Genomic DNA, 54039 nt, shown 5'->3' on the forward strand with positions numbered 1-54039 from the left:
CGGAAGCGCGGACAAGCTTCTCGAAAAGGCGTACACGGAGACCGACCCCGACAAGCGGTCCAAGAAGTACGCGAAGGCGATGGAGAAGATCTACCTCGACATGCCCTACATGGTCCAGTCCTATGACAAATACCGCTGGCCGGTCAACTCGAAGAAGTTCGGCGGGTTCGTGAAGAACATCGTCGACCCGGCATATGCGAACTGGGACGCGGAGTACAGCAGCATCTACCTGAAAGAGAACCTGAAGCAGTAATCGCGCTTTCGAACCCTTTCGAGTGGGTTTTTCGCGGTACGGCAGTGGGAATCGGTGGTTGAATTTACTCCGTGATCGATGCGAAAATCATCACATTGATAATGAAGGTATTCCATGAATGACATGGATACACACAAATAAACGAAATGGTAAACAGTATGTCGAAATCAACGGACGGTAGAGTATGACAAAGATCAGCACCCGCTATCTCGCGAAGCGATTGGTCGTCTCGTATCTGACGCTACTCGTCATCATGACGATCATATTCTTGCTCATTCACAGCATGCCCGGGTCGATCATTTCGAGCATGATCACTCCGAAAATGAAACCCGCGCAAATCGACCGTATCAGACAACAGTGGGGACTGAACCAACCGCTGTGGAAACAGTACCTTCACTACATGGTCAACTACCAGACGGGCAACTTTGGCCGGTCGCCGACGAAGCACGTCGCCGTTTGGGACGTCATTATCCGACGGTTCCCGCGAACGATCATCCTGTTCGGTGCCGGGTTCATCACCGCGTACACCGTCGGCCCGCTCGTCGGAATGTATCTGGGTTGGTGGCGAGGGTCGAACAAGGACAAGACCATCTACACGTCCGGTCTCTTCATGTACTCGATGCCCGCGTTCTGGATCGCGTGGCTGTTCATCTGGGTGTTCAACTACAAACTGGACCTGCTGAAAAGCGCGTACATGATCGATCAATTCGGGGTGTCGAATTGGACGCCGTTCTTGGCGATGTCGAACATCCTCTCTCACATCGCGTTACCGCTCTTCAGCATCGCGTTCGTCGGATGGGTCGGTTCCATGCTCGTCATGCGACCGTCGATGAACAACGTCACCGGGGAGGACTACGTGTTCCTCGCGCGAGCGAAGGGACTCAGCGAACGTACCGTAATGATGAAACACGCGGCGCGGAACGCATTGATTCCGGTCGCAACGCAGGCTATCGTCGGCCTCGCGTTCCTCGTGGACGGGAGCGTCATCATCGAACAGGTGTTCAGTTGGCCCGGTATCGGGAAGCTACTGGTGAGTGCAGTGCAAGGAAGGGACTACCCGATCGCACAGGCGGCGTTCTTCATGACCGCGATACTCATCATCTCCATGCGACTGCTGACGGACGTCGCATACACCTTCCTCGACCCGCGGATCAAGTTTGGAGGGGACTAACGAATGTCAACACAATCCGAAAACGCTTCAACGACAAGTACGCTCAAAGAGCAGTGGAAACCGCGAATCGAACGATTTCGACGGGGGTGGAGCCGATATACGCAGCACAAGATGGGCGTCATCGGACTCATCATTCTCGTCGTGTACATCCTGTGGGCGCTCTTCCCGTCGGTATTCGCTCCACATTCGCTCGACTGGCGAGCCTTCACGGGGACGGATCAGTACGCTCGCATCTCGCTTCAACAGCAGCAGCAATTACCGTATCCCCCTGTCTTCGGCGATCCGTTTTTCGCACCGTTCGGAACGACCGACGATGGGGTAGGTGTTCTGACACTGTTGATTTACTCGACGAAAACTGCACTGTATATCGGGTTCGCCGCGGGATTGCTCTCCAGTCTCGTCGGCGTCCCACTCGGTCTCATCAGCGGGTTTTACGGTGACACCTGGATCGACGAAGCCATCCAGCGCATCGTGGACGTGATGTACGGGTTGCCGTTCCTCCCGTTCCTCATCGTTCTCGTCGCCGTCAACGGCGTCAACACGACGAACATCATCATCGGCATCGCGGTCACCTCGTGGCTCAACAACTGCATCCTCATTCGCGGGGAGACGTTGTCGCTCAAGGAACGGGCGTACATCGAGTCGGCGCGCGTCGCGGGGGCGAGCGACACGCGAATCGTGTTTCGGCACATCCTGCCGAACGTTATCCCACTCGCGTTCGTGTTCCTCGCCCAGGACGCGGCGGGCGCGATCCTCGCACAGGCATCGCTCGCATTCCTCGGGTACGCCCCAACCAATACACACTCGTGGGGGGTAATGCTCGAAAACGTCCAAGCCAACGGTCACATCTTCGACGCACCGTGGTGGCTCATCCCGCCGGGGCTAGCCATCACGTCCCTCGCAGCAGCGTTCTACTTCATCGGATTCTCGGTGGAGGACCTCGCCAACCCACAGGAGTAACTCATGTCACTGCTAGAAGTCAACGATCTATCGGTTCGCTACGACGCCGGGGACAAGCAGGTCCACGCCGTCGATGGCGTCAGCTTTAGCATCGAACACGGCGAGACGTACGGTCTCGTCGGTGAATCAGGGTGTGGGAAAACCACGCTGTCGAAGTCGCTGATGCACCTGCTCGATTCGAACGGGTACATCGAACGCGGCGAGATTTGGTTCGACGGAACTCTCCCCGAATGGGAAGACGGGAACGGAAACGTCCGACGAGAGGTAATCGAGGACGACCGATACCCGGTTCGTGAGGACGGGATGACCGACCTCGCACGACTGGATAACCAGCAAATCCGTGACGTTCGGTGGCGGAACATCGCGCTGATTCCACAGAGTGCGATGAATGCACTCAATCCGGTGTACAAAGTCGGCGACCAAATCGTCGAAGCCATCCTGCGCCACGAACCGGAGATACCGGCGGAACAAGCACACGAACGGGCACGAGACCTCATTCAGCGGGTCGGCATCGACCCCGAGCGTGCGGACGACTACGCACACCAGTACAGTGGTGGCATGAAACAGCGTGCCGTCATCGCGATGGCGATGGCCTGCAACCCGGACATGCTCATCGCGGACGAACCGACGACCGCACTCGACGTCATTATCCAGGACCGAATCTTGGAGGAGTTGGAAACGCTCCAAGACGAGTTCGACGTCGCCATCCTCGTCGTCAGTCACGACGTGAGCGTCATGGCCGAAATCTGTGACCAACTCGCGGTGATGTACGGCGGAAAGATCATGGAAAGCGGTCCGATGGATGAGGTACTAACGGAATCGGCGAACCCGTACACGCTCGGGCTGAAGAACTCGTTCCCGACGGTCGAAAAGGCGGACCAGGACCTCGTCTCCATTCCCGGGTCGCCGCCGACGTTGCTCGACCCGACCGACGGCTGTCGGTTCGCGTCTCGGTGTCCGTTCGTCGTGGACGAATGCCGTTCGGCACACCCGCCGATGTACGACGCAGAACGAGCGGAATCCGGAAAGAGAAGCGAAGCGAGTTCACCCCACGTCCATCGGTCGGCGTGCTATCGGGTTGACGAACTCGAAACGATCCGTACTGAAGCACGAAAGGAGGAAAAATGGCAACAGATCACGACGCAAACGCACTAACCGAAACGGACCACGACGGAGATGCACTAGTAGAGATTCAAAACGTCTCGAAACTGTTCGGCCTCTCACAGGGTGTCATCGACCAACTGCTCGGTCGAGAGCTCCAACCCGTTCGGGCAGTACAGAACGTCGATCTGAATATCAACAAAGGCGATATCATGGGTATCGCCGGTGAATCCGGGTGTGGGAAGACCACGCTCGGGAAACTACTGGTCAAGCTGTACGACCCGACCGAGGGACGGATCATGTTCGACGGGCGGGATATGAGTGAACTGGCTCGGGAGGACAAGAAGGTGTTCCGCCAGCGCGTCCAGATGATCTTTCAGGACCCGTTCGAGAGCTTGAACCCGCGAATGACTGTGTTTCAGTCGGTCGTCGAACCGCTCAAAATCAACGATATCGGGGACGGCTATCAGGACCGGCGCGAGCGGGTCGTTCAGGTGTTGAACGACGTCGGACTCTCGCCCGCGGAAGCCTACCTGAACGAGTTCCCGAAGGAACTGTCCGGTGGCGAGCGCCAGCGCGTCGCTATCGCGCGTGCGCTCGTCGTGAATCCCGATTTCATCGTCTGTGACGAACCCGTCTCGATGCTCGACGTTTCCATCCGGGCGGGTGTGCTGAACCTGATGAAGGAGCTACAGGAAGAGTACGGATTGACGTACGTGTTCATCAGTCACGACCTCTCGCTGATTCGGTACATGTGTGATCGAACCGCGATCATGTATCTCGGTGGAATCGTCGAACAGGGACCAACCGACGAGGTGGTGAACGATCCCAAACATCCGTACACCGAAGCCCTCTTCGATGCTGTGCCGGAGATCGAGCCCGAAACACAACGTCAGCGGGCGAACGTCACCGGCGAGGTTCCGAACCCCAGAAACCCACCGACTGGCTGTCGATTCCACCCCCGCTGCTCGAAGATCATCCCGCCCGAGGACTGGACGGGAAGTCAAGAGGCGTTCCGGCGTGGTTTCAGTTTCAAACATCGAGTTCGAGCGGGAGACGTCTCGGCCGAGGACATCGACGAACGACACGCGGAGCAGCGAGACGCGGTAGACCGAATCCTCGAAGTCGGTCTTGCACTCGAACTGCCCGAGGAACACCAACTACCCGGTGAGGAGGCTGGAGCGGTGACTCTCAGCGCTCTCGACATGCCACGACAGGCCGAAAACGCGCTTCGGTCCGCCACGCGGGACCTCCTCGACGGCAACGAGGAAGACGCGATGGAGCAACTCGACCGGCAGTTCAACACCATCTGTGAACGGGAGGTCCCGCAACTCCACGAGTCCGGGGACCAAGTCAGTGCGTGTCATCTGTACGATTCATCGACACCGAACACGGAACCCATCACGCCGGACGCTTCCGACTGATCCCGACCCTCTTCTCGAAGCCATCCTGTTAGAAAACTTTACATCGGACACATCCATAGCAAATGTCACCGAATGTCAAATTCGAACCTCCGTTCTGCGCTTACACCAAACCAACCCCTCCTCGTCGCCGCTGTCGTCCTCGTCGCGGTCATCACTACTTGGTTCTTCGTCCCGACCTTGCAGGGACACACCGCGGCGATGAACGTTCGATCTGCCAGCGTGACGACCGCCGATACCAGCGTGACCGCGGACGGATCGAACCTCGTGACGACACTGACGATCCACAATCCGACACAGCGGGACATCGTGTTTTACGACGGTCTGATACACGTTTACGACGGAGAAACGCAGTTAACCGATGGGACGTCGACACCCTTCGACGAGACGAACGTCCCCGCGAAGGAAACGGAGACGATTCGAATCAAAATGGACGCCGACCCCGATAGGGTTTCCCGGACGAGGCAAGCGGTGAAATCCGGGTCGATTTCGTTCACCGGATTCGTTCGCGGCCGGATCGGGGAGAAAAAGGTGCAGGTGTACGTACGCAACGAGGACTGAACGATGACTGAACCAAAAACAGGGACGAACACGAAGTCGAGGACGACCGAATGGGCGACCGACGAGGGGAACGACTCCCCACTGGTTCGTACGCTTTCGACCGTCGGCAAAGGAATACTCACCGGTATTATCGGCGGGATGGCGGCGTTCACCTACACTCAGTCGAGCCTGATCACGTGGACGATAAACCCGCAGTATGTCCTCCTGTTGGTCGCATCGACGGGGGCTTTCGCACACCTCCTCGCGTACGATTTGCACGAGAGCATTCGTATCGGCATCGTCGCGTTCCTCTCCGGAGCGATCACGCTGACGCTGTCGTGGGTCGCGCCGCTCTTGTTGCTTCCATACTCCGGAACTGCGCGCGACCTGTTGTTACCGAGGCTGCTCGGAAACGCCCTCCGAGGCGTTCTTCTCGTCTACGTGGGGGTATTCCTCGGCGCATACCTGCTGACGCTGACGGTGGATGCGTACGTGACAGCTTGAAACCGTGACAGTTTTGATCCGTCCGTCGATACCAGTACCCGTGTCAAAAGACCTACCAACGCGGGAGCGCTCGGCCCGAGAGCGCGGGACCTTCGCAAAACACGCGGACGATCCGACGGTCGCAAGCTATCTCTCGTCCCTCTTTTTCCTCCTCTCGGTTCCGGTGCTCCTCCTCGTCACGTTCGTTGGTCATTCATACGGGCTGTACTCGTACGGAGCCATCGTTCCCGCCTTTGCAGGGCTTCTGTTCGTCGCGATCACGCTCGTCTTCGTCATCATGCACGTCCGAACCCGCTGACCCGAACGAACTGCCAGCGGCGGTAATCAGAACGTGCTGTTCCGAATCGTCATGTAGAACATGATGATCATCGCGGAGATGAGGAGCAGGAACTCCAGTTGAGTGATCGACTTTTGCTTCGAAACCACGAAGAGGATGAGACTCGCTCCACCGAGTACCGCGACGGCGACGAACAACAGTATCGTGATATTGGTCTCGTCACTGACCCAGTAAAACACCCGGTCGCCAAGGCCGTCCATAGCGGTTCAGAACGGAACTCCTTCGTACACACACTCGACGGGGTCGAGGACGAGTTGAAGCGCAAGCGCATAGCTTGCCAAGGCGAGTTTCGGATCGGCAACGAAGTCCGTGTTTTCGTCCCGCCATTCGGCGACGCTGGCAGCGAACCTGACGTGTGAATCGTGAATCGTCATGAGCCACTCCGATGGGAGTTCGACGGGATCCCCCTTATTTGTCACCCGAAAGAGATATTTGAAGGTAGCGTCTCGGCGGCCGCTGATGTCCTCACCTGCCTGAAACTCGGGTAGTTGTGGCGTGCCGAACAGTTGGATGAGACGGAACAGTGGAACCCCGATGTCGTTGGCGTTGGTACCATCGCTATCGTCGCTGACGTATGCGACGACGTTCAAATCCTCCCGTTCACGAACGTTGTCCTCGATGAGGAGCGCACCGTTCTCCCGACGTGCTTCGATTTCCGACCGTGGAACGGGTTCGACGAGGATGTCCTGAAGTTCCTCGAAGTCCGGGGCGTCCGGATGGTTTCTGATATCCATTGCTTAGTATGCGAAGTAGTTGAATCCACGCCAGCCAGCGTAGCCGACGGCGAAGAGGGCGGCGCCCGTGACGATGACGACGAGCGATTCGCCACCCGTCATCGTGTCCGCCATCTGCGGGATGAGCTTGAAATACAACGACAGACCGAACAGCAAGTAGATGTATCCGACGACGATGCCAAGGAGGGCGATAATTATCGACAGTAGCCCAATCGGACCACGCAGCGATTTAGGGACGCTAGTCTTCAACGCCATGGTTTGTGCTAATTGGGCACAATCATAAACGTTCTGCAACGAGTTCACTCGCTTTTATTCCGCTCGCGCTCTCTTTTTTCGAGATTTTCCATACTCTCCCCCGACAGCGGCGACATTCGTTCGTCGAACTCCTCGCTCCCCTCCGGTTTCGCCGCCGCTTCCCGTCCCGAAAAATACGAGGAGATGAACAGTTCGTGGTTTTCACGGAGGGAGTAGCCAACGTACACGAGGATAATACCCGGCAGTACCCGAAGAACGGCCGCAGGCGATGTGATTCCGTAGCTACCCACCACGACCGAACCGTGAATGGCATCGCCAACGAGGAGCGCTCCAGTGACGAGCGTCGTCGTCGAAAGCATCGACAGGAACTGACGGGAGACCATCTTATCCGTCGCCGTGTTCGTCGACGATGACGACTTCGCCATCTTGGACGTCCACGTTGATGAGCGTCTTCACCGTATAGTCCGTGTCGTCCAGTTCGTTCGCGCCGACCTTCTTGATGACGGCACACACGTCCACCACATCCGCACCGATGTATTCGAGCGCTTGCGTGACGGCCTTCATCGTTCCGCCCGTCGAGAGCACGTCGTCCAACAGGAGCACGCGGTCACCCTCGTCGACGTTGTTGATGAACATCTCGTTCTCCGAGTAGCCGGTTTGCTGGGAGAGCGAAACCTCCCCGTCGAGTCCGTACTGGCGCTTTCGGATGACGACCAGCGGGATGTCCGTCATCAGCGAGACGGCCGTCGAGATGTGGATTCCCATCGCCGCAGGGGTGACGATCTTATCGACGTTCTCCAGATCCGCCTTTCGGATGATCTTGATGACGATTTCGCGCAGCAGCGTCGGTTCGAGCATCGGAATCCCGTCGCTGATGGGGTGTACGAAGTAATGATAGCCGTCTTTCTCGATGATCGGGGCGTCCAGAAGGGACTCCTTCAACTGGTCCATGTTGGTCGTATTCCGTCCATCAGTAAAAGGTGATGGATATGGATTCTCGCAAATCGAGGTTTACGGAGCGGTATGTGGTGGGAGAACAGATTTCGATGTGCGAGAGGTTAGATCGTTACGCGATGAAATGGGTCCCCGTCGGTTGCGAGGTGGTCGCCGAATTCGTCACGTCCACCACTTTCACTTTCAGTCCGGATAAGGCTCATCGCTTTTACACTCTCCCCCCTACGAAAATATGCGGGTTGGAAAAACCCGCGACAAATCGATTGCCAACAACACCCCCCCTACCCTACTAACCCAGCAGGGTTCGATTTGTTTCCATCCTTTCACCGAACGACGGCGCCTGTCGAAAAGAAGTCCATTCTCTAATGAAAAATACCGAAACGATAGCGTAGAGCCGGGAAATCAGTTGACCGTATAGGTGGAAACGACGCTCGGTTTACCACTTACAGTCGCTTTGACGACGATTTTGTCGCCACTTTCACATTCAGTTGCGGAGATTATCCCACCGACCTCATCGAAGTTCTCACTCTCACCGATTTCCCCAGCAACTTCACAATCCTGCGACGTTACGGATACGTTCTCGGCGCTCTGGACGTTTCCGAGTTGGGTCAACTGAACGTCGACCGAGTTACTACTAACTTGGTCGAACGACACGCCCACTTGTGCATTCTTGTCCACGTTGTTCCCCAGGCCCATCACGAACGTTCCGATCACGGCCGCCAAGATGACCGTAATGGCAACCATTAGTATCACGCCGATTACGGGACTCACGCCTCTGCTGTCAGACAGTTTCGAACTGAATTTTTCCTTGAGTGTCATATATCGAATTCTCCTTCGACGCGCTGTCGCACCAGCAGAACTTTCCCTCGTCGGTAAAATATCCGATAGTTACGATCAGATACCTGAAACAGGATATATCGAACCTGACTCGGATTTGCTTTCTCCGGATGGTATGCGCGTTATAACAGGATTTGCTACTACTCCCTAATAAAGATATGGCTGTATATATTTATTCCACTATATGTGATACTTCTCAGCGTAGCGGATGTATTTTAGAATCCGAATTTTGAAACTAACATCCTTTCGAATCGTCTCGAACGTTCGACACCTATACCCAACAACGTATCCACCTGCTGAAAGAAGAACGCGGAACTCCGTGATGTCACGAAACTAATCTACTCGGGTATCGTGTCGGAACAAATCACGGCCGGTTTGAGAACTGTTAAGGTACGTCCATCGCCACTTTCGAGCGTGCAATCGCCCTCGAATTCGGCAGGCCTCGTTGTGCTTGTGTTGGTGATGCTCCCCTTCGCGGCGGCGGCCGTGACGCCGCTCGTCTACCGCGTTCTCCGCGACCGAACCGCCTACTACGCGGCGGCGGTGGCGCTCGCGTGCTTCGGGATGGTCGCCAGCCTGCTCGGCACGAACGCCTCCGTTTCCTTCCCGTGGATTCCCTCGCTCGGAGTCTCGCTTCGCTTTTACGTGGACGGACTCTCGCTGCTCATCGGGTTCCTCGCCAGCGGCGTCGGCGTCCTCATCCTGACGTATTCCGGACGATACATGGACGGAGAACCGGGCAAGGAGAAGTATTACACCACACTGCTGGCGTTCATGGGGTCGATGCTCGGCGTGGCGTTCGCCGCCGACCTCATCTCCCTGTTCGTCTTCTGGGAACTGACGAGTCTCACGTCGTTCGTCCTCATCGGCCACTACTCCGACCGACCGTCGGCACAGTACGCCGCGCGGAAGTCGATGCTCATCACGGTCGCCGGTGGGCTGTTCATGCTGATAGGGTTCCTCCTCATCCACGACGTAACCGGGACGTACGCGATGTTCGGACCCAACGGAATCCTCACGCCTGCAAACGTCGCCAACGCGAGCGAACAACTCCACTCGAACGGGTTGTTCGTTCCCGCACTCGTGCTCATCGCGGTCGGTGCGGCGGCGAAATCCGCGCAGGTACCCCTACACATCTGGCTGCCGAACGCGATGGAAGCGCCGACGCCGGTGTCTGCGTTCCTCCACTCCGCGACGATGGTCAAGGCCGGTGTCTACCTCGTCGGTCGATTCCGTCCGCTGTTCCTCCCGGAGGAGGTTCACGCGATTCCAGACTGGATGCTGCTCTTTGCGATTCTGGGGTTGGTGACGATGACCGTCACGGCCATCCTCGCCGTCGCCGCGACCGACATCAAGGAACTGTTGGCCTACTCGACGGCGAGCCATCTCGGACTCATCATCGCGGGTTTCGGCTTCGCCTCCGAGTTCGGGGCCGAGACCGGCGCATTCCACATCCTCAACCACGCGATGTTCAAGGCGGCGCTGTTCCTCGTCGCGGGGATCATCGCGCACGAAGCGGGGACCAGAACGATCGACCATCTCGGCGGTCTGTGGCGTGACCTTCCGATCACGGCGGCCGTCACGGTCATCGCCGCCCTCGGAATGGCTGGCGTTCCGCCGTTCAACGGCTTCTACTCGAAGGAACTGCTGTTCGAATCGGCCTACCACGCGGCTCACGTTCACGGCGGCCTCGCGTGGTTGTTCCCCGTCGTCGCCGTCTTCGGGAGCATCTTCACGTTTCTGTACTCCGTTCGGTTCATGATGCTCTTCTTCGGCGAGAAGCCGACGGGATTGGGACACGTCCATCGTCCGCCGCTCGCCATGCTGGTTCCGCCCGTCATCCTCGGAATCATCGCGGCGCTCATCGGCCTCGGCGGCGTGACCGACACGTTCGGTATCGCACCGACCGCGCTCAATCACTTCGTCGGGACGGTCGTGGAAAGTGTGCTTCCGCCGGGGGCGGGCGGACACGTCGAACCGGTTCATTTCAGCTACCACCTTCCGACCGCCGTCACACCGGCCGCCGTGATGAGCGCGGTCACCATCGGTCTCGGCCTCGTCACGTACCCGTACTACGACGACCTCCACGAGGGGGTGAACCGCCTGCTCGCCATCGACCCGCTCCGCGTGAACTGGTGGTACGACAACGCGGTGGACGGACTGAGCGACCCGCGGGTGGCGACGATGCTCCGCACTCGAAGTGCGCCGCTCCGAACGTACGCCGTCTGGCTCTTCGCGACCATCGCCGTTCTGACGCTCGGCGCGTACGCCGCAGCATCGTCGTCGATTCCGGCGATTTCCGGAGCCGTGGTGACGCTCCCGACTATCTTCGTTTTGTTCGTGGCCGTGGTCGCGGCGGTGGCGGTCACCGTCGCCGACTCGCACATCGCGGGAGTGCTCACGCTTTCGGTGATGGGGTTCATGGTCGCGATATTCTTCATCCTCGGACGCGCGCCTGACCTGGCGCTGACGCAACTGATCGCCGAGACGCTCATCCTCGTCATCTTCCTGCTCGTGCTGGAAAAGCTCCCGGCGTATTACGGGAGGATCGGTCGCTGGACGGCGGCACGGGACGCCATCGTGTCCGCGGCCGTGGGGTTCACCGTCTTCCTGACGGTGCTGTTCACGACCGCGGCGAATCCGAAGGAGGGAATCGCTTCCTTCTTCGTCGAACACGCGGGCGTCCCGAAATCACACGGTTCGTTCCTCTTCGATTACGGCGGTGGCTCGAACATCGTCAACGTCATCCTCGTCGACTTCCGTGCCTTCGACACGATGGGAGAGATCAGCGTCATCGCGATGGCCGCACTCGCAGTCCTCACGCTGATCGCCATGCGAGGACGGGGTGAGATGCAATGAGCGACGAAGCCGACACGACGGTCATCACCCGAACCGTGACGCGGACCGTCGTTCCGCTGATCCTCGTGACGGCCATTGCCTTCCTCCTCCAAGGTCACAACCTCCCCGGAGGGGGTTTCATCGCGGGAGTCATGACCGCTACGGCGGTTGCACTCATCTACGTCGTCTTCGGTCAGGCCTTCCTCGAAACGGACATCATCGCGGGGTCGGCCGTCGGGCGGGACGGGACGCGCGAAGTGGGTACCCGACAGGTGTCGGCGTTCCTCACCGTCTTCGCGCTCGGCCTCACGATAGCCGCGGGAAGCGGACTCGTTCCCATCCTGTTCGAGGCGCCGTTTTTGACCCAAGCGGTGGTGTTCGTCGAGCATCTCCCGATCGTTCACGACATCGAATTAACCAGCGCCTTCGCGTTCGATTTCGGCGTCTATCTCGTCGTCGTCGGGGCGCTCCTGACCGTACTCGCGGTGGTGGGAGCCGAATGATGGCGTCGGAACTCCTCGTGGCCGCCGAACCCCAACGGCCGCAGTTCTTCGTCGCGCTCGTCTTGGGCATCCTGTTCGCCGTCGGGACGTTCTTGATCCTTCGGCGCGACGTCGTTCGAGTCGTCTGGGGGCTCACCGTCTTCAGCCAGGCGACGAACGTCTATCTCATCTCGATGGGTGGGTTCTCCGGTCGCGCTCCCATCCTCGAAGGTCACGGCGGCGGGTCCGGCGTGACGACCCGCTCGTTCAGGCACTCGTCCTGACCGCCATCGTCATCAGCTTCGCCACGACGACGCTGGCGCTCGTGCTAACCTACCGCGCCTACCAGGAGAACGGAACGATCGATACCACGATGCTAGGAGGAAACAATGACTGATACGATCATCGTCGCGCCGCTTCTGATACCGCTCTTCACGGCCATCGCCACGCTGTTGGCTCGCCGACGCCTCCGTCTGCAACAGGGAGTGAGCCTCCTCGGAAGCGTCGCCTACCTCGTCGCCGTCGCAGTACTGTTCGCCCGCGTCGTCCTTCCGGTCGGTTCGACGCCGCGCGTCCTCGTCTACCAGGTATCGAACTGGCCCGCGCCGTTCGGTATCTCGCTCGTCGCCGACGCGCTGTCGGTGTTCATGCTCGTCATCGCCGCGGTGGTCACGCTCGCCGCGCTCGTCTTCGCCGTCGTCTCCATCCAGCCCTACGGCCAGCGTCTCTCGTTTCACTCGCTCTATCACTTCCTCGTCCTGGGCGTCACGGGGTCGTTCCTGACGGGCGACGTGTTCAACCTGTTCGTCTGGTTCGAGGTCATGCTCATGGCGAGCTACGTCTTCGTGCTGTTCTACAGTGGACCGGAGCACACGCGGGCGGCCCTCTCCTACGTCGTCCTCAACCTCGTCGGGAGCGCGGTCATGCTCCTCGGCATCGGCGGCCTTTACGCCACGACCGGGACGCTCAACATGGCCGACCTCGCCCGGCGTCTGTCCGATCCGGCCGCGTACGGCATCGACGTCGCTCCCGTCTTGGGACTGGCCGCCCTGCTGTTCGTCGTGTTCGCGCTCAAGGCGGGGTTGGTGCCGCTTCACTTCTGGGTCCCCGACGCGTACGCCGTCGCACCGACACCCATCACCGCCGTACTCGCTGGCGTCGTGAAGAAAGTCGGCGTGTACGCGATCATCCGACTCTACTTCACCGTCTTTGCAACCGCGTCGCTTCCGGTCTTCGAGTCCGTCCTCCACGGGACGTCGATACTCTCGTTCTTCGCCCCCGTCCTGTTCGTCACAGCGGCCGCGAGCATCATCTACGGCGGCCTCGCCGCGGTCGGCAGCGACGACCTCGACCGATTGCTGGCCTACTCCTCCATCGGGCAGGTCGGATTCATCGTCATGCCACTCGCGGTGGCGGCCGCAGTTTCCGATCCCGAGTTGCGAGCGCTCGGCGTCGTCGCGGCGCTCGTTTACTCCGCGGCCCACGCGCTGGCGAAGAGTCTGCTCTTCCTCACCAGCGGCGTCGTCTCGGCGTCGTTCGGAACCTCGTCGCTCGACCAACTCGGCGGGGTGGCGTCGTGGCGGCCGTCCCTCGCGGGCGGCGCGTTCGTCGGGATGCTCGCCCTCGTCGGCATTCCACCCCTTCTCGGTTTCTTCGGGAAACTGTTCGTGTTCAACGTGGCTGTGCAGGTGCTCACGACGAATCCGGTCGGTGGCCAACTCGTGCTCGCCGTCACGCTCGTCGGCGCGGTCCTCACTATCGCGTACACCACTCGGCTGTGGAACGCCGTCTTCTGGGGTACCCGGACTCGTTCGACGACCGGTGTCGTCTCCCGACGGCCCCTCGCGGTTCAGCTAACCGTCGTCGTGGGTCTCGCGGCACTGGTGGTCGCGTTCGGCCTCGGTTTCCAACTGGTATCCGTCGCCGCCCACGCGGCCGCTCAAGCGGCCACCGATACGGGTGCCTACGTTAACGGCGTGGGGCTGATGGAGGTGGGTCGATGAGGCGTCGATGGATGTTGCAGGGGGTCGCGCTCGCCGTCCTGTGGATGTTGGTTCGCGGTGCGACGCTCACGGTTTCGGGATTCGTGACGGAGTTCGTGCTCGGACTCGGGGTCGGTCTCGTCATCTCCTACTCGCTCCGTCGATTTTACGCTCCCAGAAGCCCGCTCGTCTGGCGTCCTCGAACCCTTCGATACGTCCTCGGCTACGTGTGGACGTTCGTCAAACAACTGGTCGTCTCCAACCTCGACGTCGCACGACTCACGCTCTCGCCGTCGATGCCCATCGAACCGACGGTCGTGGATGTGCCGCTCAGGGTTCGCAGCGACGTCGCCATCACGACCATCGCCAACAGCATCACGCTCACGCCCGGAACGCTCACCATCAACTACGACGAGGAGGACCACTCCCTCTCCGTCCACAGTATCGACGGCGACAGGGAGTCGCTCGTCGAATCCGTCCGAACGTGGGAGGACTACGCGTTCGTCATCTTTGGCGAGACGCCGACACCGATACCCTCGTCCAGGGACGAGTGGGCAGGAGGGAAGGACGATGACTGAACCCACGATGATCGCACAGGCCTACGACGCCGTGCTCACCATCGCGCTCATCCTCACGAGCGTGCTCACGCTCGCCTGTAGCTACCGGGTCATCCGCGGGCCGACCGCCCCCGACCGCGTCGTCGGATTGGAGACCGTGGCAACGAACGTCGTCGCCATCGCGGTGCTCGTCGCCCTCCTGGCCGACCGTGGGTTCTACGTGCTGATCGCGCTCGAACTGGCCATCGTCGGCTTCGTCAGCACGATTGCTGTCGCCAAGTTCGTCATCGGGGGTGACGTCATCCGATGACTTCGCTCGCGTTCGCCCTACGGCTGGTGGAAATCGTGCTCGTCACCGTGGGCTGTTTCTTCCTCACGGTCGGGACCATCGGACTCATCCGACTCCCCGACGTGTACAATCGGCTTCACGCCACGACGAAGTCGACGACGCTCGGCGCGGCGTCCATCTTCCTGGCCGGTGCCGTCCACTTCGGTCCGTTCGGGCCGGACATCCCTTCCCTCGTCGGCATCGTCTTCCTGTTCATCACGGCACGACCGGCGCGCACATGATTTCGCGGTCGGCCCGAAAGATGGACGTGCCGTTCTTCGACGTCGAGGACGGGAAAAACGGGAAGAGCGAGAACGAACGGTGAGAGCGAGAACGAGAGAGTGCGAAAAAACGAAAACGTCTACGCGAAGTTCGGGAGAACGAAGAACCGCACCGTGAGATCGAGAATCCCGGTGAAGACCGTCACGAGCATGATGGCCGTCCCGTACCGTAGCCAGTAGCGGAACGTGATCGGGTCGCCGTGACGCTCGCTGATTTTGACGGCCACGACGGTCGCGGAGGAACCGATGTAGGTGGCGTTCCCACCGAATCCGGCACCCATCGCGAGCGCCCACCAGAGTTCGTTACCGTGGAGACCGAGTTGCGAGTTCATCGAGTTGATGACCGGAATCATGGCCGCCGTGAACGGGATGTTGTCGACGATACCCGAACCGACGGCCGAGATGAGCAGCACGACGATGGAGGCCGAATAGTGGCTCGTGCTCAGGCTCGCGATTGCCTTCGCGACCGTCGTGAGGACGCCGGTTTTGGCGATCCCGTCGACGACGACGAACAGGCCCGCGAAGAACAGGAGCGTCGTCCACTCGACGCGGGAAACCATCTCTTCCATGTCCTGATTGGCGATGAGTAAGAGCAACGAAGCGCCAGCCAGCGCCACTGTCGCCGGTTCGAGACCCGTGATTCCCTGCAGGGCGAACCCGACGGTTACGAGGACCAGAACACCGAGGCTCCGGTAGAGGAGTCCCCAATTTTTGACCTGCTCACGCGGTTCGTGGTCGAGGATACTGTTTTCGGTGGTACGTTCCCGGATGATCTCGTTCGCCTCCTCGATTTTGTCCGAGAGGTAGTAGCGGAAGGCGATGAGCGTGAGCACCATGCTCAGGAGGACGACGGGCAGCAGATTGTAGAGGAAATCGACGTAGGTGAGCCCTGCCGCGCTCCCGATGATGATGTTCGGCGGGTCGCCGACGAGGGTTCCGACGCCGCCGATGTTGGCGAAGGTCGCCTCCATGAGCAACACCGGTTTGGCGTCCACGCCGAGGTCGTCACAGATGCGCAGCGACACCGGCGCGACGAGGAGCACCGTCGTGACGTTGTCGATGGTCATCGACCCGATGGCGGTGAGGACGCTGAACAGCACGATCATGTAGTAGTAGTTCCCGCGAGAAACCTTGGCGGCGTACACAGCCAGCGCCTCGAACAGGCCGGTCTCTTCGAGAATTCCGACGATAAGCATCATCCCGAGCAGGAGACCGATGGTGTTCCAGTCGATGGCGGTGATGACCTCCTCCTGCGAGAAGTAGTCGAAGATGATACCCAACAGCACCATCGCGGCGGCACCCGCCATCGCGACGGTGGAGCGGTCGATACGTTCGCTGATAATGAGCGCGTACGTGAGTATGAAGACGGTTACTGCCGCGATAAGACCGTAATCCATCAACGGTCACCTCTATCGGCGACTACATCTACTTCGCTTCCAACAGACGGTGCCGACGTGTTCGAACAATAACGGAATACACGTCGGCCCCGGTATGCACTATCCATCATGCTGTGTTTGATTCGGTTTTCATCCCCTAAATGTACCGATTTTAGTCACTGGAGCGCGATACGAACCCGTTTTCGAGAACAATCGTTATGATTCGTTTGCTCTACGCGTCGTCCCACAGCTTGACTCGTTGGCTCCACGCGTCGTCCCACAGCTGTCTTTTTTCCGAGAAAATGAGCGGTTCCGATGCGATCTTCCGGTCGGCCGAACGCGTCAGTCGTCGTCGGCGTCTGCCGGATCCTCGATGTGGATCACCAGGACGGGAACGGTGGCCGACCGGACGACGTGTTCGGTCACGCTGCCTGAGATGACACGACCGATTCCGGTACGCCCGTGGGTTCCCATGACGATGAGGTCGATGTCGTGTTCGTCGGCGTACTTGACTATCTGCTCCGCAGACGAACCGGAAATGACCGTCCCCTCGGCCTCGACGCCCTCGCTTTCGGCCTGCTTGACGACGCCTTCCACGATGTCCTCCCCCATCTCCTTGAACTCGTCGTCGACGCTGATCGAGCTGACCGACGACGGGAGCGTGTCCGCGTCCACGGTGTGGAGGACGTGAAGCTTCCCGCCGTCCTGTTTGGCCTGGTGGATCGCGTGCTCGACCGCTTTTTCGGAGACGTCGCTTCCGTCCGTCGGAACCAACACGTTGTCGTACATACTGGAAGAATAAACCGGCTGGTTCAAGGAAGTATCGGTGAACGAGACTCAACGTCGGTCGAGTCGGGGAGGCTCGTCGGCACGACGGACGAGCGCTCGAAACAGCGAAAATCGCCCTCGGGGGATCAGTTTCGAAGTCGGACCGCACCCTTCCGGAAGACGAGATGGTTGGGAATGATGAACTCCTCGCCGTCGTTTTCGATGTGAGTGACGAACAGATCTACCTCCTGGACGATACCCTGGTTTCCGGCGACACGGACCTCGTCGCCGATGCCGTAGGGTTGGTTGAGCAAGAGATAGATTCCCGCCGCGGAGGAGCGGAGGAGGTCCCAGAACGCCACCGCGCCGAAGACGATGGCGGCGACGACGTACGCGCCGAAGAGGACGAGCAAGGTCATCACCGCGATGCCGATCTGGCTCAGCGCGATGAGCGAGGCGATGTAGACGATGCTGTACTTGACGATTCGGGGGATGACGTTGACTTCGGGGAGTTTGACGCTCCGGAGTCGCTCGCTGACGAGCAGTTCGGCCTTGTCCGCAACGATGAACCCGATGATGAACACGAGTGCCGCGACGAACAACTGCGGTGTGAAGAGGATTATCTGCCAGAAAAGTTGCGTGCTCAGCGGTAGTTCGGCCGTGTTGAGCGCGAGAAGGATCGTGACGCCGTAGATGAACCACGACGTGAGACGGGCGATGAGAGAGACCGTCGTGGTACCGAGGCTTCGGGCGGTGCGCTCGAACGGCGTCCCCTCCACGACTTCGTGGAGTCCTGCGGCACGGAGGATACGCATGTTCAATCGACCGAGCAGATACCCGGCGATGCCACCGACGATGAGAATGAGGATGGCGAGGACGATTCGGTACTCCTGTTGGAGGAGTACCTGCCATTCCGCGGCCATCTAATAAGCCTCCGGGTCGAGTTCCAGAATTATCTCACCGCCCTTGAACGCCCGAACGAGCCCATCACTCTCCGAGAGGACGATGGCCGTCGCGTTCGTATCGCGCGTGATCGCACCGCCCGCCATGTGGCGTGCACCGAGTCCTTTCGGGATGTCCACGCCCTCCGCCGACGGTTCGAGGTAGCGGTACGCCGAGACGATTTTGCCCGAATCGGAGATGACGAACGCGCCGTCGAGTCGGGAGAACTCCTTCAGCATGACGTTCACGATGGGGTCCCCGACGTGGACGTGGCTCTTCTCGAACGGGTTGTACGACAGCGGGCGGGACTTGTTCATCACTTTGCCCGCGTCACCGACGATGAACAGCGCGCCGACGGGTTTCCCTTTCTGTCCCTTCTTCCCCAGTTCGATGGCGACTTCGAACACGTCCCGGATGACGCCGGGGTCGGCCCGCGAGTTGGCGAACAGGTCGTAGATACCCGAGTGAACGTCCTCGTCCGCCCTGGTCTGGGTGACCGTATCGAGTCCGTCGCCGAACATGCTCGCCACGCAGGTCAGTTCGTCACCGTCCTCCGCGAATCCGTTGTCCATCGCCCCTTCGATGCCGAACCGGATGCGGTCTTTGACGCTGGTGAATTCGAGCGGCAGTTCCACGAAGTTGCTCGCGCCGACGTTGTTGCTCGGGGCGACGACGACCACGTCCGTGTCGTCGAGTTCCGCGAACCGTTCGTAGTACGACCCGCTCGGAGAGAAGAGAAACACTGCGTCGACACCCCCGACGAGGTCCTCCAGAAGTTCGCTCAGGCTAGCCATTACAGAAGGCCACTCAATCCCCGGAGAAAAGGTTTGCGGGGGTATATGTCATCAGAAATCTCTTTTTACGGACGTGTCTCTCGTCGTTCACTGGAGATGTTTTGTCCATTTCCCCGAGTCCCCTGTTCGATTCGTTACATACCCATGTCCGCGGCGGGGTCGGGAACTGGCAGGTCGTTCGGTCGAACGCCAAGCAGTTCCGCCACATGGTCCAACGCCATGTCGAATCCGTAGTAACGTTCGATTTCAGGACTGTCGGCCGTTTCCCTGACTTTCAGCATCCCGTACCCTTCGCGGTTCTGTGCGACCGCCGCGGTTTTTCCCTCGCGCGAGAATTCGAGGATGCGCTCGTCGTCGGTTTCGGAGTAGCGGGCCGTGATGTCGTCGTCCGAGAGCGTCGTCATGGTCGCCGGTTCGAAGGGGGGACAGTCGAAGCTATCGGTTCCAACCCGAAAGCGACGTGAGTCTCGCCCCTCGATTGTCCCACATGACACGCTGGCACCAGAGCGGCACCCGCCGCGACATGTGCATCCTCCTCGCCGAGGCCGGGGAACTCCGCGGCCAGAAACTCAAGACGAGACTCGAATCACACTACGACAAACAACTCGATCCGAAGCGATACTACGCGACGCTGGAGCGCCTCGTCGAAAGCGGGCACGTGGAGCGACGGGTCGAAGGGCTATACGACGTGTTCACGCTGACAGAAATCGGGGAACAACGGCTACGGGAGCAGTTCGAGTGGATGCGGGAACGGGTCGAGGAGTAGGGTCTCACTCGTCTGCAAGTTCGCCCGCGAGTTCCTCGGCGACGGTGAGTCCCAGTTCGTCCTTGCTCCCGCTGTACTCCCGGACGCTGTTCGGCCGGACGAACAGCGTCCTCGTTTCCTCCTCCCCCATGACGCTCGCGTCGTTCGCGACGACGAACGAGCAGTCGGCCCGTTCCAGGGTTTCACGGGCGGCGACGACCATCGCGTCGTCGTCGCCGCTCGTTTCGGCCTTGAACCCAATGATGGGGAGGGTGGGATGTTCGTCCCGAACCGTGTCGATGAGTTTGGGAGTCGGATGCAAGTCGAGGGTGAGTTCCCGTCCCGACCGGATCTTTTCGTCCTCGTCGTCGGCGGTGTAGTCGCTGATGGCGGCGACGGAGACGAGAGCGTCGGCCGGAAGTCCTTCGATGTGCTGGCGGACGGCGTCGAGCATCTCGGCGCTGGTCTCGACCTGCTCGACGGTGGCGTAAGGGACGGTCGGTCCGTCGTGAATCAGCGTGACGGAAGCGCCGTAGACGTAGCAGGCGCGGGCGACCGCTCGCCCCGTCTTTCCGGAGGAGCGACTCGTGATGATTCGGACGGGGTCGATGGCCTCGCTGGTCGCGCCGCTGGTGATCACGACGCGCTTTCCGCCGAACAGGTCGGGGGTGGTCGCGCGGGCGACGTCGAGCGCGATGGCGTCCTGAGTGGCGATTTTCGCCTTCCCTTCTTCGATTCTCGGGTCGACGAACGCGACGCCCCACGATTCGACGCGGTCGATGGCATCGAGGACGCCGGGGTGGTCGTACATGGGTTCGTGCATGGCGGGCGCGATGACGACGGGCACGTCCGCGCCGAGTGCCGTCGTCGCGCAGGTCGTGACGGGCGTGTCGTCGATGGCTCCCGCGATTTTCCCGACGGTGTTCGCCGTCGCGGGCGCGACGAGGAACACGTCGGCCCAGCCCTCACGGCCGCAGAGTTCGACGTGTTCGACTTTCCCCGTTATCTCGGTGACGACCGGGTTGTCGGTGGCGAACTCGACGGCCCACGGATTGATGATGCCCTTCGCGCTCGGCGACATCACCGCGCGGACGTTCGCGCCGCGCCTGCGCAACTCGTGTGCCAGTTCGACCACTTTCACCGCCGCGATACTTCCGGTCACCCCCAAGGCCACGTTCACTCCGGTCAGCATTATCCGATAGTGGGTGGGGTACCCCGAAAAAAGTCACTGGTTCGATGGTTGGGTGGATTACGACTCAGCAGCGATGGTGGAGGTTCAGAATCACCCGACTGCTCGCTCCGAGTGAATGACTCTGTAACTACTTTGGCTGCAATTACTGAGAAGCAGACGTCGAAAGCCCCCGTCCGTTCGCGGTCGCTCAGCGACATCTCGATTCGTCGCTGGCGCTCCTCACGAGAGAGGTCACTGAGACGACCACGCGGTGCGCGAACGACGGCCCCTTTCAGTCCGCCCACACTACCGCCCCGCTACCGCACCACACCCTCCCCAACCGATTCGCTCGGTCGCTGGCGCTCCCTTACTCATCCCTCGCGCGGGAAGCCAGACAGGCCCTCTGCCGACCGCTGGCTTCGGGCCTGTTGGCGCACGCGCCGTACATTGGTTCCGTATCGTCATAGCCCGTCCTTCCGAGTGGCGCGGTGCGGTGGCGGTGCGGAAATTCATTGTTGCTCGGTCATTGTAGTCACAGAAGTAGCAAAATCCTCCCGTCAGTAACGAACAGAGGTATTCAAAATCAGTTTCCCAGCAACTGCAACCACAAAACAACCCAAACCGTCTCACCCATCCTATTCTCGACTCACTTGACTCGCACTCGCCCGCCGAGAAGCCTCCAACACGAACTCCTCGGACAAGGCATCGATCTCCCCGGCCTGCACGCGCCAGAGGTTGGCGTACAGTCCGTCGTTGTCCAGCAGTTCCTCGTGGGTGCCGCGCTCCACGATTTCTCCTTCTTCCACGGAGAGGATGGTGTCCGCGCCCTTCACCGTCGAGAGGCGGTGGGCGATGATGAACGTCGTGCGGTCCTCGGTGAGTCGGTCGAGACTACGCTGGATGAGCATCTCCGTCTCGGTGTCCACCGCGCTCGTCGCCTCGTCCAACACGAGCAGTTCGGGGTCGGCCAGAATCGTGCGGGCGATGGAAATCCGCTGGCGCTGGCCGCCCGACAGCTTCAGTCCGCGTTCGCCGACCCGCGTGTCGTAACCGTCGGGGAGGTTGGTGATGAAGTCGTGTGCCTCGGCGGCCTTCGCGGCCGCCACGATATCCTCGTGGCTCGCGTCGAACGCCCCATACGAAATGTTCTCCTCGACGGTGCCGTCGAAGAGGAAGGTGTCCTGCCCGACGTAGCCGATGTGCCCGCGCAGGCTCTCGACCGTGAGGTCGCGCACGTCGTGGCCGTCCACTCGAATCGCGCCGCCCGTCACGTCGTAGAGGCGCGGGAGAAGCTTGCAGATGGTGGACTTCCCGGCACCCGTCGGCCCGACGAGGCCGACCGTCTCGCCGGGTTCGGCGGTGAACGTCACGTCCGATAAGACCTCGTGGTCGCCCTCGTAGGCAAAGTCGACGTGGTCGTACTCGACCTCCCCCTCCACGTCGTCGGCGTCCAGCGCCACGGCGTCCGGACTGCTGGTGATGGCCGGTTCGATGGAGAGCAAGCCGAAGATGCGTCGTGCGGAGGCCTTGGCGTCCTCGTAGCGGTCCACCACCTCGCTCATCTGCGTGAGCGGTTCGACCATCCGTTGGGTGAGGATGAGGAAAGTGACCATGTCACCGACGCTGGGAGACGCCCCCGAAAAACCGAGCGGCGGACCGGAGAGGAGCCACAGTCCCCCGACGACGAACGTCGCGGCGAACGCGATGGAGGTGAGCAACTGCATTCCCGGTCGATAAATGAAGTTCATCCGGAGCGCCTGCCAATCCCGGCGGAAGTAGTCGTAGGAGACCTTCCGAACGCGTTCGCCCTCGAACGACTCCGTTCCCGCGGTCTTGATGACCTCGATTCCGGCGAGGTTGTTCTCCAGCCGCGTGTTCAGGTTCCCGACCGACGACCGAACTCCCGAATAGAACTTCTCGATCCGCTTCATGAACCACCACGTGAACAGCGCCGCGACGGGAATGACGGCCATCGTGACGAGCGCGAGTTGTGGACTGGTCAGAAAGAGAATCGCGCCGATGCCGACGATGAGGACGAACAACTGGACGGCGCTCCCCATCATGTTGTCGAGGAACAGTTCGAGGCGGTTCGCGTCGTTGTTCAGGACGCTCATCAACTCGCCCGTCTTGTGGTCGTCGAAGAAGGTCATGTCCAACCGCTGCATCCACTGGTAGGTCGAGGTCCGAACTTCGTGTTTGACGCGGTGGGAGAACAGGTTCAGGCTGGACGACCGCGCAAAGTTACAGAACGCCGCGAGTACCATCGCCACGCCCATGATTTCGGCCGAGAACCAGAACTGGCCCATCTGCGTCGTCGGAATCCACGACTGAGGGACGAAATAGAGCGAGTACGCGTTGCTATTGAACGACTCGGCGAACACCGAATCGATAGCGACCCCGAGCACGAGCGGCGGCACGAGCGACAGTAACCGCGACAGCAGACTCGTTATCAGTCCGATGACGAACCAATGGTAGTGGTCGCCCCCGTATTCGGCGAACAACCGATACATCGGTCGTTCCACTTCCTCCCCCAATTCCTCCGGGTCGACCTCGTCGGCACTCATTCCGTGAACGGTTCAGATGGAATTCATAAAGAGTCACGGGTTTCGGCAGGCTGGGAAACGCAAGACATAGTTCGCCCGTCCCGAGAGTCGAACCATGTCGTGGAAGCTGCTCGTCGTCGCCGGACTGTTCGAAGTCGCGTGGGCCATCGGCCTCGAATACTCCGAGGGCTTCTCGAAACTCTGGCCCTCCGTCTTCACCGTCGTCGCCCTCGTGGTCAGCATGGCCTTGCTGGCGAAGTCCCTCCAGACGCTCCCCGTCGGCACCGCCTACGCCGTCTGGACCGGCATCGGTGCGGTCGGGACGGCAATCCTCGGAATCGCCCTCTTCGACGAATCCGCCGACGTGCTGCGGGTCGTGTTTATCGGGGTGATCGTGGTGGGAATCGTCGGCCTGAATCTCGTCTCCGGCTAACCCCACGAGATGATTTGTCCGGAGCTGTACTGTTAGAAAACTCCCCAAGCGTACACGCCCGAGCCGTCCCTATTTCCGAAGAATCAACCGAAGTACGTCCTCGTCCGCGAGTTCGTGTTCCACGCCGACCTGCTGTTCGTCGTGCTTGGCGCTCGGACCGCTGACGCGGGCGAAGCGGAACCGCTGCCCCAATTCCCCACCGAGGTAGTTGCAGGCGTCCTCGATGGTGCTGCCCTGCGGGAGGACGAGCGGTTCCTCGTAATCGACGCCGCGTCCGGGTTTGTCCATGTAGATCCGCATGAGACCGAGTTCCTCCCAAATCTTCTCACGGAGCGCGTCGAGACCCTTCTCCTTCTCGGCGCTGATGAACACGGATTCGTCCGGGTCGATGTCGTGGTCGCGGAGTTCCCCGCGGACTTTTTCGGCGTAGTCGTGCTCGATGAGGTCAACCTTGTTCACCGTGACCATCGACGGGAGGTAGACGCGGTTGTCCATGATGCCGTCGATGAGGCGGTCGATGTCCACCGTTTCGCGCAGGGTGACGTTCGCGTTGACGTATCCACGCTCGCGGAGGATTTCTTTGATGGCGTTCTCTGAGAGGTCCTGGTCCGCGCTGGACGTGACGCGGATACCGCCGCGGCCCTTCTTGGCGATGGAGATGCTGGGCGGCGTGGAGTCCAGCCGAATCTTGTTCTCGTACAGTTCCTCCTGCAAGCGTTCGTACTGGTCGATTTCGAAGACGGAGAGGACGAAGACGACGAGGTCGGCCGCACGAACCACGGAGAGGACCTCCTGTCCGCCACCGCGCCCGTGCGCGCACCTTCGATGAGCCCCGGCACGTCGAGGAGTTGAATGTTCGCTCCGTTGTACTGCAACATCCCGGGGTTCACGTTGAGCGTCGTGAACTCGTAGTCACCGACTTCGCTCTCCGCGGCGGTGAGCGAGTTCAACAGCGTCGATTTACCGACGCTGGGGAAGCCGACGAAAGCGACGGTCGCGTCGCCCGTCTTCTCGACGGCGTACCCCTCTCCGCCACCGGCGGAGGACTGGTTCTGTAGCTTCTCCTTTTTCTCCGCGAGCTTCGCCTTCAGCCGACCGATGTGGCTCTCGGTGGACTTGTTGTAAGGCGTATCCGAGATTTCCTCGCGGAGTGCTTCGATTTCCTCCTCCAGTCCCATTAGCAACACGTCAGCCGTGACTGCCGAAAAACTTGTTCCTTCTCGTCAGCGGTATTTTGTCCCTTAATTCGACACGTTAATACGTTTCGGCCTGTCACATGATGTGAAGTCAAATGCCGGACCCTGCCCGTCTCCGCGATAGCACGCAAATCGTCCTCCACCGCGACTCACTCGATGGGATCCGCTGCGAACTCGAACACAACTTCATGCTGACTATCGTTTCGGCGAGCGGCGAATGCGACGAGTGGCTCCGGCTCATCGGCAGTCCGGTCGAGATAAAGAACGCGAGTCAATTTTTGGGACGGCACGGCGTCAGCCTGCCGTAATCGGGTTTCAGCGGTCGTCGTATCCCTTCAGTGGTTAGGTGAACGGTTCTTACCCGCGGAGAGCCGATCCCACCGTTCTCCAGCACCCGAAAAGAAATCCTTAAAACTCCGGCGAGATTTCGGATACGTATGGTAGATACGATAGAAGTACTCGTCCCCGGTGGACAGGCCAACCCCGGCCCACCACTCGGCCCGGAACTCGGCCCGACGGCGGTCAACGTGCAGGAAGTCGTCAACGAGATCAACGAGCAGACGGCTGCGTTCGACGGCACGGAAGTGCCGGTCACCGTCTTCGTCGAGGACGACGGCGGCTTCAGCCTCGAAATCGGTGTCCCGCCGACGGCGGCGCTCGTCAAGGACGAGGCCGGATTCGATACTGGCAGCGGCGAACCCCAGAAGGATTTCGTCGCCGACCTCTCCATCGACCAAGTGAAAAAGATCGCCGAACAGAAGAAACCCGACCTCCTCGCCTACGACACGAAGAACGCGGCGAAGGAAGTCGTCGGAACGTGTGCCTCGCTCGGTGTCACCATCGAGGGCGACGACGCACGCGAGTTCAAAGCCAAAGTGGACGCCGGCGAGTACGACGACGCGCTCGCGGCGTAAACTGGATTCTTCTTCATATCCACAGCAGTATCGCGGAGTAGCCACCGGCACCGAGTGCGAACGCCCAGAAGCGACTGCGCCGTTCTTCCGGGAGTTCTTCTTTGATGACGTTGAGGATGACGCCACCAGCGAGGAACGCAAAGAGGGTGTTCACGACGGCTTCGTCCACGTGCGTGGCGATACCGATTCCCCACCCAACGACGACGGCGGCGGCGAGCACCCAGCGGCCGACCCGGTCGTAGGTGTCCCGGTGGTGGTCCCGAAAGCCGTAATCGTTGACGATGAAGTGAAGCGCCATGGCCGTCGCGTACAGCATGAGGCTGATGATTCCCGGTTGCTCCCGATGCACGAGCAGGTAGCCGATGAGCGCGTTGTACGTCGTGAACGCGCCGACGTGAATCCAGAAGACGCTCATGGTCGTCCCCGGTTGGGTGGTCTTTTCCGGATCGGTAGAACGATTCTCGTAGCCCGATTCCTCCGCGAGTCGTTCCAATCCGTAGAACAGCGCGAACCCGCCGAGCGCGACGAGGAAGACGTGGCGCTCGAAGAATCCGGCGAGGAGCGGAACCGATTCGAGTATCGTCCCGCCCTTGAGTTCGGGGAGGACGTGGACGAAGACGTAGGCGACGGACGCGCCGCCAGCGATCGAGAGCCAGTAGTTTCGCGGTATCCCTCGAAACGCGCGTACCTGCCCGGCGCCGAGGTGCACGGACGCGAGCGTGATGGCCACGAGGCCGGTGAGAAGCGTCGATGTCGTCATCGCTGTCTGTACGTGATTCGTGCCCAAACCGCAAACCAATGGTGGCTCGACGGGGTATCTCGCCGAAATAGTTCGACGGGTTTAAGTTCCGCATGCGTCAAATTCGGGTGAGACAGGCATGGCCTGTTTCACTGACCCGTAGGAGCATTCCTGCGTACTACGGAGGTGAACGATGGCAAATAATGAGATAGAGCAAGCAGTCTCTCGCGCACTCGAGGACTCACCTGAGCGGAATTTCCGCGAAACGGTGGACCTCGCAATCAACTTGCGCGACCTCGATTTAAACGATCCGTCGAATCGTGTCGACGAGAGTATCGTACTCCCGTCCGGAACCGGCCAAGATACCAAGATTGTCGTCTTCGCGGAGGGTGAGACAGCCCTTCGTGCGGAGGACGTCGCGGACGACGTTCTCTCGGGCGACGAACTGGAAGACTTGGGCGATGACAACGACGCGGCAAAGGACCTCGCGGACGAAACGGACTTCTTCATCGCCGAGGCGTCGATGATGCAAGACATCGGTCGATACCTCGGTACCGTTCTCGGTCCGCGCGGTAAGATGCCGACGCCGTTGCAACCCGACGACGACGTCGTCGAGACCGTCAACCGGATGAAAAACACCGTCCAGCTTCGGAGCGGCGACCGACGAACGTTCCACACGCTCGTCGGCGCGGAAGACATGTCCGCCGAGGACATCTCCGACAACATCGACGTTATCGTTCGGCGTCTTCACTCCAATCTGGAGAAAGGACCGCTCAACGTCGATACTATCTACGTGAAAACGACGATGGGACCGTCGGTGGAGGTTGCCTAGAATGTCCGCAGAAGCCGAACACAAGACAGAGCACATTCCGGAGTGGAAGCGCGAGGAAGTCGCTGAGCTGACGGATTTCGTCGAGAACTACAACAGTGTCGGCGTCGTCAACATCACCGGCATTCCGAGCAAACAGCTCCAGAACATGCGCCGCGGTCTTCACGGAAGCGCGGAACTTCGCGTCAGCCGTAACACGCTGGTGCAGCGCGCGCTCGACGCCGTGGGCGGTGGCTTCGAAGACCTGGAGGAGTACATCACGGGCCAAATCGGCCTTATCGGGACGAACGACAACCCGTTCGGCCTGTACAAGGAACTGGAAGACTCGAAGAGTCCGGCACCGATCTCGGCCGGTGAGGTCTCCCCGAACGACATCCTCATCCCCGAGGGTGACACGGGTGTCGACCCCGGACCGTTCGTCGGCGAACTCCAGCAAGCCGGAGCATCCGCACGGATCATGGATGGCTCCATCCACGTGACCGAGGACAGCCTCGTCGCGGAGGAAGGCGACGAGGTTTCGCAGGAACTCGCGAACGTCCTCGCCGAACTCGGTATGGAGCCGAAAGAGGTCGGTCTCGACCTGCGCGCCGTCTATTCGGACGGCGTCATGTTCGAGTCGGACGAACTCGCCATCGACGTGGACGAGTACCGCACGGACATCGAGACGGCTGCGGCCTTTGCCCGCAACCTCTCGGTCAACGCCGTGTACCCGACCGAGCAGACCGCACCGCTGCTCATTTCGAAGGCCACGGGCGAGGCCAAGAGCCTCGCCTGCAGGCCGAAATCGAGAGCCCGGACGTCGTGCCGGACCTCGTGAGCAAAGCGGACGCACAACTGCGCGGACTTGCCGCACAAATCGACGACGAGGACGCGCTGCCTGAGGAGCTTCGCGGTGTCGAAGCACCCGCAACGGGCGGCGTGGCCGAGGAAGAAGAATCGACTGACGAAGAAGCAACTGAAGCCGAGCCTGAAGACGATGACGACGACGATGATGACGACGAAGACGCAGGCGCAGGTCTCGGCGCGATGTTCGGATAATTACTAACCATGGAATACATCTACGCAGCACTCATCCTGAACGAATCGGGCGAAGAGATCAACGAAGACAACCTCACGGACGTGCTCGACGCTGCTGGCGTCGACGTCGAAGAGTCCCGCGTCAAGGCGCTCGTCGCCGCACTCGAAGACGTGGACATCGAGGAGGCCGTCGAACAGGCCGCCGCCGTCCCCGCTGGTGGTGCCGCTGCACCTGCCGGTGGCGACGACGAAGGCGCTGCTGACGAAGCCGAAGAAGAGGAAGCCGCTGAAGAAGAAGAAGACGACGAGGACGAGGACGCCGGTGGCGAGGGCCTCGGCGAACTCTTCGGCTAAACGCGACGACTTCAACTCGAACACTTTCTTTCGGACGCCGCGTGGAGAGCGACGGCGTTCGCGGACGTGACCGACGGGATGGTTCTGCGGTTTCGACGTGATTGCTGGAGAGTGGACGTTCGTGTTCGAGGGGTCGGGCGTGAAGGAGGAGTTCTATTCCCGCAGATACGCCACGACTTCGTCCGGGTCCGCCGACAGGCCGCCGCCCTGTGCGAACGCCGGACTGCCGCCACCGCCGCCGCCGAACTCGGCTGTTACGTCGTCCACCACGTCGCCAGCATCGACCTCGCCAGCAGTACCGACGACGATGAACGTCGAACCGTCCTTTCCGGCGAGCGCGACCACGTCGGCCGTCTCGCCCGCGAGTTCCCGTACCCTGTCGCTCAGTTCGTTCGGGCCGACGCCGTCGATGGTTCCGACCAGCCACTCGTGACCGTTCCGGACGACGGTCTCCTCCGCGAGTTCCGCGATGGTCGCCCCGACGAGTTGCGATTTCGCGTCGGCCACCTCGGCTTCGAGTGCATCGATTTCGTCGGTGAGACGGGCGATTTCGTCGGGTAGATCTCCGATTCCGGTGCCCGCGGTTCGTGCGGCGTCCAGCGCGCTCAGTTTCTCCTCCGTCCGCGTGCGGATGGCTGGCGGGCCGACGGCGAACTCCACGCGCGTCATGCCCTCGCCGGGGTTCGACCGGTCGAGGATCGTCACCGGGCCGATTTCGCGGGTGTTCTCGACGTGCGTGCCGCCACAGGCCGCCACGTCCCAGCCGTCGATATCGACCACGCGAACCGTGTTCGAACCGCTCAACACGCCCTCTTCCGTTTTGGTGTTGAACGCGATTTCCTCCCGTTCCAGCGCTTCCTCCTTCGGGAGTTGTTCCCACGAAATGGGTATCGAGTCCCATACCGCGCGGTTCGTCAGGCGTTCGAGTTCCGCGAGAACCCCGTCGTCGATGTCCGTCGAGGTCTGGAAATCGACGCGAATCTTCTCCTCGCCGATGTCGAAGCCACCGTAGCCGAGATCGTCCAAGATTCGCCGACCCGCACCGTACAGGACGTGACTCGCCGTGTGCGAGCGCATGCAGTAGGTGCGAAACTCCTCGTCGATCTGGCCGTTGATTTCGTCCCCCTCGGCGAAGTCGGGCGTCGTTTCGAGGCTGTGAACCACCTCGCCGTCTCGTTTCTGTACGTCCACGACTTGAATCCCGTCGAGCGTTCCCCTATCGGCCGGTTGGCCGCCGCTCTCGGCGTAAAAATACGTCTCCGAAAGGACGATATCGGTGCCATCGACGGCCGAAACGGTCGCCTCGAAGCTCGTTCGATACGGCTCTGCTGGCGCGTGAGTCATACCCGTTCGTGCGAAACGGGCGGACAAAAACGCTACGCCGACTCCGACAACGTCAGGTCGAGGCGCTCCTCCAGCGCCTCGATGACCGACCCGCCGACGCTCGCGCGGTTGGCTCGACTCTGTTCGACTGCGAGCAGGTCGTCTTCATCGATTCCGAGTTCGTCCGCGAGTTCGCCGGACTGCAGTCCGGCCTCCTGTCGTGCCTCGACGACGCGGTCGCCGTAGTCGGAGACGAGATACGGGAGCGGGTCGCTGTCGTAGCTCGTCCCTTCCTCTTCCCAGTGGCGTGCATCTCCCTTGCGGGCGTCGTCCATGCGCGCCGTGCGCTGTGCGGCGCGCCGTTTGCGATCCTGCTCGCTCAACTGGTTTCCGCCCGTTTTCCGCTCTTCCTTCGGTTCCGCGGCGTCGTTGTGACTCGCGCAGTCCTTGCAGACCTGCAGGGTTGCGCCTGCGACACTCGCCTCGGTCAGCGAGTCGGAGGCTTTCCCGCAGAGTTCACAGGAACCGCCGCTACCGTTTCCGGACGAGTTCCCGGTCGAGTATTTGGCCATACCCCCGTTAGGAAGGGACTACATTTCAATATCGCGTTTGATTTCCGGAGCAAAGTGCGCCCGAACGCTTATCCACGACCTCGTCGTGGTCGTTTCGAGGTATCGAAGATGCTCAGCGCACGAAATCGACTCGACGGAGAAGTGGTGGCGGTGGAAACGGGCGACGTAACCGCGGAAGTGATTCTGGACGTCGGTGACGACGAGGTCGCCGCCGTCATCACCCGCGAATCGGCCGAGAACCTCGAAATCGAGGAGGGGATGGAACTGACCGCCGTGGTCAAGGCGACAGACGTGATGGTCCGGTCGGACTGAAACTCATCGCTCCATCGACGCGGCGATTCGTTCGACGGCACGGACGAGTCGCCAGAACAGGTACAGTCCGATGAGCGGGAAAACGATACCGAACCACGCGAAGAACCGCTGATTGATGAAAATGCTGTATAGGAAGGTGAGGATTGCGACGCCGATAATCGTCCAAATGAGGTACTGTTCATCGATATTCTCGGACATATTTATGTCGAATATCAAATCGGATATAGAGGTACCGATGCGAGAGCGAGTATCGGATTTCCTGACTTCGGGCCGAAACGGCCCGTGGTAAGTTTGGAACGCCGATTCCCCCACGAGAATCCGAATCAGGTATTTGATGGGGGTCTCTCCGTAGGAGTACATCATGGAACCAGAAACGTCCGACCGAAAGGACGATCACATCGAGATCATACTCGAAGAGGACGTCGAGACGCCCGGCAGCGGGTTTTCCGACGTACAGTTGATCCACGAGGCGCTCCCCGAGATTCATCGTGACGACATCGACACGTCCATCGAATTCTGCGGTCACGAACTCGCCGCCCCCATCGTCATCGAGAGCATGACCGGCGGCCATCCGAACACGACGAAGATCAATCGAGCGTTGGCGCAGGCAGCACAGGAGACTGGGATCGCGATGGGCGTCGGCAGTCAACGTGCAGGGTTGGAGAAACCCGATGACGAGGCACTCATGGAGTCGTTCACCGTCGTTCGGGACGTCGCGCCCGATGCGTTCCTCTACGGCAACATCGGTGCGGCACAGCTCGCGGAGTACGGCGTCGAAGGCGTCGAACGAGCAGTCGAGATGATCGACGCCGACGCGATGGCGATTCACCTCAACTTCCTACAGGAAGCCGCACAGCCGGAAGGCGATATCGACGCGCGGGACTGTCTCCAGCAGGTCGAAACGGTCGCGTCCGAGCTGAGCGTCCCCGTCATCGTCAAGGAGACGGGGAGCGGGATTTCGAACGCGACCGCACGGCGGCTTACCGACGCCGGTGCCGACGTCCTCGACGTTGCGGGCAAGGGCGGAACGACGTGGTCCGGCGTCGAGGCGTATCGGGCGAGTGCGGTCGGTGCGGACCGTCACGCGAAGATCGGGAACCTGTTCCGGAGTTGGGGGATTCCGACCGCCGTCAGCACCGTCGAAGCCGCGAACGCACACTCCTGTGTCGTCGCCAGTGGCGGCGTCAGGTCCGGACTCGATATCGCCAAAGCGATCGCACTGGGCGCACAGGCGGGCGGCCTGGCGAAACCGTTCCTCCAACCGGCGGGCCGCGGGTCCGAAGCGGTTATCGACCTGATCGGCGACCTCCGCGCGGAACTGACGACCGCGATGTTCGTTTCTGGGTCGAGTTCCGTCGCGGAGTTACAGGAGACGGAGTACGTCCTCCTCGGTCGAACCAAGGAGTTCATCGACCAACGTCGAGACGGTGGACAATAGCGCCGTGAACCCCGACGAGAGCGGAACGTATCGAGTGACCGAGGCGCACGAGTCCGAGTTCCCCGATCCGATCACGGTTTCGAAGGGCGACGAAATCGAAGTGAGTGAACGGGATACCGAGTGGGACGGTTGGCTCTGGTGTGTCGATTCGGCGGGCAGGGAGGGATGGATACCCGCGTCGTACGTCTCGTGTCGAAACGGGACCGGAACCTGTCTCGCCGACTACACCGCCACCGAACTGACGGTCTCGGTCGGCGAACAGGTCGTCTCACACGGGTCCCTTGGCGGGTGGCAGTGGTGTGAAACGCCGGATGGCGCAGAGGGGTGGATCCCATCGCGGAACCTTCGAAAAACGTGATAGTTCGGCCGGAATCGACAGACGGTTTACCCGCTTGGCGCTACGAGGAGTATGGACGAGTTCGGCTACACGACGGACATCGAAGTACGCTATCGTGACCTCGACACGATGGGACACGTCAACAACGCCATCTACGTGACGTTCCTCGAACAGTCGCGAGTCGATTACTTCGAGGACGTTCTCGGCATCTCACCCACCGACATCTCCGGCGTCATCGCCCATCTCGAAATCGATTATCTCCGGTCGATCACGGCCGAGGACGACGTAACCGTCGCCATGCGCGTCACGGACATGGGCACCACCAGCGTCACGATGGAACAGGAGATTCGCGCGGGGGGCGAACCGGCCGCCACCGCCGAAATCGTGCAGGTCGTGTTCGACGAGAACGGGGAGGAACCGCGACCCATCCCATCCGAGTGGCGCGACAGGATCGCCACGCACGAAGGACTCTGACGGCTATCGCTACGTTTTGGGAGTTTCCGTTTCGCGAACCGAGCTAGCCGGTGCTACCGGACCATACTTCGAGAGAAAACGAACCAGTTGAGGCTGGTCAAGAATTGTTTCGTGTAGGAATTGTGCGTGGGTGATGTCCCGGGAACTGTCCACAGTTCCCGCGGACCCACGAGAACAGGGTTCTCGTGGATGTCCTCGAAGGAGATCACCTGCATCGTGTTCGGCGGTTACACCGCCTCACGTGTTCGCGGCAAAGCCGCGCATGCGATGCGTGGGACCGGATTTGAACCGGCGGACCCCTACGGGACAGCGCCCTCAACGCTGCGCCGTTGGCCTAGCTTGGCTACCCACGCCCGCTGTGTCTGTCTGCACTCAATGGTAGATGGTGGGCTAATAAAAGGCCTTTCATTTTACTCAGCAACGGCATAGGTTCGCACAGATGTGACAGAGTACGTCCAATACGCTAATTATTGATCCGAACGATTCTGAATTGATGTCGATTGGCTTCATCTCCCGGCTGAGAAATACACGTGTGGACTACGTTTGCCCGGAGTGCGCCCGCGCGTTCAACCTTCCCTGCGAACGCTGTCCCGCCTGTGACTGTGACCGATTGTACAAAATCGTGAAGTAACTGGTATACCGCCCGGAACACAATCCGCGCGTGTGAACACGACTGTCCGAAACAACGTCCCGACGCTGACCGCGCTCCTGAGCATCGTCTCGCTCGCGCTGGTGTTCGGTGCCGTACTGGGTGTCGTCCCCGAACACGCCATTCCCCGCGCGCCGAACTCGTTCCTCGCCGCGATTCCTCACCTCAACGCCGCCATCAGCGTGGCGGCCATCGCCATCATCAGCGCGGCGTGGCACGCGATTCAACAGGGTCACCTCCTGCGCCACCGGACCGGGATGATGACCGGCCTCGTCCTGTTCGTCGCCTTCCTCGGCCTCTACCTGTACCGAGTGTCGCTCGAAGGACCGACCGAGTTCCCCGGGCCGAAGGCCGTCAAACAGTTCGTCTATCTGCCGATACTGGCGATACACATGGTTCTCGCCATGGTCTGTATCCCGCTGCTCTACTACGTACTGTTGCTCGCGCTGTCCCATCCCGTGAGCGAACTCCCGAACACCAACCACCCTCGCGTGGGACGAATCGCGGCGTCGTTGTGGCTCACCTCCTTCGCGTTGGGCGTGGTCGTTTACGGATTGTTGTACGTGGTGTACTGATTCGAAGATTTCACCGAATTCGTGGGTTTTAGCCCCGAACGTGCCACATGAAACCGAACTAGCCACACGATATATCCATTCTCGACCCGTATGTCTCGTTCATGCCAATACCGGGATACGACCCGGACGATTTGGACGAACTGCTCGCGGAGCGACTCGAAGCGCGCGGTGGCCCCTCCCTCACGCCACGGCAGTGGCGCGAGTACGAGAACGGAGCGACCCTGTTCGATGTCCTGACTGAATCGGAAATCGAGCGGTTGCTGCACGAGGAATAGCGTCGTCGTGTCACTCGTTTGGACGAACTCCGGAAACGAAAAAGCGGTCGCAGTACAACTCGGCTAATCGTGGAAACGCCCCGACGCCGATGCCCGCACACACCACGGAAACCACGATGGACACCAGTGGCAATCCCATCGTCTTCGCCACCGAACCGCCCCCGTAAGCCACGACGGCGAGGAGCGTGTTGAAGTAGATGAGGCGAAGGAGCAACAGGGAGGGCGTCAACGACACCCAACCCGGTGTTTCGGTCCCCAGCGGAGAGAGCCACCCGCCACGAATCAGGGCCACCTCGACGACCATCGTCGTCCACGCGACCAACGCCGACGTTTTCACCCCGAAAAATAGGTTGGGAATGGAGACCATCACGAACCAGAGGAACGGGACGAGCGGAACGGAAACGTCCGCGAACGCGTAGACGACATCGTCCAGAAAGCGTCCGAAATTACCCTTCTCCTCGGCGTTCGTCTTCCCGTGACCGAACCAACCGCGGCGGCGGCGACTACGGGCGGGACGCGTCGCACGACACGGATGGTCGTTTCTGCCGGATGAAGACGGCATAGATTCACGAATTACACGGCAGGAACGGTAAAAGTACGTACGATATCGGTAGAGCGGCGTCAGTCGCTCGCACCCTCGATAACGGGGCGCTTCACATCACGGTCGGTCTCCTCGTCGTCGATGTCGTACGGATAGCTTCCGGTGACACAGCCGAGACAGAGGTCGGTCTGCGAGACCGAAAGCGCGTCGGCGATGGCTTCCTTCGAGAGATAGGCGAGGCTGTCGGCGGCGATGGTCTCCCGTATCTCCTCGACGGACTTGTCGGAGGCGATGAGTTCCTCTCGGGTGGCCATGTTGATGCCCATGTAGCAGGGCGCGACGATGGGCGGCGCGCCGATTCGCATGTGGACTTCCTCGGCTCCGCAGTCCTTGAGCAGTTGGATGAGTTGGGTCGAAGTCGTCCCGCGGACGATGCTGTCGTCGATGATGGTGACGGTGCGACCCTCGACGGTCGATTTGATGGGGTTGAGTTTCAGACGGACCGCGCGTTCGCGTTCGTCCTGTGTGGGCATGATGAACGTCCGGCCCACATAGCGGTTTTTCATCAGCCCCTCCGCGAACTCGACGCCCGACCCGTCCTCCTGTGCGGCCTCGGCGTATCCGGAGGCGAACGCGCGCCCGGAGTCGGGAACGGGCATCACCACGTCGCTCTCGATGCCGCTTTCCTCCCAGAGCTTTCGCCCTAATTCGCGGCGCACCTCGTACACGAGGTTGTCGTCGATGATGCTGTCCGGACGGGCGAAGTAGACGTGTTCGAAAAAGCAGTGGGCGGTTCCTTCGGGTTCGACGAGTTGGTAGGTGTCGTAGCCCTCGCCGTTCGGCTGTAACACCACGAGTTCGCCGGGACGGACGTCGCGGACGAGTTCGCCGTCGATGGTGTCGATGGCCGCCGATTCGGAGGCGACGACGTAGCCATCATCGACCTTGCCGATGACGAGCGGTCGATTTCCTTCCGGGTCGCGCACGCCGAGCACCGTCTCGTCGTGCATGATGGCGAGCGAGTAGGAGCCGTGAATCCGGTTCATCGTTCGCTTGACCGCACGCACGAGGTCCTCTTCGAGGAGGTTGCGCGCGAGGTCGTGGGCGATGACTTCCGTGTCACCGTCGGACGTGAAGGCGTGGCCCTTCCCCGCGAGTTCGTCGCGAATCTCTTCGGAGTTGACGAGGTTGCCGTTGTGCGAGAGCGCGAGTGATCCGCTCTTGAACGAGACGGTGAAGGGTTGTGCACAGCTCTTGTCCACGCTTCCGGCGGTCGGATAGCGAACGTGGCCGATTCCGGCGCTTCCCTTCAGGTCGTCGATGTCCTCCTCGGCGAAGGCGTCTCCGACGAGACCCATCGAGACGTGGTCGTGTTGTTGGAAGCCGTCGTGTGTGACGATGCCTGCCGACTCCTGCCCGCGATGCTGGAGGGCGTACAGCGAGTAGTAGAGGGGGCGAGCAGCGTCCCGACCGGCGAGTGACGCGCCGACGACGCCACATTTCTCGGTCGGTCCGCCGAGGTCTCCATCCCGGCCACTTGACATGGCTACCTGTAGCGGGGGACAGTAGTAAAAACCCTCGTTATCGTGCCGTATTTCCCACCCCGCAGGCGAGAAATATGCACGTCTGTGAATATCGATTCGGGAGACGAAGCCGTCGGCTCGCCGGTGAAAGGGATTAGAGGGAGAAAATCAACAGCAGGCGATTAGTTGTCGCCGGCTCGACTCTGCCACTCGTAGTCGCGCCGTTTGCTCGATTTACCGAAGCCGCACGACGAGCAAACGCCTTTTCTCACGTGATACGATTTCTCACCGCAACGGCGGCATTTCACGTGCGTCGTTTTGTTCTTCTTGCCCTGGCTTGGAGTTCCTGCACCAGTCATGGAGTAATCGAAACGACGTTATCGCCGCGTATAATGGTTGTGTCTTCGTCTTCGATGACGAGGTTCATGTGCTGGTCGTAGCCCGTAAGCGTACCAGTGTACTCCTCTCCACCTTTCAGCTGTACTGTCACTGCCGAGTTCAACGACGCTTCGAGAACGTCGAGTGGTCGTCCGCTCATATCAACAATCCCAGTGTTTGTGTTCATAAACGTACCGGAACGGAAATCGCGTGGTTGCGGTCAGATATCGACCGAAAATCCGTCTCGACCGCTCGCCCCTACCGCAAATTCTGCCAGCAGGTCGGCCGACGCGTCCAGATCGTCCGTGTCGATGACTTCGACGGGCGTGTGCATGTAGCGGTTCGGGAGTCCGAGGTTGAGCGACGGGGTGCCGCCACGGGCGGTGAAGAAGGCGTCCGCGTCCGTTCCCGTGTAGATTCCGGCGGCTTGCAGTTGGACGGGGATTTCGGCGTCCTCGGCCGCCTCACGCACTGCGGCGACGACTTCGGGGTGGTTGGCGCTCCCGCGTGCGACGACCGGCCCACCGCCGAGGTCGATGGTGAGGTCGGAGAACTGGTCTTCCCCATCGACGTCGGGGCTGTCCATCGCGTGTGTCACGTCGATGGCGACGATGGCGTCCGGATTCAGATCGAACCCGACCATCTTCGCGCCCTGCAATCCGAGTTCCTCTTGAACCGTACTCACGGCGTACACCGTCGCATCCACGTCGCGTTCCGCCGCTCGGCGGAGCGCCTCGGCGGCGACCCACGTTCCGACGCGGTTGTCGATTCCCGGCCCGGCGACTCGCGTCCCGCGCAGGTCCTTGACGGTCGCCTCGAACGTGATCGGGTCGCCCACGTCGACCAGTTTCTCGGCCTCCGCTTCGCTCTCGGCACCGATATCGACGTGTTGTTCCACGATGTCCTCGAACTCGTCGTCCTCGGGGTCGCGCAGGTGAATCGCGCGTTGACCGACGACGCCGTTGACCACGCCGTTAGCAGTGTGCACTTCGACGTGCTGGCCCTTCGTCACGGTTCGGTCGGTGCCACCGATCCGGTCGATACGGAGGAAGCCGTCCTCGTCGACTCCGGCGACGATGAGACCGATCTGGTCGGCGTGGCCCGCAAACGCGATTTCCGGTCCGTTCCCTTCGACGACGGCGACGGCGTTGCCGTACTCGTCGGTCCGAACCTCGTCCGCGAACTCGGAAACGTACTCGACCCACACGCGTTGGCCTTCCACTTCGAATCCGGACGGACTGGGCGTCGTCAACAGGGACTCCAAAAACCCGCGTTGTTTTTCGTCCATATCCGTGAACGCGCCATGGTCCGTCTTCAACCCCCCGAATACCACGGGGAAGTGTATGAAAAAATATGTTGGCCCAGAATCAATAAGGGGATGAACGTTGAGGAGTGGTGCATGGGGTTTCTAGAACTACACCTTCACGAACCGAACTTCACACTCAACACGGGCGAGGCGGAATCGTCGGGCATGTTCGGATGGAAAAAGCACGAACACGGCAAACACGGCAAGCATAAACACGGTAAACACGGGAAGCACAAGCACGGCAAACACGGGAAGCACAAGCACGGCAAACACGGCAAACACGAGGCGCACGACGAACACGACGAGGGTTCGTCGGTAGCGGAGAAGCTAGCACCAATCCTCTTTCTCGTCGTGGCCGCTGCGGTCGCACGACGGCTTCGACACCGACGGGAGTGACTGGACAGAAGGATTTTGTCGGCTCGAATACAACGTAGTGGTGTGAATCTTTACCGTAGCGTCCGTGCCGTCACCGGCGCATCCGGAACCGGCCCCATCGATTGGACGGCGGTGGCCGACGCAGCGAAGGCGGCGACGGACCCCGGCTCGATAGACCTCTCACCTGCGGAGCAGGACGGCTATGCGACCGACGTGCGCGACGCCCGAAACCGCGTCCGTGAAGTCTCCGGCGTCTCCTTCGACGTTCCGAGCACCGTCGAAATCCAGAACCGTCACCATTGGATCGACGCGAACATCGCCACGTTCGAACGCGTGATGGAACCCATCGAAGAGTACGGCCCAGACGTGCTTCCCGGGATCGCTCGCGTCGTCAACACGGGAACCATGACGTTCATGCTCTCCCTCCTCGGCAACAACGTCCTCGGCCAGTACGACCCGCTCCTGCTCGCCGAAGGCGACGACCACGCGCTCTACTTCGTCCATCCCAACATCGCCCGTACCGCGGAGGAGTTGGAAGTCGATGCCGACCGCTTCCGCCGTTGGATCGCCTTCCACGAGGTCACGCACGCCGCCGAATTCGGCGCGGCCCCGTGGCTCTCGGATTATCTCGAATCGGAGATGGAATCCGGCATCGAGGCGCTCGCCCACGGAGAGGTGGACCGCGATGCGTTCCAACAACTCGACACCGCCATGACCGCCGTCGAGGGCTACGCCGAACTCCTCATGGACGAGGCCTTCGACGACGAGTACGAGGACCTCCGCGAGAAGATCGAAGCCCGGCGGAAGGGAATGAACCCGCTCTCGAAGCTCATGCGTCGCATGCTCGGCCTCGGCATGAAACGCCGACAGTACGAGCGTGGGAAGGCCTTCTTCGAACACATCGTCTCGGCGCGGAGCGTCGAAGTCGCGACTCGCGTCTGGGAGAAACCGGACAACCTCCCGACCGACGACGAACTCGAACACCCGGAACGCTGGCTGGCACGAGTCTGATCTTCCTTCGTTACTGCGGGTGAGAGGTCGATCCGGTTCGAACACTCCTTTGACTCCTTCTGATTCCGTTGGATCGTTCCACGGGAAGCGCCCGACGTGACTCCTCGCCATCGCCGTCAATGATTTGTCAAATAACGTCGTACGTCCACCATGCGAATGGGGGGTGTAGCGGTCGCGATTCTCGTCTGTACCACGCTGTTGGGGGCAGGGGTGGCGGTACAGGGGAGTCAAAGCGGGCCCAGCATCAGCGTCTTCGCACCGGACAACCGGGTCGCACCGGGTCAGGAGACCCGACTGCAACTCGTCGTGGCCAACGACGGGAGCGGTGCGAACGGCGGTTCGACGCTCTCGGGCGCGACGGTCGAAGTCGGGGACGAGAACACGCCGATAACGGTGCTGTCGAATCGCGTCCCGGTCGGGACGCTCCCTCCCGGAACACAACAGTCGGTGCCCGTTCGAATCCGAGTCGGAGAGCGGGCGACGGCGGGTGAGTACGTCCTGCCGGTTCGAGTGACGTACACGACCGATTCCGGCGAACGGACCGTTCTTCGATACGTCTCGGTACAGGTGGAGCGCAGCCCCCGGTTCCGAGTCGTGAACACGACGGTCAACGCGAGCGCGGGCGAGACGGGAACGCTCTCGCTCGCCATCCGGAACGCGGGGACGGTCGGGGCGTTCGACGCGAGCGTGGTCGTCAACTCGACGGACCCCAGTATTCGGTTCGGGAACAACGCCACGACGGCCGAAACCTCGGTCGGCGAGTGGTTGCGCACGGATACGAAGTACGTCCGGTTCCCGCTCCAAGTCGGGCCGGACACCGACGCCCGCAACGTCACCGCACAGGTCCGCGTCGCGTACGACACCCGAACCGGTGAACGGCGGCTTTCGGACCCGCTGTACATCGGGATTCGACCCCAGACGAAGCCCTCGTTCGCGGTTCGTAACGTCACCAGCACGCTCCGCGTCGGCGACACGGGACGCGTTTCGGGCCGCGTCGAGAACACCGGGAACCGGACGCTCGACGACGCGACGCTGATCCTGTCGCCGTCGAACGGGACCGCCCTTCGTCCCGCGGAAACCCAGTTCCCGCTCGGGACCCTGCCGAACAACAGTTCGCATCGGTTCGGGTTCGATCTGGACGCGACGAACGCCACGAACCCCGGTCCACGCGATTTCACCGCCAGACTCACCTACCGCGACGGGAGCGGCGTGCGTCGCGTGACCGATCCGATTTCCGTTCCGGTCCGGGTGAAACCGCGACGCGAACCGTTCGTCGTCACCGCGACGGACGCCAACTTCACCGTTGATTCGAGCGGGACGCTCCGGGTACGGGTGAAGAACAACGCCGGAAAGCGCCTCTCGAACGTCACGGCGCGACTGCTGGTTTCGGACCCGTTGTCGAGCGACGACAGCGAGTCCTACGTCGGCGTCCTCGGCCCCGGAAATTCGTCGTCCGCCTCGTTCCAGTTGACCGTGAGCGGGAAGGCGATTCCCGACCGACACCCCGTCGCAGTCGCCATTTCCTACGAGACGCCGAACGGCGATCAGCGCCAGGCCGGACCGTACGCGGTGCCGGTGAACGTTCGACAGCAATCGGGTTTCGGGTCGTCGGTGATCTCGGTGGGAGTCGTGGTCGGTGTGCTGGTGCTCGGGGGACTGTGGTGGCTCCGACGACGATGACGATATACAAGAGAGAGAGAGATTAGATTACGAGACTGCAACTACTACGATGATGACTTCGAAAGCCCCCGCCCGCTCGCGGTTGCACCGCTCGCCTGCGAGGTTGCTCCGCACCCTCGTCTGCCACACCCTCCCCAGCCGATTCCTCCGGTCGCTAGCGCTTCCTTCGTCGTCCACCGTCAGAGCAAGCTCTGACGAGCCATTCGTTCGCTACCGCTCACGAAGACCTCGCACGAATTTTCCGAGGCGACGCGGCCAGCGGTTCGGCCGCGTCACCTCGGCAGCGCGCGCCACTCGAACGGACGGGGGCTTTCGAGGTCTTCATGGCAGCTACTGCAGTCGCACCATCAGAATCAGATCTATCTAGTAGCGGGCGGGGCTTTCAAAGCGACCTGCCTCCTAGCAACTGCAATCACCCACCACCCAGACACGTCTCGTAGCGAACGGTCGGGGCTTTCTGGGCCTTGTTCGCAATTGCTGAAATCACGAAACACGTCCCGTCGTTCCGCACCACTCATACATCCCGTCGTTCGAACAGTTCGGCGCTGAGGACCAACAAACCGATGGCGGCAACGGCGAGGACGGCGAAATCGTGGAGCGAGATCGTTCCATCGGTGAGAATCTTCCCGACGTCGAAGTAGCGCGTGAAGGCGAAATCACCGATCCAGTCGTAGTCGGTGTCGAACGTCGTGGTGTCCACGAGGAACATCGCGAAAATCCCCCCGACGGCGACCGTCCGGGCGCGGCGGGCCGTGTCGAACCGGACGGAGGCGAGCATGCCGAGGCTCGCACACGCGAGGAAATACACGATGGAGTAGGCGTGCAGGGTGAACAGGTAGGCGGGGTCGAGGTACTCGCCGATGAACTGCACGCCGAGGTAGACCGCGAGAAAGCTGATGGCGTTGATGACGAGCATGCTCGGAACGAGCGCGAGGTACTTCCCGACGACGAGGCGGGTTCGCGTGACCGGATGGGCGAGAACCAAATCGAGCGTGTCGTTCTCGACTTCGCCCGCGACGCTCGACGCGGCGGCGTAGGCGTAGTAGATGCCGAGACCGAGGAGCCACGCGATCTGGTAGAACTGCGAGGCGAGGTAGCCGTCGATGGTCGTGATGCTCTCGACGTTGCCGATGAACGCGCGGCGCGCGTCCTCCGGGAGGTTCTGAACGTAGGTGTCGAAGTCGGCTCCCGACTGCTGAATCGACGGGAACAGCGCGACGATGAGGACGATAAAGACGACGAGCGATGCCGACAGCAACAGCGTTCCACGGACGCGCCGTCCCATCTCGAAATTCGTTATCTCGAACATCCTGGTTCCCACCTACGACTCGGGTTCACCGCCGTAGAACTGCATGAACACGTCTTCGAGCGACGTCTCCTCGACCTCCAAATCCCGGAGCGAGTAGTCGTCGAGTACGTCCACGAGACCGTCGAAGTTACCGGTAACGACCAGTCGATAGTAGCCGTCCTCGTCGCGGCTACTGTCGATGGCCCCGTCGAACAGCAACTCTTCCGGGTCGGGCGTTTCCACGAGGTCGAGGCGGACGATCTTTCCGCTCTTTCCCAAGAGTTCCCCGATGTTCTCCAGCGCGACGAGTTTCCCGTCGCGGATGATGCCGACGCGGTCACACACCTTCCGGACTTCGCTCAGGACGTGTGTCGAGAACAACACCGTGACCCCCCGCTCCCGCTCGTCGAGCAGCAGTTCGTACAGTTCGTTCTGTGCAAGCGGGTCGAGTCCCGTCGTCGGTTCGTCCATGATGAGGAGGTCGGGGTCGTGCATGAACGCTTGTACCAGCGCCAACTTCTGGCGGTTCCCCCGCGAGTAATTCTTCACGTTTCGGTCGATGGGGACGGGGAACCTGTCGAGCAACTCCTCGCGGCGCTCGTCGCCGGAGAGTGCCGCGAAGTAATCGAGTAGCTCCGCTCCGGTGACGTTTCCGTAGATCGTCGCGTCGCCGGGGACGTATCCGATCCGATGTTCGACGCTTCTCGTCCGCTCGGTGACGGTGTGCCCGAGCACCCGCGCGGTTCCGCTCGTCGGACGCAGGAGGCCGAGCAGGACTCGGATCGCGGTCGATTTTCCCGCCCCGTTGGGGCCGAGAAACCCGAACACTTCTCCCGGTTCGATGGAAAACGTCAGGTCTTCCACTCCTCGAACGTCCCCGTAATACTTGGTCAGTTCCTCGATGACGATCGGCTCCGGCACGGACACCGGAAAGTGAACGTTTGCGAACGACTTATACGATTCGCCGAAACACCCGGCCTCGTTCGGTATCGCACTACTGGGGGATGACGGCGTTCCCAGAACCCTTATTTCGTCATCCAACGTACATCTGTATAATGACTTCTCGCCTCGAATTTCAGAACGAGTCGGGCGAGGGTTCCACCGTCCAACACGTGACGTTCATGGAGTGGCTTTCCGGCTTGAAAGCCAGGGGCAGTAACCTTCTCGTCACGGGCGAGGTTCCCGAGGAAACGAGTGCCGAGTTCAGCCGGACGCTGTTTGGACAGGGGGGACGAACGCGAATTCTCGGACTCGTCAATCCCTCGACGATGGACGCGGAGTCGTATCTCCCCGGCACACCGAGCGGGTCGAGGACGCAGGTGATCGACCAGCGCCCGGACTATCGTGCGGCGACGGCCGACGACTCGACTGCCGCTCGGCCGACCGACATCGATCGAGAATCGTTCCGCTCGGCACTGGTTTCGGCGATCGAGGTTCACAACGACCGAAACGGTGGGTTCGAGCCCGCCGAACTACGGCTCGGCCTCGATTCGGTCGAGGTGTTGGAGATGGACGACGACCTCGTTTCGCTCACGCAGTTCCTACGGGGGATTACCGCACTCGTTCGTGGGGTCCACGGAATGGCACACTACCACCTTCGCGTCCCGGACGACGACCCGATGGTGGACGAGCTATCGCCCCTGTTCGACGCTCGCATCGAACTGCGAAAACGACCGGGGCGGGCAGAACAGCGCTGGCACGTGCCGACGCTCGATGAGACGACGGACTGGGTAGAACTATCGTAGGTAACGGGAAATACAAGAAGAATGGAGTTTCGACGGCACACGGAGCGTGATGGGCTCGATATCCACGACCCCATCGAAAACGTCAGGTTTGCGTTGTTTACGTCGAGCGCCGTCGATTTGATGCCTGCCGACACGTCGATGTTTTACTTTCCGGTCGATGCCGCCGTCGAAATCGAGACGACCGCTCTCGAAGTGCCGAAATCGGTGCCCATAACGATTCGCCAGCGAGACGGCACGATGGTGGCTGAAACCTCGAACGAATCGGACTGTTCCTTCGAATCCGGGGCGTATCTGGTCGAGCTGAGTTCGGCACCGATGAAGCTGTATCTGCTACTCGATAGCTCGATGCGAATCGAATACGAAGGTAAAGGGGCTTTCTTTTCGTTCGACCCCGACACCACCGTTTACGTCGGAGCGCGCTCGTACCACGACCAGCCAGCGGGGACGATAACCGTCACCGACGACATCCGGGACGTGATGCGCGCCATCTCGCTGTTCGGATCGGCACTGAAGACGCTCTCGCCCGAGCGCTCGTTCCCTACACTTCGGGGCCATCCGCCGCTCATCGAGTACGGTGAGGAGTTTTCCGCGCCCGACGCCCTCGAACCCGCCGATTCGGGTGTCGAACTCGTCGTCCCACCGGACCGCGAACACGTGTATCCGATAGCGCCGCTCGCGTACTATCTCGGTGCGACCGTGATTCCAGGAGACGACCCACGTCTCGTCGCCGGATCGTTCGAGCATCCCCTCGTCGGTTCCGAGGGGTACGGCGAAACCGTCAGCCGCGTCCTCCGACAAGCGTTCTTTCTGGACTGTCTGATCCGGACGGAAGGCTACTACCGAATAGAACTCCACGAGCGAGAACGAGTCGAACCGCTGGTCGATTTCGACTTCGCCGAACTCTACGACACCCCGCTTCCGGAACGACTCGCGGCATACTTTTCGGTGCCGTTCGAGACGCTCGAACCGTTCGTCCCGAACTGGCAGTTGGGGGTCGATCTCGCCCCGACGGCGAACGGTATCGAGTACGTTCCGTATCTCGCCCGTGACCTCGCGCTCGTCCGAATTCCGGACGAACCGACGCCCAAAGCAGCCAAGCCGATGTCCAACGCCCAGACGGAATTTTTCCGATCCCCGGTATCGGGTGCCTTGACTCGCGGAGCGAACGGGTGGGATGCGGTGGACGAACACGACATATTTCAGGTGGACGCGATGCCGAACGTCGTCGAGCAGGCGTGGGCAGGCCCGGGATACCCGCTGAAGGTCAACAAACTGGATGTGAGCGCGCTTCGAGGGCGTATCGACCGTCGCCCTTCTTCGGACACAATCACCATTCACGTCGTCTGTAACGACGAGGGGATGATGGACGAGAACGTCGTTCGTGAGAGATACGGTTTACAGGAGATGCTCGACTTCGACGTGATCGCACACTACGATCTATCGCGTGACGAACTCGCAGACCTGCTGGCTCAGTCGGCTGATTTCATCCATTACATCGGCCACGTAGACGAAAACGGGTTCCTCTGTTCCGATGGGTCGCTCGATGTGCGGTCGATTCCGGCGGTCGGCGTGTCCGCATTTCTGTTGAACGCCTGCCAATCCTACGAACAGGGGCACGAACTCGTCAAGAAGGGAAGTCAAGGCGGCGTCGTAACGCTCTCGCCGGTTGGCAACCCGATGGCGACGGAACTCGGGCAGACGATGGCACGTCTTCTGAACCGTGGATTCACGCTTCGAACCGCGTTATCCATCGCCCAGCGCCATTCGGTACACGGCTACCAGTACACGGTCATGGGCGACGGAGGTGTGTCGCTCGTCCAAAACGAGAAGGGGAATCCGCGGTATCTGAAGATAGAGCGAGTCGGCGAAGACCGGTTCGAGGTCGAGATAAGCGTGTGTTTGACCTATCTGTTCGGACTCGGCACTCACGTCAATTTCCATCACGACTGGTCGCAAAAACGGTTTTTGGGGTCCGCGCCAGTGACGACGTTGACATTGACCGCGGAACCGCTCCAAGCCGAACTTTCGAAACAAGTCGTTCCGGTCGAGGTGAACGGTGAACTCGTCTGGAGCGATGAAATACAGGTATCCCATCTGGAATAGTTACGGTCCGGAGTTCGATCCACCCCCTGCGAGTACGGGACCGAACTGCGTCACCAGCAGGGTAAGGGCGAACAGTACTCCGATCAGTCGAGGATGCTCCGTTAGCTTTGCGCGTAGTGCATTGTTTTTCGCCATCGCGATCGAACGATTCTACTATCATGAATTATAATTTTTTTAATAGTTCATGAAAAACATCAATTGGGGTTACGGTAGAATAATCGTATTATTTCCAAAGCAACGTTTTCATCGCGTAAAACCGCCGATAGCGTCCGATATCGGATCTCTGAGTTCGTAAATAACGTCGTCGAGTTCGTCGGACAACCGCTGTAACAGTCGCGCGTGTGTCGTCGTGGCGAGCGTATATTCCGGGTGTGCACCGTCGGCATCGACCGTTTCGACCAGTTCGAGGTCGAGCAGTTCGTCGCGGTGGTTCGTCCACGTACTCGGTGCGGTTCCCGCGTGGTCCGCCAACTCCGTCGCGCTGAAACTTCCGTCCGGGTCGTCGGCGAGCACGGCGAGAAATTTCATCCGTGCGGGATAGACGAACACCTGCGCGAGGGGTGGTGACGTGAGATCGTTGTTCCGGGGATACATATGGTATGTTATCACATATTTGTTTGAAAACAGTGTTGGAGTTCGTTTGAAGAAGGACGGATTGAACATACTGTCAGCAAATGGGAAAATTTTAGACGGGAGCAGTAATAATCACGGATTGGATGCGTGAAATTCACACGGATCGCCGATGCAAACGTACGGCTTCCAGGACCGGTCACCGCCACTCAACCCGTCCGGGAGTTCGGCGAACTGCGACACATCGTCGGCCGCCGTGTCAGCACGCATCCTGTCGCTGCCAACCGATCAGGCCTCTGCACCCTTGATCGGTTCCACTTTATCAGTCTCGCTGACGATTTGATCCGTCGGTTCCTCCCCGCCGAACCCGGACCCCGATTATCCGGTGGCGAACGATATGGTGTCCATTCCTCGTCCATCGAATCAAATGTATTTTTAACGGATGACGACTGGAGTTTAGAACGATGGTCGAGGCGTTTGCGGTCGCGAGCGGCAAAGGTGGCACTGGAAAGACCACGAGTACGCTCTCGCTCGGGATGGCGCTGGCCGAGGAGTACGACGTAACGGTCGTGGATACCGACACCGGAATGGCGAACTTGCTGTTTCACACCGGCCTGACCGACGCGGAGACGACGCTTCACGATCTGCTCATCGGCGACCGTGAGGCGTCCGTTGAGGACGCCGTCTACGAACGGTTCGGAATGAACGTCGTCCCCTGTGGGACGAGCCTTTCGGCGTTCGAGCGCGCCGACCCCGACCGATTGCAAGCGGTCGTGGCGGAGTTGGCGGCCGAAACGGACGTTCTCCTGCTCGACTCGCCCGCCACGCTCGGCAGCAAGAGTTCGATCCTTCCGATCGTCCTCGCCGATCGGATCGTCGTCGTTCTCCAACCGACGATTCCGTCCCTCAGCGACGGTCTGAAGGTCCAAGAGTACGCCCGTTCCTACGGAACCGGGACGGCTGGCGTGCTGTTCAACAAGGTGCACGAGGACGAGACCGTGGACCCGATTTCGGAGAAAAGCGAGCGGTACTTCGACGGACCGACGCTCGCCGCCGTCCCCGACGACGAGGCTGCGCGTGCAGCACGCCGCGCGGGAAAACCGCTGCTCGCACACGCACCCGATAGCGCGGCCGCGAGCGCCTACCACGACGCCGCAGAGGCGCTCGACGTCCGTGCTGGCGAATCGGAGCGGGTCGCGGAACGCTTCCGGAGCGCGGTCATTCCCGACTCACCATGACGTCTCCTCGTGGCGAACTCGTTCTCTCCCGCGTCGTCAGCGACCCCGAAACAGCGCTCACCACCGCACTCGAACGGCGTCTCACCGGCTGTGTCGTCTTCGAGCCGCAGGATTCGCTACTCCTCGACGCGAGCGGATACGGGGTGTTGACCTTCGAAGACGGGATTCCGATACAGGCCCACCATACCGGCACCGGTCGGGGAGGTCCCGAGGCGGTGGCCGACCTCGCCGTCCCGGGCCCGTACAGCGTCGAACTTTACCGACAATCGCCCGACGAACGCGACGCGGACTTCCGCACGGACGAGCGACCTATTCCGCCGGGAATGCCCGCCGAGCGGTTGGCTGGCGATCCGACGTTGGCCGAGAAGACGCGAGAACGCGCACCGGAACGATCGCCTGAAACGACGTCGACCAGCGCCGTGGAGGCGTTTCTGGAGGACGAAGAGAAGATCGCGGCGATCCGTGAACAGGCACGACAGGAGGCTGAACGGCGGGCGGCGGAGTGGGGATTGGACGACCAACTTTCGTGACGGTTCGTCCGACAATCACACCTATCGAAGGAGAAACGATACGCTTCGACGTTCGGACGGGACCGACGGGTCCGGAACGCTAACGACCGTTACTCCTGGTCGATGTCCGAATTCAGCGCGGCGAGGATGTCCGCGTTCGTTTCCGCGACGACTTCTTCGAGGAACTCCGGATCGGATTGGGTCGGGTCACCGAGTCCACCCTGTTCCGTGATGTCGTCGAAGTACGTGTACTGACGGGCCTCGAAGTCGGCCTTCCTGACCTGTGGCTCCTTCTTCTCGGTTCTGACGAGGTCGGGATAGAACAACTCGATGGCGCTGGTTTCGTGATCGCCCGCGTGTCCCCACCCCTCGCCGAAGCGCTCTTTCAGCCTGTCGCGTGCGAAGTCGGTCCAGTGGACGAACGAGGTTTTCACCCCGTGGTCGCGCTGGATCCTGTCCGCCGCGAGTTTGAGCGGCGAGCGGTTGCCCCCGTGGCAGTTGAGGACGAGGAGGCGCTCGGCACCGTGATTCGCCATCGATTCGCCGATTTCCACGATGACTTGCTGGTAGGTGTCGCTCGACAGCGTTACCGTCCCGGGGTAGTTCATGTGATGTTCGGAGTACCCATATGGAAGCGTCGGGAGTCGAACCATCGAAAGGTCGTGGTCGGGTGCCGCCTCGACGATTTCCCGCGAGAGCGACTCCGCCCGGAGCGTATCGACGGTGACGGGAAGATGGAGGGAATGCTGTTCGACGCTCCCGGTCGGGAGGACGACGAAATCCGCGTCGGGAATCGCCGTCTCCGCGTCCTCCCACGTCATCCCGCCGAGGTCGTACGGTTCGTAATCGAGTCGAACCGTCATCGGTCGGCCTCCGCCGCCGTCGTCTGCCCCTCGCCGTCGAACGGCCACGTTCCGGAGTTTCGCATTCCGGGTTCAAACCCCTGTTCGACCGTCGCATCACGGATTTCCGCGACGGACTTGTGTGGTATCTCCCGGTCCGCTTCCGCGAGTTTGTACACCCCCGCGGTGAAGACGACGGCGAGGTCACGGAGGTCGCGCACGTCGAGTTTATCCAACGTATCCCCGTGCGTGTGACCCCACCCGCGGCCGCTTTCGCCCGCGATGGACCGACCTTGCATACCAGCGACGCCCTTCTGGACGAACGGCCAGTGATCGCTGTGCGGCCGGATTTTGTCGTGAATCTCGACCGGAACGTCGAGTTCCTCGCGGACTTCCGCGAACGCTTCGCCCATCGGGTCGAAGCCGTGGGTGTACACGTCGGCGGTGCGGGAGTAGCCCGCGCCGTCCATGTTGAAGATGCATTTTACCGCGTCCATGTCGTGCGTTTCCGCCCAGTGGTACGCGCCGAACAGGCCGACCTCCTCGGACCCGAAGACGAGACAGCGAACGCGCGTTTCGAGGTCGTCCTCCATCTCGACCAGTAAGCGACCGATTTCGGCGACGAGCACCGTCCCGACACCGTTGTCGTTCGCACCTTCGCCCACGTCGTGGGCATCGACGTGCGCGGTGACGAGCACTTCCTCGTCGGTGTCCGGTCCGACGACGGCCTCGATGTTTCGGGAGGTCGCCGGTTCGTTTCGGCAGTTCACGGTCAGTCTGGCGGTCGTCTCGCCGCTTCCGCAGTATCGAACGAGTCGGTCGCCGACCTCCTTCGAGACGCCGACGGCGGGAATGTCGCCGGGACCGTCCTCCTTGCCGATGCTTCCGGTGGGGGGAAGGTTGCCGTCCAGATGGTTTCGGAAGAGGAACCCGACCGCACCCCCGCGTGCCGCCGCCCCGTATTTTTCGGCGCGGTGGATCCAGCGCCCGTAATCGTCCGGCGTCATGCTGGAAGCCATGACGAGTTTGCCCGCCACGTCCGCCTCCTCGAAATCCTTGGGCAGACCGTAGCCGACATCGACCAGTTCGGCGTCGACATCGCCGCTCGGCGTCCCGGGGAGGGCGACGGTCTCGTGCTGTGCGTCGAACTCGTGGGTCCGGTCGTGTTCGACGGTCAGCGAACTCGACTCGCGCCACCAACCGGGAATTCCGAACTCGTTGATGGCGACTTCGCGGAGACCGTGCGTTTCGAACGCGTCCTTTACCAACTCCGCTCCTTCGACTTCACCCTCCTGTCCGGCCATTCGGTTGTCGAGATCGACGAGATCACAGAGCAGGTCCCAGTGGTGCGTGCTCGTGTACGCATCACCGACGAGATTCGTGTGTAGTGTTGTCATAGTTCGTGGTAGGATTTACGATTGGCGGGCCGGACGATGTAAGTTTGGTTCGGAGAAATCCGCGCACATGTGGAACATATTTTAGGTGATTCCGACCAAGTGGACCGTCATGGACGAGACGACGGACGGGACGAACGCCCCGGCGGACGGACTCGATGCCGCCGAGTGGGTGCTCTCTCGATTCGAATCCGACGACGAGGTCGCCTTCGCGGAAGTCGGATGCCTCGACAGGGACCACACGACCGGATCGACGACCCCGTCCGAGGTTCGGTTCGCGGACGACCTCTCGCACGTGGGCGTCTGGTGGCGCGTGTTCGCGGAAGGGACCGCCGACTATCGATTTACTACCTCGTTTTCCGAATCCCATCTCGAAGACCTCGTTGAACGGTCGATTCGGTCGGCACGGGTGTTGGACCAGAGCGACCCGGCGCAGTACGACGTCGGGACGGTGCATCGGGCGGTCCACCCGGGATGGACAACCGGCGAGTCGCTCTCCGACCGGACGGCCGAGGAAAAACTCGCTACCGTCCGGTCCGCCTTTTCGGAGTCGTTGGACGGCTTTACGTACGACCGGGCGGTGACTTCGTACCGCGACGAACGACTTCGGACGACGCTACTGACGACGACCGGGACGACGGTTCGAACGTCCATCGAGCGAGCGTCGGTCGAAGCGGTCGTCACTCCGACCGACGCGGAACCGGTACAGCGCCATTTCGGCGCGACCACCGGAGCCACGTTCCTCGCTTCGCTTTCCGAGCGGTTCGACGGGATGGTGACGGCGGCCCGACGACGGTCCGAGTGGCCGACGCTCGACAGGGATTTTGACATCGGGGACCGCGTCGAACTGGTGTTCTCCCCGCGAGCGGCCGCGGAGTTGTTCCACGGTTTCGTCCACTATCTGGAGGCGGATTCGGTGTACTTCGGGTCGAGTCCGTACGCCGTCGGCGACCGATTCGGACCGTCGACGCTCGACATCGAGGACTGTGTCCACGCCGGGTCGTGGGGGGCACTGGCGTACGATATCGAGGGGAGACCGGCGATGCCGATATCGCTGGTGTCCGACGGTATCGTCCGAAACTACCACCACGATACGGTGTCCGCGCTCGAAGAGGGGACCGTCCCGATGGGGTCGGTCGTCCCGAGCGTCGGGTACGAGCGGCCGCCGCGAATCCACGCACGCCACTTGGACGTCGCTCGGGGGGACGCTTCCGATGCTTCGTTACTCGATGGCGCGGACCTGTCCATCGAAGCGGTCGATTCGCCGAGGATAGACAACGAGGCGACGCGAACGAAGCGGGCGAGTTCCATGCCGCCGAGCGTCCCCTACGCAAAGGACATCGCGGCGACGACTCCGTCCGAATTCGCCGACGAGGCGACGAACCAGACCCTCTCATTTCCGGTTCGATTCGGCTACACGGTCGACGATGGGGAACTGACGAGGGGAATAACGGACGGACTCGTGACCGTTTCCCCGTCGGACGTTCGCTCGATGTCGGCCATCGGGAACACGCGTGAAACGGTGACCGGCGTCTGTTCGAAACACCGGTCGATGCTCCCCTACGCCGTTACTTCACCGGCGGTTCGGATTTCTGCACGGTTCTCGCACGAATAGAGACGATTGTGTGATGACTTACAATATTATTCGATATTGAGAGAATGTTTTCCGGCAATACTATACGATTTGTAATATATTGTTAGATTTACTTATATAGTAGGACTTCATGGGAATCTATGTCAAATGCCAATCGATAACATGGGTGTCAACCGACGAGACTTTCTCAAAATGACGACCGCGGCCGGTGCTGGTGGTATGGCTGCCCTCGCCGGTTGTAGCGGGTCGAAAAGCGACGGAGGTGGTGGCGGGTCCGATAATGCGGGGGACAAATTACCGACGTACTCCTACCTCAACAACCCCGCGAACTACAACCCCGCACGCCACGACGCCATCAACCTGGTCGGCGACCAACTCAAAAAGGTCGGTCTGAACACGAACGTGCAAGTGTTCGAATGGGGGACGCTGTACACGAAGATCACGGAGGAGTTCAACTACTCCTTTGCGACGTGGTCGCGCGGTCTCGGAATCGACCCCGGTCGCCGGATGCCGGAGCAGTTCCACTCGTCGAACACGGGGAAGGGCCAGGGTAACTTCACCGGCTACACCAACAAGGACCTCGACCCGAAGCTGATGAAACAGCTTCAGATCAAGGACGAACAGAAGCGTA

At 60.9% G+C, this 54039-nt stretch carries 62 protein-coding genes, 1 tRNA gene and 4 pseudogenes (2 of these 67 cut by a window edge); 37 read left to right on the forward strand and 30 right to left on the reverse strand.

The features are described 5' to 3' along the window. The 8 genes from A4G99_RS20915 to A4G99_RS20950 all read left to right on the forward strand — a co-directional run. On the forward strand, positions 1-253 hold the end of the coding sequence (locus A4G99_RS20915) for an ABC transporter substrate-binding protein (protein WP_150123197.1). 1802 nt of this gene lie to the left of the window's left edge; 253 of the gene's 2055 nt are visible here — the last part of the coding sequence; the start codon falls outside the window, past its left edge; its stop codon occupies positions 251-253. 184 nt (positions 254-437) lie between these two features. Next, on the forward strand, positions 438-1424 hold the full coding sequence (locus A4G99_RS20920; RefSeq protein ID WP_223302089.1) for an ABC transporter permease: 987 nt from the start codon (positions 438-440) through the stop codon (positions 1422-1424). 3 nt (positions 1425-1427) lie between these two features. Beyond that, entirely contained in the window at positions 1428-2384 is a 957-nt protein-coding gene (locus tag A4G99_RS20925) for an ABC transporter permease (RefSeq protein ID WP_082837984.1), read from the forward strand. A 3-nt stretch (positions 2385-2387) separates the two neighbouring features. Continuing rightward, positions 2388-3539, forward strand: a complete 1152-nt coding sequence (locus A4G99_RS20930; protein ID WP_066147914.1) for an ABC transporter ATP-binding protein — start codon at positions 2388-2390, stop codon at positions 3537-3539. Beyond that, the gene (locus A4G99_RS20935; RefSeq protein WP_066147917.1) at positions 3509-4909 is read left to right on the forward strand and encodes an ABC transporter ATP-binding protein; all 1401 of its coding nucleotides are present in this window, start codon (positions 3509-3511) and stop codon (positions 4907-4909) included. The genes A4G99_RS20930 and A4G99_RS20935 overlap by 31 nt, the downstream gene beginning before the upstream one ends. Positions 4910-4981: 72 nt before the next feature. Next, a complete protein-coding gene (locus tag A4G99_RS20940) occupies positions 4982-5467 on the forward strand; it encodes a hypothetical protein (RefSeq protein WP_066147920.1) in 486 nt (161 codons plus the stop codon). Positions 5468-5470: 3 nt separating this feature from the next. Next, positions 5471-5950, forward strand: a complete 480-nt coding sequence (locus A4G99_RS20945) for a hypothetical protein (RefSeq protein WP_066147923.1) — start codon at positions 5471-5473, stop codon at positions 5948-5950. A gap of 40 nt (positions 5951-5990) precedes the next feature. Further along, positions 5991-6248 (forward strand): hypothetical protein, encoded by a 258-nt coding sequence (locus tag A4G99_RS20950; RefSeq protein WP_066147925.1) that lies wholly within the window; start codon positions 5991-5993, stop codon positions 6246-6248. A 26-nt stretch (positions 6249-6274) separates the two neighbouring features. Here the strand turns inward: A4G99_RS20950 and A4G99_RS20955 are convergent, their stop codons facing one another. The 6 genes from A4G99_RS20955 to A4G99_RS20980 all read right to left on the reverse strand — a co-directional run bounded on the left by A4G99_RS20955 (position 6275) and on the right by A4G99_RS20980 (position 9049). Beyond that, the gene (locus A4G99_RS20955; RefSeq protein WP_066147928.1) at positions 6275-6487 is read right to left on the reverse strand and encodes a hypothetical protein; all 213 of its coding nucleotides are present in this window, start codon (positions 6485-6487) and stop codon (positions 6275-6277) included. A gap of 6 nt (positions 6488-6493) precedes the next feature. Beyond that, entirely contained in the window at positions 6494-7021 is a 528-nt protein-coding gene (locus A4G99_RS20960) for a hypothetical protein (RefSeq protein WP_066147931.1), read from the reverse strand. Positions 7022-7024: 3 nt separating this feature from the next. Continuing rightward, positions 7025-7276 carry a hypothetical protein gene (locus tag A4G99_RS20965; RefSeq protein WP_066147933.1) on the reverse strand — a complete coding sequence of 84 codons (252 nt, stop codon included), beginning with the start codon at positions 7274-7276 and terminating at the stop codon, positions 7025-7027. Between the two features lie 44 nt (positions 7277-7320). Continuing rightward, the gene (locus tag A4G99_RS20970; RefSeq protein ID WP_223302090.1) at positions 7321-7701 is read right to left on the reverse strand and encodes a hypothetical protein; all 381 of its coding nucleotides are present in this window, start codon (positions 7699-7701) and stop codon (positions 7321-7323) included. Further along, positions 7661-8227, reverse strand: coding sequence for a hypoxanthine/guanine phosphoribosyltransferase (gene hpt / locus A4G99_RS20975; RefSeq protein ID WP_066147938.1), 567 nt, complete (start codon positions 8225-8227; stop codon positions 7661-7663). Before hpt ends, A4G99_RS20970 begins: the two co-directional genes overlap by 41 nt. A 405-nt stretch (positions 8228-8632) precedes the next feature. Further along, positions 8633-9049, reverse strand: a complete 417-nt coding sequence (locus A4G99_RS20980) for a type IV pilin (protein WP_066147942.1) — start codon at positions 9047-9049, stop codon at positions 8633-8635. Between the two features lie 480 nt (positions 9050-9529). On the opposite strand from A4G99_RS20980, the gene mbhE reads away from it, so the two are divergent. From mbhE to mnhG, 7 genes and pseudogenes are all read left to right on the forward strand, one after another. After that, on the forward strand, positions 9530-11926 hold the full coding sequence (mbhE, locus tag A4G99_RS20985; RefSeq protein WP_066147946.1) for a hydrogen gas-evolving membrane-bound hydrogenase subunit E: 2397 nt from the start codon (positions 9530-9532) through the stop codon (positions 11924-11926). Beyond that, positions 11923-12408 carry an MnhB domain-containing protein gene (locus tag A4G99_RS20990; protein ID WP_066147950.1) on the forward strand — a complete coding sequence of 162 codons (486 nt, stop codon included), beginning with the start codon at positions 11923-11925 and terminating at the stop codon, positions 12406-12408. The genes mbhE and A4G99_RS20990 overlap by 4 nt, the downstream gene beginning before the upstream one ends. Beyond that, positions 12408-12784 (forward strand): annotated as a pseudogene (locus A4G99_RS20995) (sodium:proton antiporter). Before A4G99_RS20990 ends, A4G99_RS20995 begins: the two are co-directional and overlap by 1 nt. Continuing rightward, complete coding sequence (locus A4G99_RS21000) at positions 12777-14390, forward strand: complex I subunit 5 family protein (protein ID WP_066147955.1); 1614 nt, start codon at positions 12777-12779, stop codon at positions 14388-14390. The pseudogene A4G99_RS20995 and the gene A4G99_RS21000 overlap by 8 nt, the downstream one beginning before the upstream one ends. Continuing rightward, positions 14387-14947, forward strand: a complete 561-nt coding sequence (locus A4G99_RS21005; RefSeq protein WP_066147956.1) for a Na+/H+ antiporter subunit E — start codon at positions 14387-14389, stop codon at positions 14945-14947. Before A4G99_RS21000 ends, A4G99_RS21005 begins: the two co-directional genes overlap by 4 nt. Beyond that, a complete protein-coding gene (locus A4G99_RS21010) occupies positions 14940-15236 on the forward strand; it encodes a monovalent cation/H+ antiporter complex subunit F (protein WP_066147959.1) in 297 nt (98 codons plus the stop codon). The genes A4G99_RS21005 and A4G99_RS21010 overlap by 8 nt, the downstream gene beginning before the upstream one ends. Then, positions 15233-15579 (forward strand): annotated as a pseudogene (gene mnhG, locus A4G99_RS21015) (monovalent cation/H(+) antiporter subunit G). The gene A4G99_RS21010 and the pseudogene mnhG overlap by 4 nt, the downstream one beginning before the upstream one ends. A 36-nt stretch (positions 15580-15615) precedes the next feature. Here the strand turns inward: mnhG and A4G99_RS21020 are convergent. From A4G99_RS21020 to A4G99_RS21040, 5 genes are all read right to left on the reverse strand, one after another. Next, positions 15616-16932: an ArsB/NhaD family transporter gene (locus tag A4G99_RS21020; protein WP_066147961.1), complete on the reverse strand. Its 1317-nt coding sequence runs from the start codon at positions 16930-16932 to the stop codon at positions 15616-15618. A 321-nt stretch (positions 16933-17253) separates the two neighbouring features. Further along, positions 17254-17700 carry a universal stress protein gene (locus A4G99_RS21025; protein WP_066147963.1) on the reverse strand — a complete coding sequence of 149 codons (447 nt, stop codon included), beginning with the start codon at positions 17698-17700 and terminating at the stop codon, positions 17254-17256. Positions 17701-17825: 125 nt separating this feature from the next. Continuing rightward, the gene (locus A4G99_RS21030; RefSeq protein WP_066147966.1) at positions 17826-18602 is read right to left on the reverse strand and encodes a mechanosensitive ion channel family protein; all 777 of its coding nucleotides are present in this window, start codon (positions 18600-18602) and stop codon (positions 17826-17828) included. Then, positions 18603-19415, reverse strand: a complete 813-nt coding sequence (gene dacZ, locus A4G99_RS21035; protein WP_066147969.1) for a diadenylate cyclase DacZ — start codon at positions 19413-19415, stop codon at positions 18603-18605. It abuts the gene before it with no gap. A 134-nt stretch (positions 19416-19549) separates the two neighbouring features. Continuing rightward, positions 19550-19819: a hypothetical protein gene (locus A4G99_RS21040; RefSeq protein ID WP_066147972.1), complete on the reverse strand. Its 270-nt coding sequence runs from the start codon at positions 19817-19819 to the stop codon at positions 19550-19552. Positions 19820-19902: 83 nt separating this feature from the next. Here A4G99_RS21040 and A4G99_RS21045 point away from each other — a divergent pair, with 83 nt between their 5' ends. Then, positions 19903-20181, forward strand: coding sequence for a helix-turn-helix transcriptional regulator (locus A4G99_RS21045; protein WP_066147973.1), 279 nt, complete (start codon positions 19903-19905; stop codon positions 20179-20181). A gap of 4 nt (positions 20182-20185) precedes the next feature. On the opposite strand, the gene coaBC is transcribed toward A4G99_RS21045, so the two are convergent. Both coaBC and A4G99_RS21055 read right to left on the reverse strand, forming a co-directional pair. Further along, positions 20186-21352, reverse strand: a complete 1167-nt coding sequence (gene coaBC, locus A4G99_RS21050) for a bifunctional phosphopantothenoylcysteine decarboxylase/phosphopantothenate--cysteine ligase CoaBC (RefSeq protein ID WP_066147976.1) — start codon at positions 21350-21352, stop codon at positions 20186-20188. 614 nt (positions 21353-21966) lie between these two features. Beyond that, the gene (locus A4G99_RS21055; RefSeq protein ID WP_066147979.1) at positions 21967-23895 is read right to left on the reverse strand and encodes an ABC transporter ATP-binding protein; all 1929 of its coding nucleotides are present in this window, start codon (positions 23893-23895) and stop codon (positions 21967-21969) included. Between the two features lie 94 nt (positions 23896-23989). Here A4G99_RS21055 and sugE point away from each other — a divergent pair, with 94 nt between their 5' ends. Further along, on the forward strand, positions 23990-24307 hold the full coding sequence (gene sugE, locus A4G99_RS21060) for a quaternary ammonium compound efflux SMR transporter SugE (RefSeq protein ID WP_066147982.1): 318 nt from the start codon (positions 23990-23992) through the stop codon (positions 24305-24307). Positions 24308-24376: 69 nt separating this feature from the next. Here the strand turns inward: sugE and A4G99_RS21065 are convergent. Beyond that, positions 24377-25485, reverse strand: a pseudogene (locus tag A4G99_RS21065) (OBG GTPase family GTP-binding protein). A 113-nt stretch (positions 25486-25598) separates the two neighbouring features. Between A4G99_RS21065 and A4G99_RS21070 the strand changes: the two are divergent. Both A4G99_RS21070 and A4G99_RS21075 read left to right on the forward strand, forming a co-directional pair. Next, positions 25599-25811: a hypothetical protein gene (locus A4G99_RS21070; RefSeq protein ID WP_066147985.1), complete on the forward strand. Its 213-nt coding sequence runs from the start codon at positions 25599-25601 to the stop codon at positions 25809-25811. 129 nt (positions 25812-25940) lie between these two features. Continuing rightward, complete coding sequence (locus tag A4G99_RS21075; RefSeq protein WP_066147988.1) at positions 25941-26417, forward strand: 50S ribosomal protein L11; 477 nt, start codon at positions 25941-25943, stop codon at positions 26415-26417. Positions 26418-26430: 13 nt separating this feature from the next. On the opposite strand, the gene A4G99_RS21080 is transcribed toward A4G99_RS21075, so the two are convergent. Next, a complete protein-coding gene (locus A4G99_RS21080) occupies positions 26431-27177 on the reverse strand; it encodes a hypothetical protein (protein WP_066147990.1) in 747 nt (248 codons plus the stop codon). A 172-nt stretch (positions 27178-27349) separates the two neighbouring features. Between A4G99_RS21080 and A4G99_RS21085 the strand changes: the two genes are divergently transcribed. The 3 genes and pseudogenes from A4G99_RS21085 (at position 27350) to rpl12p (ending at position 29356) form a co-directional block, all read left to right on the forward strand. Then, positions 27350-27988, forward strand: a complete 639-nt coding sequence (locus A4G99_RS21085) for a 50S ribosomal protein L1 (protein WP_066147993.1) — start codon at positions 27350-27352, stop codon at positions 27986-27988. Position 27989: 1 nt separating this feature from the next. Beyond that, positions 27990-29023, forward strand: a pseudogene (locus A4G99_RS21090) (50S ribosomal protein L10). A gap of 9 nt (positions 29024-29032) precedes the next feature. Continuing rightward, positions 29033-29356: a 50S ribosomal protein P1 gene (gene rpl12p / locus A4G99_RS21095; protein WP_066147996.1), complete on the forward strand. Its 324-nt coding sequence runs from the start codon at positions 29033-29035 to the stop codon at positions 29354-29356. A gap of 153 nt (positions 29357-29509) precedes the next feature. On the opposite strand, the gene A4G99_RS21100 is transcribed toward rpl12p, so the two are convergent. Next, the gene (locus tag A4G99_RS21100; RefSeq protein ID WP_066147999.1) at positions 29510-30700 is read right to left on the reverse strand and encodes a DHHA1 domain-containing protein; all 1191 of its coding nucleotides are present in this window, start codon (positions 30698-30700) and stop codon (positions 29510-29512) included. Between the two features lie 32 nt (positions 30701-30732). Further along, positions 30733-31251: a multiprotein-bridging factor 1 family protein gene (locus A4G99_RS21105; protein ID WP_066148002.1), complete on the reverse strand. Its 519-nt coding sequence runs from the start codon at positions 31249-31251 to the stop codon at positions 30733-30735. A gap of 108 nt (positions 31252-31359) precedes the next feature. Between A4G99_RS21105 and A4G99_RS21110 the strand changes: the two genes are divergently transcribed. Beyond that, the gene (locus A4G99_RS21110; protein ID WP_066148005.1) at positions 31360-31563 is read left to right on the forward strand and encodes a molybdopterin-binding protein; all 204 of its coding nucleotides are present in this window, start codon (positions 31360-31362) and stop codon (positions 31561-31563) included. Positions 31564-31566: 3 nt separating this feature from the next. Here the strand turns inward: A4G99_RS21110 and A4G99_RS21115 are convergent, their stop codons facing one another. Next, a complete protein-coding gene (locus A4G99_RS21115) occupies positions 31567-31761 on the reverse strand; it encodes a hypothetical protein (RefSeq protein ID WP_066148301.1) in 195 nt (64 codons plus the stop codon). A gap of 163 nt (positions 31762-31924) precedes the next feature. Between A4G99_RS21115 and fni the strand changes: the two genes are divergently transcribed. The 3 genes from fni to A4G99_RS21130 are packed head-to-tail and all read left to right on the forward strand — an operon-like array spanning position 31925 to position 33812. Then, positions 31925-33001, forward strand: a complete 1077-nt coding sequence (fni, locus tag A4G99_RS21120) for a type 2 isopentenyl-diphosphate Delta-isomerase (protein ID WP_066148007.1) — start codon at positions 31925-31927, stop codon at positions 32999-33001. Beyond that, positions 32991-33359 (forward strand): SH3 domain-containing protein, encoded by a 369-nt coding sequence (locus A4G99_RS21125; protein ID WP_223302091.1) that lies wholly within the window; start codon positions 32991-32993, stop codon positions 33357-33359. Before fni ends, A4G99_RS21125 begins: the two co-directional genes overlap by 11 nt. 51 nt (positions 33360-33410) lie before the next feature. After that, positions 33411-33812 carry a thioesterase family protein gene (locus A4G99_RS21130; RefSeq protein ID WP_066148010.1) on the forward strand — a complete coding sequence of 134 codons (402 nt, stop codon included), beginning with the start codon at positions 33411-33413 and terminating at the stop codon, positions 33810-33812. 268 nt (positions 33813-34080) lie between these two features. On the opposite strand, the gene A4G99_RS21135 is transcribed toward A4G99_RS21130, so the two are convergent. After that, a tRNA-Leu gene (locus A4G99_RS21135) sits at positions 34081-34165 on the reverse strand. A 310-nt stretch (positions 34166-34475) separates the two neighbouring features. On the opposite strand from A4G99_RS21135, the gene A4G99_RS21140 reads away from it, so the two are divergent. Then, positions 34476-35036 (forward strand): DUF420 domain-containing protein, encoded by a 561-nt coding sequence (locus A4G99_RS21140; protein ID WP_066148013.1) that lies wholly within the window; start codon positions 34476-34478, stop codon positions 35034-35036. A gap of 101 nt (positions 35037-35137) precedes the next feature. Continuing rightward, a complete protein-coding gene (locus tag A4G99_RS26220; protein ID WP_190303840.1) occupies positions 35138-35311 on the forward strand; it encodes a hypothetical protein in 174 nt (57 codons plus the stop codon). Positions 35312-35321: 10 nt separating this feature from the next. Here the strand turns inward: A4G99_RS26220 and A4G99_RS21145 are convergent, their stop codons facing one another. The 5 genes from A4G99_RS21145 to A4G99_RS21160 all read right to left on the reverse strand — a co-directional run bounded on the left by A4G99_RS21145 (position 35322) and on the right by A4G99_RS21160 (position 39041). Continuing rightward, positions 35322-35873, reverse strand: a complete 552-nt coding sequence (locus A4G99_RS21145; RefSeq protein WP_066148016.1) for a hypothetical protein — start codon at positions 35871-35873, stop codon at positions 35322-35324. Between the two features lie 59 nt (positions 35874-35932). Continuing rightward, the gene (purF, locus tag A4G99_RS21150; RefSeq protein ID WP_066148019.1) at positions 35933-37396 is read right to left on the reverse strand and encodes an amidophosphoribosyltransferase; all 1464 of its coding nucleotides are present in this window, start codon (positions 37394-37396) and stop codon (positions 35933-35935) included. Positions 37397-37557: 161 nt separating this feature from the next. Next, positions 37558-37734, reverse strand: a complete 177-nt coding sequence (locus tag A4G99_RS24735; RefSeq protein WP_082837985.1) for a 50S ribosomal protein L37e — start codon at positions 37732-37734, stop codon at positions 37558-37560. Continuing rightward, positions 37731-37913, reverse strand: a complete 183-nt coding sequence (locus A4G99_RS21155) for an LSM domain-containing protein (RefSeq protein ID WP_007977665.1) — start codon at positions 37911-37913, stop codon at positions 37731-37733. Before A4G99_RS21155 ends, A4G99_RS24735 begins: the two co-directional genes overlap by 4 nt. 60 nt (positions 37914-37973) lie before the next feature. Further along, the gene (locus A4G99_RS21160) at positions 37974-39041 is read right to left on the reverse strand and encodes a M20/M25/M40 family metallo-hydrolase (protein WP_066148306.1); all 1068 of its coding nucleotides are present in this window, start codon (positions 39039-39041) and stop codon (positions 37974-37976) included. 111 nt (positions 39042-39152) lie between these two features. On the opposite strand from A4G99_RS21160, the gene A4G99_RS25430 reads away from it, so the two are divergent. The 3 genes from A4G99_RS25430 (at position 39153) to A4G99_RS21175 (ending at position 42125) form a co-directional block, all read left to right on the forward strand. Further along, complete coding sequence (locus A4G99_RS25430) at positions 39153-39455, forward strand: hypothetical protein (RefSeq protein ID WP_066148022.1); 303 nt, start codon at positions 39153-39155, stop codon at positions 39453-39455. A gap of 42 nt (positions 39456-39497) precedes the next feature. Then, positions 39498-40445, forward strand: coding sequence for a zinc-dependent metalloprotease (locus tag A4G99_RS21170; RefSeq protein WP_066148025.1), 948 nt, complete (start codon positions 39498-39500; stop codon positions 40443-40445). 156 nt (positions 40446-40601) lie between these two features. Beyond that, positions 40602-42125: a COG1361 S-layer family protein gene (locus tag A4G99_RS21175; protein WP_066148028.1), complete on the forward strand. Its 1524-nt coding sequence runs from the start codon at positions 40602-40604 to the stop codon at positions 42123-42125. A 514-nt stretch (positions 42126-42639) separates the two neighbouring features. On the opposite strand, the gene A4G99_RS21180 is transcribed toward A4G99_RS21175, so the two are convergent. Both A4G99_RS21180 and A4G99_RS21185 read right to left on the reverse strand, forming a co-directional pair. Then, positions 42640-43434: an ABC transporter permease subunit gene (locus A4G99_RS21180; protein WP_066148032.1), complete on the reverse strand. Its 795-nt coding sequence runs from the start codon at positions 43432-43434 to the stop codon at positions 42640-42642. Positions 43435-43446: 12 nt separating this feature from the next. Then, on the reverse strand, positions 43447-44340 hold the full coding sequence (locus tag A4G99_RS21185; protein ID WP_066148035.1) for an ABC transporter ATP-binding protein: 894 nt from the start codon (positions 44338-44340) through the stop codon (positions 43447-43449). A gap of 128 nt (positions 44341-44468) precedes the next feature. Between A4G99_RS21185 and A4G99_RS21190 the strand changes: the two genes are divergently transcribed. Together A4G99_RS21190 and A4G99_RS21195 are read left to right on the forward strand one after the other, a co-directional pair. Continuing rightward, the gene (locus tag A4G99_RS21190; RefSeq protein WP_066148038.1) at positions 44469-45158 is read left to right on the forward strand and encodes a hypothetical protein; all 690 of its coding nucleotides are present in this window, start codon (positions 44469-44471) and stop codon (positions 45156-45158) included. A gap of 21 nt (positions 45159-45179) precedes the next feature. Next, positions 45180-47261, forward strand: coding sequence for a hypothetical protein (locus tag A4G99_RS21195; RefSeq protein ID WP_066148041.1), 2082 nt, complete (start codon positions 45180-45182; stop codon positions 47259-47261). Here the strand turns inward: A4G99_RS21195 and A4G99_RS29005 are convergent, their stop codons facing one another. Both A4G99_RS29005 and A4G99_RS21200 read right to left on the reverse strand, forming a co-directional pair. Next, positions 47262-47396, reverse strand: a complete 135-nt coding sequence (locus tag A4G99_RS29005; RefSeq protein ID WP_255359159.1) for a hypothetical protein — start codon at positions 47394-47396, stop codon at positions 47262-47264. Positions 47397-47504: 108 nt separating this feature from the next. After that, complete coding sequence (locus A4G99_RS21200) at positions 47505-47855, reverse strand: helix-turn-helix transcriptional regulator (protein WP_066148044.1); 351 nt, start codon at positions 47853-47855, stop codon at positions 47505-47507. Between the two features lie 440 nt (positions 47856-48295). On the opposite strand from A4G99_RS21200, the gene A4G99_RS21205 reads away from it, so the two are divergent. Together A4G99_RS21205 and A4G99_RS21210 are read left to right on the forward strand one after the other, a co-directional pair. Next, entirely contained in the window at positions 48296-49069 is a 774-nt protein-coding gene (locus tag A4G99_RS21205) for an AAA family ATPase (RefSeq protein WP_066148046.1), read from the forward strand. After that, a complete protein-coding gene (locus A4G99_RS21210) occupies positions 49066-49599 on the forward strand; it encodes a hypothetical protein (RefSeq protein WP_066148049.1) in 534 nt (177 codons plus the stop codon). The genes A4G99_RS21205 and A4G99_RS21210 overlap by 4 nt, the downstream gene beginning before the upstream one ends. Positions 49600-49688: 89 nt before the next feature. Here A4G99_RS21210 and A4G99_RS21215 read toward each other — a convergent pair whose 3' ends face one another. Both A4G99_RS21215 and A4G99_RS21220 read right to left on the reverse strand, forming a co-directional pair. After that, on the reverse strand, positions 49689-50441 hold the full coding sequence (locus A4G99_RS21215; RefSeq protein WP_066148051.1) for a creatininase family protein: 753 nt from the start codon (positions 50439-50441) through the stop codon (positions 49689-49691). Next, positions 50438-51817, reverse strand: coding sequence for a M28 family metallopeptidase (locus A4G99_RS21220; RefSeq protein WP_066148054.1), 1380 nt, complete (start codon positions 51815-51817; stop codon positions 50438-50440). Before A4G99_RS21220 ends, A4G99_RS21215 begins: the two co-directional genes overlap by 4 nt. Before the next feature lie 109 nt (positions 51818-51926). Here A4G99_RS21220 and A4G99_RS21225 point away from each other — a divergent pair, with 109 nt between their 5' ends. Both A4G99_RS21225 and A4G99_RS27865 read left to right on the forward strand, forming a co-directional pair. Then, a complete protein-coding gene (locus A4G99_RS21225) occupies positions 51927-53429 on the forward strand; it encodes a metallopeptidase TldD-related protein (RefSeq protein ID WP_223302092.1) in 1503 nt (500 codons plus the stop codon). 171 nt (positions 53430-53600) lie between these two features. Further along, on the forward strand, positions 53601-54039 hold the 5' portion of the coding sequence (locus A4G99_RS27865; protein ID WP_255359160.1) for a hypothetical protein. It continues 218 nt past the right edge of the window; only the first 439 of its 657 coding nucleotides appear in the window; it begins with the start codon at positions 53601-53603; its stop codon lies beyond the right edge, outside the window.

It is taken from the genome of Haladaptatus sp. R4 (genome assembly GCF_001625445.1).
In the GTDB taxonomy this organism is placed as follows: domain Archaea; phylum Halobacteriota; class Halobacteria; order Halobacteriales; family Haladaptataceae; genus Haladaptatus.

What these genes read in the sequence shown, in the direction of transcription:
- dacZ (WP_066147969.1), bottom strand. Translation starts at nt 19,415, where the DNA reads ATGGCTAGCCTGAGCGAACTTCTGGAGGACCTCGTCGGGGGTGTCGAC.
- A4G99_RS21195 (WP_066148041.1), top strand. Translation starts at nt 45,180, where the DNA reads ATGGAGTTTCGACGGCACACGGAGCGTGATGGGCTCGATATCCACGAC.
- A4G99_RS21155 (WP_007977665.1), bottom strand. Translation starts at nt 37,913, where the DNA reads ATGAGCGGACGACCACTCGACGTTCTCGAAGCGTCGTTGAACTCGGCA.
- A4G99_RS25430 (WP_066148022.1), top strand. Translation starts at nt 39,153, where the DNA reads ATGGGGTTTCTAGAACTACACCTTCACGAACCGAACTTCACACTCAAC.
- A4G99_RS21190 (WP_066148038.1), top strand. Translation starts at nt 44,469, where the DNA reads ATGACTTCTCGCCTCGAATTTCAGAACGAGTCGGGCGAGGGTTCCACC.
- A4G99_RS21160 (WP_066148306.1), bottom strand. Translation starts at nt 39,041, where the DNA reads ATGGACGAAAAACAACGCGGGTTTTTGGAGTCCCTGTTGACGACGCCC.
- A4G99_RS21100 (WP_066147999.1), bottom strand. Translation starts at nt 30,700, where the DNA reads ATGACTCACGCGCCAGCAGAGCCGTATCGAACGAGCTTCGAGGCGACC.
- A4G99_RS20965 (WP_066147933.1), bottom strand. Translation starts at nt 7,276, where the DNA reads ATGGCGTTGAAGACTAGCGTCCCTAAATCGCTGCGTGGTCCGATTGGG.
- sugE (WP_066147982.1), top strand. Translation starts at nt 23,990, where the DNA reads ATGTCGTGGAAGCTGCTCGTCGTCGCCGGACTGTTCGAAGTCGCGTGG.
- A4G99_RS20970 (WP_223302090.1), bottom strand. Translation starts at nt 7,701, where the DNA reads ATGGCGAAGTCGTCATCGTCGACGAACACGGCGACGGATAAGATGGTC.
- A4G99_RS21105 (WP_066148002.1), bottom strand. Translation starts at nt 31,251, where the DNA reads ATGGCCAAATACTCGACCGGGAACTCGTCCGGAAACGGTAGCGGCGGT.
- A4G99_RS21180 (WP_066148032.1), bottom strand. Translation starts at nt 43,434, where the DNA reads ATGTTCGAGATAACGAATTTCGAGATGGGACGGCGCGTCCGTGGAACG.
- A4G99_RS21175 (WP_066148028.1), top strand. Translation starts at nt 40,602, where the DNA reads ATGGGGGGTGTAGCGGTCGCGATTCTCGTCTGTACCACGCTGTTGGGG.
- A4G99_RS21225 (WP_223302092.1), top strand. Translation starts at nt 51,927, where the DNA reads ATGGACGAGACGACGGACGGGACGAACGCCCCGGCGGACGGACTCGAT.
- mbhE (WP_066147946.1), top strand. Translation starts at nt 9,530, where the DNA reads ATGCTCCCCTTCGCGGCGGCGGCCGTGACGCCGCTCGTCTACCGCGTT.
- A4G99_RS29005 (WP_255359159.1), bottom strand. Translation starts at nt 47,396, where the DNA reads ATGGCGAAAAACAATGCACTACGCGCAAAGCTAACGGAGCATCCTCGA.
- purF (WP_066148019.1), bottom strand. Translation starts at nt 37,396, where the DNA reads ATGTCAAGTGGCCGGGATGGAGACCTCGGCGGACCGACCGAGAAATGT.
- A4G99_RS21010 (WP_066147959.1), top strand. Translation starts at nt 14,940, where the DNA reads ATGACTGAACCCACGATGATCGCACAGGCCTACGACGCCGTGCTCACC.
- A4G99_RS21220 (WP_066148054.1), bottom strand. Translation starts at nt 51,817, where the DNA reads ATGACAACACTACACACGAATCTCGTCGGTGATGCGTACACGAGCACG.
- A4G99_RS21020 (WP_066147961.1), bottom strand. Translation starts at nt 16,932, where the DNA reads ATGGATTACGGTCTTATCGCGGCAGTAACCGTCTTCATACTCACGTAC.
- A4G99_RS21005 (WP_066147956.1), top strand. Translation starts at nt 14,387, where the DNA reads ATGAGGCGTCGATGGATGTTGCAGGGGGTCGCGCTCGCCGTCCTGTGG.
- A4G99_RS20990 (WP_066147950.1), top strand. Translation starts at nt 11,923, where the DNA reads ATGAGCGACGAAGCCGACACGACGGTCATCACCCGAACCGTGACGCGG.
- A4G99_RS20930 (WP_066147914.1), top strand. Translation starts at nt 2,388, where the DNA reads ATGTCACTGCTAGAAGTCAACGATCTATCGGTTCGCTACGACGCCGGG.
- A4G99_RS21070 (WP_066147985.1), top strand. Translation starts at nt 25,599, where the DNA reads ATGCCGGACCCTGCCCGTCTCCGCGATAGCACGCAAATCGTCCTCCAC.
- A4G99_RS21085 (WP_066147993.1), top strand. Translation starts at nt 27,350, where the DNA reads ATGGCAAATAATGAGATAGAGCAAGCAGTCTCTCGCGCACTCGAGGAC.
- A4G99_RS21210 (WP_066148049.1), top strand. Translation starts at nt 49,066, where the DNA reads ATGACGTCTCCTCGTGGCGAACTCGTTCTCTCCCGCGTCGTCAGCGAC.
- A4G99_RS21025 (WP_066147963.1), bottom strand. Translation starts at nt 17,700, where the DNA reads ATGTACGACAACGTGTTGGTTCCGACGGACGGAAGCGACGTCTCCGAA.
- coaBC (WP_066147976.1), bottom strand. Translation starts at nt 21,352, where the DNA reads ATGCTGACCGGAGTGAACGTGGCCTTGGGGGTGACCGGAAGTATCGCG.
- A4G99_RS21205 (WP_066148046.1), top strand. Translation starts at nt 48,296, where the DNA reads ATGGTCGAGGCGTTTGCGGTCGCGAGCGGCAAAGGTGGCACTGGAAAG.
- A4G99_RS21110 (WP_066148005.1), top strand. Translation starts at nt 31,360, where the DNA reads ATGCTCAGCGCACGAAATCGACTCGACGGAGAAGTGGTGGCGGTGGAA.
- A4G99_RS21215 (WP_066148051.1), bottom strand. Translation starts at nt 50,441, where the DNA reads ATGACGGTTCGACTCGATTACGAACCGTACGACCTCGGCGGGATGACG.
- A4G99_RS20960 (WP_066147931.1), bottom strand. Translation starts at nt 7,021, where the DNA reads ATGGATATCAGAAACCATCCGGACGCCCCGGACTTCGAGGAACTTCAG.
- A4G99_RS24735 (WP_082837985.1), bottom strand. Translation starts at nt 37,734, where the DNA reads ATGACTGGTGCAGGAACTCCAAGCCAGGGCAAGAAGAACAAAACGACG.
- A4G99_RS21080 (WP_066147990.1), bottom strand. Translation starts at nt 27,177, where the DNA reads ATGACGACATCGACGCTTCTCACCGGCCTCGTGGCCATCACGCTCGCG.
- A4G99_RS26220 (WP_190303840.1), top strand. Translation starts at nt 35,138, where the DNA reads ATGCCAATACCGGGATACGACCCGGACGATTTGGACGAACTGCTCGCG.
- A4G99_RS21030 (WP_066147966.1), bottom strand. Translation starts at nt 18,602, where the DNA reads ATGGCCGCGGAATGGCAGGTACTCCTCCAACAGGAGTACCGAATCGTC.
- A4G99_RS21045 (WP_066147973.1), top strand. Translation starts at nt 19,903, where the DNA reads ATGACACGCTGGCACCAGAGCGGCACCCGCCGCGACATGTGCATCCTC.
- fni (WP_066148007.1), top strand. Translation starts at nt 31,925, where the DNA reads ATGGAACCAGAAACGTCCGACCGAAAGGACGATCACATCGAGATCATA.
- A4G99_RS21130 (WP_066148010.1), top strand. Translation starts at nt 33,411, where the DNA reads ATGGACGAGTTCGGCTACACGACGGACATCGAAGTACGCTATCGTGAC.
- hpt (WP_066147938.1), bottom strand. Translation starts at nt 8,227, where the DNA reads ATGGACCAGTTGAAGGAGTCCCTTCTGGACGCCCCGATCATCGAGAAA.
- A4G99_RS21075 (WP_066147988.1), top strand. Translation starts at nt 25,941, where the DNA reads ATGGTAGATACGATAGAAGTACTCGTCCCCGGTGGACAGGCCAACCCC.
- A4G99_RS20935 (WP_066147917.1), top strand. Translation starts at nt 3,509, where the DNA reads ATGGCAACAGATCACGACGCAAACGCACTAACCGAAACGGACCACGAC.
- A4G99_RS21145 (WP_066148016.1), bottom strand. Translation starts at nt 35,873, where the DNA reads ATGCCGTCTTCATCCGGCAGAAACGACCATCCGTGTCGTGCGACGCGT.
- A4G99_RS21115 (WP_066148301.1), bottom strand. Translation starts at nt 31,761, where the DNA reads ATGTCCGAGAATATCGATGAACAGTACCTCATTTGGACGATTATCGGC.
- A4G99_RS20940 (WP_066147920.1), top strand. Translation starts at nt 4,982, where the DNA reads ATGTCAAATTCGAACCTCCGTTCTGCGCTTACACCAAACCAACCCCTC.
- A4G99_RS20955 (WP_066147928.1), bottom strand. Translation starts at nt 6,487, where the DNA reads ATGGACGGCCTTGGCGACCGGGTGTTTTACTGGGTCAGTGACGAGACC.
- A4G99_RS21040 (WP_066147972.1), bottom strand. Translation starts at nt 19,819, where the DNA reads ATGACGACGCTCTCGGACGACGACATCACGGCCCGCTACTCCGAAACC.
- A4G99_RS21200 (WP_066148044.1), bottom strand. Translation starts at nt 47,855, where the DNA reads ATGTATCCCCGGAACAACGATCTCACGTCACCACCCCTCGCGCAGGTG.
- A4G99_RS21055 (WP_066147979.1), bottom strand. Translation starts at nt 23,895, where the DNA reads ATGAGTGCCGACGAGGTCGACCCGGAGGAATTGGGGGAGGAAGTGGAA.
- A4G99_RS20925 (WP_082837984.1), top strand. Translation starts at nt 1,428, where the DNA reads ATGTCAACACAATCCGAAAACGCTTCAACGACAAGTACGCTCAAAGAG.
- A4G99_RS20980 (WP_066147942.1), bottom strand. Translation starts at nt 9,049, where the DNA reads ATGACACTCAAGGAAAAATTCAGTTCGAAACTGTCTGACAGCAGAGGC.
- A4G99_RS21000 (WP_066147955.1), top strand. Translation starts at nt 12,777, where the DNA reads ATGACTGATACGATCATCGTCGCGCCGCTTCTGATACCGCTCTTCACG.
- rpl12p (WP_066147996.1), top strand. Translation starts at nt 29,033, where the DNA reads ATGGAATACATCTACGCAGCACTCATCCTGAACGAATCGGGCGAAGAG.
- A4G99_RS20920 (WP_223302089.1), top strand. Translation starts at nt 438, where the DNA reads ATGACAAAGATCAGCACCCGCTATCTCGCGAAGCGATTGGTCGTCTCG.
- A4G99_RS20945 (WP_066147923.1), top strand. Translation starts at nt 5,471, where the DNA reads ATGACTGAACCAAAAACAGGGACGAACACGAAGTCGAGGACGACCGAA.